This is a genomic window from Pseudomonas sp. DWP2-2 (assembly GCF_049897065.1).
GTDB lineage: Bacteria > Pseudomonadota > Gammaproteobacteria > Pseudomonadales > Pseudomonadaceae > Aquipseudomonas > Aquipseudomonas paracarnis.
In genome coordinates this window covers 1-57,671 of the sequence record NZ_JAFCVN010000001.1, presented here as the reverse complement: position 1 = coordinate 57,671, position 57,671 = coordinate 1, and the positions used below count along the sequence as shown (strand labels likewise).

Here is a 57,671-nt window from a genome sequence, read left to right as displayed (position 1 = left end):
CTGCCGCTACGGCAAAGTCCAACAGCACCGCATCAGGGTCGAAATCGCCGTGATCGGCTTGCATCTGCTTGCGCAATGCGCTGCGGCTGAATGTGTGGATGTTTTCAATACCCTCGTTGAACGATCGCCCCTGGTTTTTTTGCAGAACATGCGCCATATCCTGCAAGTGGCGGTGATAGGCGAAACGATCCGCGGGCTCGGCTTGCTTGAGCCATTGCGGCAGTTGCTGGCTCACAGTGCCAAGGCGCTCGGTGTCGGGCAACTTGATGTCGGTAAAATACCTGGCCGGGTTGGTGATCATGTCCAGGCGTTGATCGAGTTCTTTTTCGTCTTGCCCCTGGAACGATAGGGCTGCCAGGTCTTCGAGTTGTTGGTTGAGGATCAGCCCGGCCTGTTGTTCAAACACGTTGGCGGCAGTTTCGTTGCGTTGCCAAGTGAGGCTGTCGAACTGAAACTCGCGTTGCATCCTGCTCCCCCAGGCCTGGCTGAACGCCTCCAGGGAATCAAACGCCTGGATTGCGCCGGCTACGCTGTAGAGCAACACCTGTTTATCGCGTACCAATAACAGGTCCGGGGTCAATACCCGCACCGTCTTGCCGAGGCGGGTGAGGGTGCTCTCGATGAAATATACATAGGTGGCGGGTGAGGAACGGGGCAGGCGCTCACGTTGCGCTGGCCAGGCGGCGACTACCGCCAGCATATCGCGCTGCACGTCGCTCAGCGGTGACTGGCTGGCCGCAGTGGCAATCATCTGACCATTGAGAAACTCTGCAAGCCACTGCCAGCGGCTGTTGCCATGATTGTCGACCTGGCTCCAGTAGTCGGCCAGATCGTGTTGCATGTACAAGTAAAGGGACGCGGGAAATTCGTCAAGAATCTGGGCGACCACCTGCATGTCGAGCGGCTGGCCATCCCCGGTCTTGAGCGCGGCGGGGGGCTGTGTCGTGAGGAAGTACGGACGCTCGCGTACGGCGCGCAGGTCAAGTAACTGTGGGTTCAGTACATGGGCGACAGCCACCTCCATGAGTGCGGGGTAGGTGTATTCGCCATTGGGCTGAGGGCTGGCCAGTTTGACCGCAAGCCAGTCGAGGTCCAGCGACGGGTAGTGCTCCAGCATCCGGCTGCGCAATGCCTTGAAGACGACGGAATACAGCGCCGGCCGCGTAGCGAAGCGCTCATGCACTGCCTGGGCGGGCAGTTGGCGAAAGGCTGAGTTTGACGAGGGAGTATTGGGTTCGGTCATGATGACATGCGTTTCCTGTATAAAACCGGTTGTGCTGAGCTGCCGGTTCAGCGGACCGAGAATCGGTCCGACACAGGAAATCGCATTGAGTCATCGTAGGTGCGGTAAACGGTTACCGCAGCCACTAGCAGCGTTACCTCAGTTGTCGTAGCCCAGATTCGGCGCCAGCCAACGCTCCGTCACGCTCAGGTCCTGGCCTTTGCGTGCCGTGTAGCTGGTGACCTGATCCTTGTCGACCTTGCCCACGGCGAAGTACTGCGCCTGTGGGTGGGCAAAATACCAGCCGCTGACCGCTGCCGCCGGGAACATTGCGTAGTGCTCGGTGAGGAACACGCCGCTGCGACCAGCGTGCATTTCGCGGGCTTGGGGGTCGAGCAGTTGGAACAGCTGGGCTTTTTCGGTGTGATCCGGGCACGCCGGGTAGCCGGGGGCAGGGCGGATGCCGCTGTATTGCTCCTTGATCAGCGCCTCGTTGTCCAGTTGCTCGTCCTTGGCGTAGCCCCAGTGTTCTTTACGCACTTGCTGGTGCAGCCATTCGGCGCAGGCTTCGGCCAGGCGGTCGGCGAGGGCCTTGACCATGATCGAGTTGTAGTCATCGCCCGCGTCCTGGTAAGCCTTGGCCACTTCCTCGGCACCGATGCCGGCGGTGGTGATGAACCCACCGATGTAATCGGTCACGCCGCTGTCCTTGGGGGCGACGAAGTCGGCGAGGGAGAAGTTCGGTTTGCCGTCGGTCTTGATGATCTGCTGGCGCAGGTGGTGCAGCCTGGCAATAGGCTGGCCGTCGTCGCCGTAGACTTCCAGGTCGTCATCCTGCACTTGGTTGGTCGGCCAGAAACCGAACACCGCACGGGCGCTGATGAGTTTCTCGTCGATCAACTTCTTGAGCATTTCCCGGGCATCGGCATACAGCGCGGTAGCCGCTTCACCTACCACCTCATCGGTGAGGATGCGCGGGAACTTGCCGGCCAGGTCCCAGGAGATGAAGAACGGCGTCCAGTCGATGTACTCGGCCAGGACGTTGAGGTCGATATTGTCCAGTACCCTGGCGCCGGTAAAGGTTGGCACCACCGGGGTGTAGCTGCTCCAGTCGAACTGCGGCTTCTTGGCGATTGCCGCCGGGTAGCTCAGGCGCTCGGTGCGCGCACTGCGGTTGGAGGTGCGCTCACGTACGTCGATGTATTCCAGGCGGGTCTTCTCGACGAAACCGGCCTTCAATTCCTTGGACAGCAACTGGGTGGCCACGCCCACGGCGCGGGAGGCGTCGGTGACGTAGATCACCGCGTCGTTGCTGTACTTGGGCTCGATCTTCACCGCCGTATGTGCCTTGGAGGTGGTGGCGCCACCGATCATCAGCGGCAGGTGGAAATCCTGGCGCTGCATCTCGCGGGCCACATGCACCATTTCATCCAGGGACGGCGTGATCAGGCCGGACAGGCCAATGATGTCGCATTTCTGCTCCTTGGCCACCTGCAGGATCTTCTCCGCCGGCACCATCACGCCCAGGTCGACAATGTCATAGCCGTTGCAACCCAGCACCACGCCGACAATGTTCTTGCCGATGTCATGCACGTCGCCCTTGACCGTGGCCATCAGGATCTTGCCCTTGGCTTCGGGTTTGTCGCCTTTTTCCAGCTCGATGAACGGAATCAAGTGCGCCACCGCCTGCTTCATCACCCGGGCGGATTTCACTACCTGGGGCAGGAACATCTTGCCGGCGCCAAACAGGTCGCCAACGATGTTCATGCCCGACATCAACGGGCCTTCGATCACTTCGATCGGGCGTGCGAACGACAGGCGCGACTCTTCGGTGTCTTCGACGATGTGCGTGGTGATGCCCTTGACCAGCGCATGTTCCAGGCGCTTGTTGACCTCCCAGCCGCGCCATTCCTCGGTCTCGGCTTCTTTGACGCTGCCGTCGCCCTTGTACTTGTCGGCAATCGCCAGCAGGGCGTCGGTGCCCTCGGGTGTGCGGTTGAGTACTACGTCTTCGACGGCGTCACGCAGCTCGGCGGGGATCTGGTCGTAGATCTCCAACTGGCCGGCGTTGACGATACCCATGGTCAGGCCCGCACGGATCGCATGCAGCAGGAACACCGAGTGGATCGCTTCGCGCACCGGGTTGTTGCCGCGGAACGAGAACGACACGTTGGACACGCCACCGGAGGTCAGCGCATACGGCAGTTCGTCGCGGATATAGGCACAGGCGTTGATGAAGTCGACGGCGTAGTTGTTGTGTTCTTCGATGCCGGTGGCGACCGCGAAGATGTTCGGGTCGAAGATGATGTCTTCCGGCGGGAAGCCCACTTCATTGACCAGGATGTCGTAGGAGCGCTTGCAGATTTCTTTTTTGCGCGCTTCGGTGTCGGCCTGGCCGGCTTCGTCGAACGCCATCACCACCACTGCCGCGCCGTAGCGCTTGCACAGCTTGGCGTGGTGAATGAACTGCTCTACGCCTTCCTTCATGCTGATGGAGTTGACGATCCCCTTGCCCTGGATGCACTTGAGGCCCGCTTCGATCACTTCCCACTTGGAGGAGTCGATCATGATCGGTACGCGGGAGATGTCCGGCTCGCCGGCGATCAGATTGAGGAAGGTCACCATGGCCTTCTTCGAATCCAACATGCCTTCGTCCATGTTGATGTCGATCACCTGGGCGCCGGCTTCCACCTGCTGCAGGGCGACTTCCAGGGCTTCGGTGTAGTTGTCTTCGCGGATCAGGCGGGCGAACTTGGCCGAGCCGGTGATGTTGGTACGTTCGCCGACGTTGACGAACAACGAACTGCGGTCGATGGTGAACGGCTCCAGGCCCGACAGGCGGCAGGCCTTGGGAATGTCCGGGATCGGGCGCGGCGCGTAACCGGCCACGGCCTTGGCGATGGCTTCGATATGCCCCGGCGTGGTGCCGCAGCAACCGCCGACGATGTTCAGGAAGCCGCTTTGGGCGAATTCTTCGATGACCTTGGCGGTTTCTGACGGCAGTTCGTCGTACTCGCCGAATTCGTTGGGCAGACCGGCGTTGGGGTGCGCCGAAACGTGGGTGTTGGCCTTGTTCGACAACTCTTCCAGGTAGGGGCGCAGCTCGCTGGCCCCCAGGGCACAGTTCAAACCGACCGAGATCGGCTTGGCGTGCGCCACGGAGTTCCAGAACGCTTCGGTGGTCTGGCCCGACAGGGTACGGCCGGACGCGTCGGTGATGGTGCCGGAGATCATGATCGGCAGTTCCACGCCCAGTTCCTCGAACACCCCTTGCACGGCGAAAATCGCGGCCTTGGCGTTAAGGGTGTCGAAGATGGTTTCGATCAGGATCAGGTCGGCGCCGCCTTCGATCAGGCCCTTGGTGGCTTCGGTGTAGTTTTCCACCAGCTCATCGAAGGTCACGTTGCGGTAGCCGGGGTTGTTCACGTCCGGCGACAGCGAGCAGGTACGGCTGGTCGGGCCCAGTACACCGGCGACAAAACGCGGCTTGGCCGGGTTCTCGTGGGTTTTGGCGTCGGCCACCTTGCGCGCCAGGCGTGCGCCTTCCACGTTCAGTTCATAGGCCAGTTCTTCCATGCCGTAGTCGGCCATGGAGATACGCGTGGCGTTGAAGGTGTTGGTTTCAAGAATGTCGGCGCCGGCGTCCAGGTAGGCTTTTTCAATGCCGCCGATCACGTCCGGGCGGGTCAGCACCAGCAGGTCGTTGTTGCCCTTGACGTCGCTTGGCCAATCGGCGAAGCGTTTGCCACGGTAGTCCTGCTCCTCGAGCTTATAGCTCTGGATCATCGTGCCCATGCCACCGTCCAGGATCAGGATACGTTCCTTGAGGGCTTGGTGAAGGGCTTGCAGGCGAGCGCTACGATCGGGCATGGGACTACTCTGGTCAGGCATTACGGAGGGCGTGAATCATAGCAAACCTGTGCCGATTTGGAGCATGTCCGGGTTGTGCATGAATATCGCTCATGTTGCTGGGGGTCATGGCCCGGTAGAATCACCGCCATTTCACAGACCGCACGCCTTGAATCGGGACCCGATACATGTCACTTCGTTTGATCGTCAGCGCCGTCCTGGCCTTGATAGCCAGTACTGCGCAGGCAGAGGGTCCCGCTTCGGCGATTTCCTATACCCGCGATATCCAACCGATCTTCACCGAGAAATGCGTGGCCTGCCACGCCTGCTACGACTCCGCCTGCCAGCTCAACCTCGGGAGCGCCGAGGGCGCCGCACGCGGGGCAAGCAAAATGCCGGTGTATGACGGCGAGCGCAGCCAGGCCACGCCAACTACGCGGTTGTTTTATGACGCATTCGGTAAGCAGGCGTGGCAGCAGAAGGGCTTCTATTCGGTGCTGGACGCCCAGGGCAGCCAGGCTGCGCTGATGGCGCGCATGCTGGAGCTGGGGCACAACGCGCCGCTGGCGCCCAATGCCAAGCTGCCCGACAACATTGTGCTGGGGCTCAACCGCGAAAATATGTGCGCAACGCCCGGCGAGTTCAATGCCTATGCCGGCGCTCACCCCAAGGAAGGCATGCCGCTGGCGGTCACCGGCCTGACCGATCAGCAGTACCAGACTTTGCAACGCTGGCTGGCCTCCGGCGCGCCGATTGACGAGCAGGGCCTGGCGCCGAGCGCCAGGGAAGCGTTGCAAGTGCAACAGTGGGAAAACCTGTTCAACCAGCCGGGCGCCCGGGAAAGCCTGGTGGCGCGCTGGCTGTTCGAGCATTTGTTCCTGGCGCATATCTATTTCGAGAACGGCGAGCCGGGGCATTATTTCCAGTGGGTGCGTTCGCGTACGCCCAGTGGCCAGCCGATTGACCTGATCGCCACCCGTCGCCCCAACGACGACCCCGGCACCCAGGTGTACTACCGCCTGTGGCCGGTGCAGGGCGTGGTCGTGCATAAAACCCACATCACTTACCCCTTCAGCGCGGCGAAGATGGCGCGGATCAAGGCATTGTTCTACGCCGCCGACTGGCAAGTCACGGCCTTGCCAGGCTACGGCCCCGGCAGCCGCGCCAACCCGTTCGCGACATTCGAAGCCATCCCGGCTAAAGCGCGTTACCAATTCATGCTCGATAACGCTGAGTACTTCGTGCGTACTTTCATTCGCGGGCCGGTGTGCCGTGGGCAGATCGCCACGGACGTGATCCGCGATAACTTCTGGACGCTGTTCCAGGACCCCGACCACGATCTGTACGTCACCGATGCGCGTTATCGCGGCCAGGCCACGCCGTTGCTGGCCATGCCCGGGCAGAATGACGATGTGGGCAGTGTGCTGAGCCTGTGGCTGGCCTATCGCGACAAGCGCAACCAGTACGAAGCCTTGCGCCGTGACAACTATGCAGACCTGCCGGCGCCGAGCTGGTCGACATTGTGGGCGGGCAATGACAATGCCTTGTTGAGCATTTTCCGCCATTTCGACAGCGCCTCGGTGACCAAGGGCCTGATTGGCGAGGTTCCGCAGACGATGTGGCTGTTCGACTACCCACTGCTGGAACGCACCTATTACCAGTTGGCGGTGAATTTCGATGTGTTTGGCAACGTCTCGCACCAGGCCCAGACCCGCCTGTATTTCGACCTGATCCGCAACGGTGCCGAGCAGAACTTCCTGCGCCTGATGCCCGCCGACACCCGCGAAGACTTCATGGACGACTGGTACCAGAACAGCGGCAAGCTCAAGCTGTGGCTGGACTACGAAGCGATTGACGATGACAAGGCCAGTGGTTTGCACCTGAGCGAAAAAGACCCCAAGCGTGACTTCGCCAACCAGTTGCTGACCCGCTACGGCCATTTGAACGCCAGCCCCGACCCGATCAACCGCTGCAGCGGCGCGTTCTGCTCCCGCGACGGCATCGACCCGGCCTTGCAGGATGCCGAACAAGCGCTGAGCCGCCTGACCTCGCGGCCGGCGGCAGGGCTCAAGGTGATCGAGCAATTGCCCGAAGCCACGATGCTGCGCATCGAAACTGCCAGCGGCAAGCGCGAGGTCTACAGCCTGCTGCGCAACCGTGCCCACAGTAACGTGGCGTTCCTGCTGGGAGAGGCGTATCGCTATCAGCCGGGCCTGGACACGGTGACCATTTACCCTGGCGTGCTCAGCAGCTACCCGAACTTCATGTTCAATATACCGGCCCGGCAAGTGCCTGAGTTTGTCGCGCTGATGGAGCAGGCCAAGGACGCCAAGAGCTTCGAGAAAATCGTCGACCGCTGGGGTGTGCGGCGCAGCCATCCGTTGTTCTGGCAGTATTTCCACGACTTGTCGCAGTACATCCGCGAAACCACGCCGGTGGAAGAGGGTGTATTGGACATGAACCGCTATGAGAACCTATAACGAAGTGCATTGATCCGGTCATTTCTCCATGTGGGGCTGAAGCAGTCGGATATTTACCTACAGATTGGAAAGGGGTAGGCCGATGCTGATTTCAGTGCAGTTGTTGCGCGCGTTGGCTGCATGGGTGGTGGTGGGTCACCATGTCATGCAGCTGTTTTTCAACTTCGAGGCCCACAACGCCTTCGAGGACCTGTTGGTCGAAAAGGGCGGCGCCGGGGTGGACGTATTCTTCGTCATCAGTGGCTTGGTGATTTTCCTCGCGAGCGCCGATAAAGCGCTCACGCCCTGGCGCTTCATGCTGATGCGCGTGGCCAGGATTGCTCCGGCGTACTGGTTCTATACCGTGCTTTTGGCTGTGCTGGTCACGGTCATGCCCTGGATGTTTCCAGACGTTCAGCTAGAACTGGGTCATGCGCTCCTGTCGATGCTCTTTATTCCCGCGCAAAACCCGGCGGGCTACGGCGTGTATCCACTGCTGGATGTGGGCTGGACACTGAATTTCGAGATGCTGTTCTACTGCCTGTTTGCTGTTGCGCTGCTGGTGCGTGAAGCCTATAGGCTCTGGGTGGTGGCGGTACTGCTGTATCTGCTGTGCTACGTCATTGGCCCCGCCTTTGACTTGGCCGATGGGTTTTACCGTAATGACATTGCTCTGGAATTTCTCATGGGCATGGCAATCGGCATACTTTACCGCCGCGGTCTGTGCCGAGCCAGGCCTTGGCTGGCGTTGCTGGGTGTCGTCGCGGCATTGGCAGCGATTTACCACGGCGCGGATGTACCCCGAGTATTGGAATGGGGAGTGCCCAGCGCCGTGTTAGTGATCAGTTGTGTGGCGCTGGAGCCTTACTTCCATGGTTCGCGCTTGATAAAACTGCTGGGGGACTGCTCCTACTCGGTCTATCTGCTTCACGTACTGGTGCTGTGTGCTGGGCGCTGGGCCATCGAACACAGGGCAATAGACCCCTACGCAATGATACCGGTGTGCATCGCCGTCATTGCGCTGGGCGCCTTGGCCAGTTATCAAGTGTTGGAGCAGGCTACGCATCGCAGGCTCAAACATTGGTTTGGCATTGATGATGCGTTACCCATAAGGCAAAAGCATTAGGACTGCTGTTTGGCGGCTCAGGGCCTCACGTACTTCCAGTAGGCTTTCCCATAGTCCATCAGCAACTCGGTCCCGGCAGGGATGTCCCGCCAAGCGACTATAAACACCATGTATTTGCCTACGTACAGGGCGCCGACATTTTCGATGCCAACGTCGGGCAGGTTGGGCACCTTGACCGCATTGATCAGGCTCAGCGTATTGCTGTTACCGTGGCCGCTGATAGTCGCGCCATGAGTGTGGGTTTGGAATAAGTACGTGCCGACGGCCGCTTCACCTTTTTCCAGTATCTCGGTATTGAGCGAGGCTTGATTCAAGTGCACCTTGCCGGTGTACGGCCCAATGACATCAAAACGTTTTATATCGGTTCGGGCCACCACCGACAGGCCACGCTCCGGGCCCTCGGCCAGTTTCCTGACCTCCAGCAGTCGATCGAGTCTGCGATGATGGTTGCCTTCTTTAGAGATCCAGTCGCGGATACTCTTGGTTGCAGCCTCTTTGACTTCGACGTGTTGCAGCCCTGTGAACTCGTCAAAAAACTGGTTGGCGTCGGTGATCTCTATGTTTTGCAACGGACCTTCAAGTTCAAGGGTCAAGCTGCGCCTGACGTCGTTGGGGTCTTGCAGAATTGGCGCATTATTGTTGATTTTATGATCAAAAGACGCGGTGATTGAAGTGGATCGGCGCCGCGTGGTTGCGGTGTCGTCCTCCAGGCGCGGACGTTTTGAGCTGCTTGCGGTGGGCGGCGCAGGCCGCTTCCTGGCCACAGGCTCGTCCAGCGGGCTTCTTTGTCCGAACAGCCACCTTTCTCTACCGGCGCGGGTCATGCTGCCATTGTCATTGACGTAGTTGCTCCAGATAACCGGATTGAGGTTGTTCTGCTCGACAAATGCGTGCATGGACACCCTTGAATTGGGGGCGTTGTAGTGCTTGTTCCACTCTTGCAGGTGTTCGGGTTTCAGGTCGTCGAATTGTTCATCCCTGGCGTATTTGGCCAGTACCTTGCCTGCCGCTCTATAGGTGCCATCAAGGTTTACATGCTCGGCAAGGGCCACCGGGTCCAGGTTATGGTCGGCGGCGAAGCCCTCAAGGGTGAGGTTGTTGCGCTCGCGCTGGGACGCCTTGCTCCAGTGCTCCATATGCTCGTAAGTGACGCTGGTGCGGGCGGTTCCCGCGCGGTCTAGCATCTTTAGCCCCCGAGGTGTCAGGGTGTTGCGGCTGTTGACGAACTGCCGAAAGGCGCTGGGGTCCAGGTTGTAAGTGCTGACGAACTTGTCCATGGTTTTTTTCAGGGCGTCTTCACTGGCTTCGGTCCATTTCAACAGCACTGAGGGCGTTACAACGCTTGGCGCATCCGGCGCGCCGCCCGTGAGCTTGATCGGGCCTGAATACCAATGACCGGGTTCCACCGACGACAGCGTGATCGACAAATCCCGGTTGGTCCTCGGATTGACCAGCACGATAGAAAAGCTGTTGTCGGCGCTCGTGGCGGCCTCCTGAATGAACCCATAGGAGTTGTCGCGGATCTGGTACACCGCGATTTTGCCCTTGTCATCGACATTACAGATGAACTTCTGGTTGTAGTCCGCCCGGGAGAAGATACCGCGCGCGTCGGGCTTGAGGCCTCTGATCAACTCTGGGTCAACCGCGTACTGACGGATCAACGGGCTGCTGTTGCTGATGACCGTGATCGGTTCTCTAAAACGCGGCCCGAAGGCTTGGTTGGACGCGGTATCGATCAAGCGATAATCCGGCGCCTCGAGGCTGCCGACGTTGCGCATTGGGACATTGGCGAAGCCGTCCACGGTAAACAGTTGATCGCCCGCCTGCAGCGGCTTCCAGCTGTCAGGGTCGACCGAGCGCATATGCCTTGCGGCGATCGCCCCATCTCGCAGTTGGGCGATACCCCGTTGTGCATGGCGCATCAGTTTGTGGCCCAGCTTGAGCAAACCAAAGCGCGCGAGCCTGAGCAGGCTTGGTAGGGCGGCCAGGGGGTTGAGTTCCTGGAGTGTGGCGATCACCAGTTTTCCGGTCAGTTTCGCCAGTTTAGGCAATGCCAGGCGTAGCCCGGTTTTACCCGCCTGGATGAGCAAGCGAGTCGAGCCAGCCACATACCGCCCCACCGGCAGCGCGAAAGCCACGATGTCGATGAACAGGCTGGCGACGCCGGATTTGATGCGCTGAGGATCGCCGGAAGCGATGTCGTCGATGCCGCCCCAGAACGGCACAAATATCTTGCCCCAGAACGCCAAGTCTTCGAGTACCTCAGCGGGGATGTCTACTTCCCGTGTGGCTTTACGGGTTTTTTCCAGCAGGGCCTGTTCGTCGCAGAAAAACAGCTCGCGGGCAATCATGCTCGCCAGGGTTTCACTGCGCGGCGCATACAGCGTGTTGGGCGCGAACGATTGGATACGCGGCCCTGCGTCGATGGCAGGCAGTGTCTCGCCGACTTGTTCAACGATCAACTCGGCTTTTTTGCCTGGTCTGGGCGCTTTGTTCTCGCGGTAGGCCTCGCGATCAAATGGCACGTCGGTGGCCAATCGGTATTTGCACCAGCTCATGGCGTCGCGTAGCTCTACCACTTTGCCGTTCAGCGGTAGGCTTTGCAGGTCTTTACGTCGACGCAGCAGACCGGCGAAGGGGAATACCTCGATGTAAATGGCATGGAAGGGCGAGCGGGGCTTGACGATGCGTAGGATAAAACCTGTCCGGTAACGAATGGCATCGGTCTTGGCTTTGGTTTCATATTCGATGGGCACCTTTTTCAGGGCTTCTCTTAATGAATACACGGTGATCTCGTCCTGATCCACATTCAGAGTCGCGCTGCCCAGGTGGGCAAGCAGTGATTGGATTAAGGTCTTATAGGCGTTTCTCGGCACCTGGAGGGCTTCGTGAAAGGCTTTGTCGTACTCCGTGTCCGAGGCAAAGCGCCAACGGCTGGGCAGCTTGAGTTTGAGGTTCTGAACCGCGTTGAACATCTCATATTCATGCTGCTCCAGTGCAGTGACGGCCTGGGTGAGCTCGTCGCGGGAGTGGCCCGACGATCGGTTGGCGATCAGGCCGTTGGCCTGTGCCCATTGCACGGTGGGGGCCAATTTGGCCGCTGCGACCAGTGCCTGTTGTTTGATGTCATCGCCACTGGCGCGAAAGTGTTCCGCCGCCAGGTTGAGCAATTGTTCGAAACTCATGTGGCGCGATGAACCAGGTGCAATCGTTTCGGCCAGCAGAAAGCCGCTTCTGAAATTGACCCAGGTACTGGTTGCAGCGTAGGGCAGGTCATCGGGAATATCGGCCACCCACACTTCACTGGCGACATTGGCCTTGATCACGCACACGGCCAATAGCGCTGCGTCAGTGCTGATCGACAAGTCGTGGTGATAGCGGCTGATCAGGTTTTGGCGGATCGCCTTATAAGATGCCCCTGGCGAGATGAATAACTTCAATTCGTTATCCACCGGCGAGTCGGGGTTGGGGATGATCGTCAGCCACAGCGCGCGCCATAGTAATTTCACCCGTACCGGGTCTGGGCAGATTTCGTCCTTTTGGCTGCCATACCAGTCCAAGGCCTTGGCGATCCGTTCGCCCAGCGCCAGGTTATCGGGGCTATTGAGCAATTGCTCAAGCAGCACGGTGGGGGTGGTGGTGAGCATGTCTTGCTGTGAGGCGGTAAATGTTTCGGGCAATACATGACGGAACAGCGATTGACGTGTTTGTGTCTCGATCTGGCGGATAACCTCCTTGATTTTCTGGTCGGCGGGCGCATCCAGCAAGTGCTGCAAATCGCTGAGGTCGCCTTCGTGCCCGAGTTTTTTCAGGGTGTGGTGTTCCTGCAAGCCAGCGAGAACCGCTTTCCACTGTTCGCGGGTTTTGGGCTGTGACGGGATGATCGAGTAATACTTGAGCACCAGGTCAAACCGCACCGAGCCATCACTTTTAAGGCCGTTACCCACACGCCGGTTGATATCCAGCAACACGTCGGCGTCGATGTACCAATAGGTGGGTATATGGCGCAGGATCACCGAATGGTCGGCGATGCTGAACGTCTCGGCAGGGTCGGGTATCGGTGCGCGCACGCTGCTGAGCATGGTGGAGAGCAGGTCGTAAAGAAAGTCCCGGCCGAGAATGGAAGCATCTGGTTCGGGCTTTTCCCGCAAGAACTGCTGAAAGTCTTCATCGGCTTCCAGCTTTGCCAAGACACGAAAGGCTTCCTTGCATTCGCGATGCAGTTCGCTGTTGTGCGGCGGGGAGTAGTACACCTCGGCGGCGGATGCCGTCAGCGAGCTTTGTGCCGTCACGAAATCAATCAGATGGTCCAGATGCGCTTGCTGTTCCGGCAAACCCTTGAAATAGAAACTCTGCAACGCGTTATTCATTCAATCCTCACAATCCGTAGTCGAAGAGGATTCACTCTATTGAGCCGGGTTTTGCGGGGGGGCTATATAGGTAGGCACAGGTTTTCGCAGAAATGGCCAGGTGTCACGATGCGTCAGGTCAACAGAGACAAGTCTTTCCCGACAAAAATACTAGGACTTTGTACCTGCGTAATAATTTGGCGTAAACTGCGGGCAAGCCTGTGAGGAGTTTCCATGACTGCCATAACCATTACCGACGCCGCCCACGATTACCTGGCTGACCTGCTGTCCAAGCAGAACACCCCGGGTATCGGCATCCGCGTCTTTATCACCCAGCCCGGCACCCAGTACGCAGAGACCTGCATCGCGTATTGCAAGCCCGGCGAAGAAAAGCCTGAAGACACCGCGCTGGGGCTCAAAAGCTTCACCGCGTATATCGACGCCTTCAGCGAAGCCTTCCTGGACGACGCCGTGGTCGACTACGCCACCGACCGTATGGGCGGCCAGTTGACCATCAAGGCCCCCAACGCCAAGGTGCCGAACGTCAACGCCGACAGCCCGGTCAATGAGCGCATCAACTATTACCTGCAAACCGAGATCAACCCGGGGCTGGCCAGTCATGGCGGCCAGGTGAGCCTGATCGACGTGGTGGATGACGGTATCGCCGTACTGAAGTTCGGCGGCGGCTGCCAAGGCTGCGGCCAGGCGGACGTAACCCTGCGCGAAGGTATCGAGCGCACCCTGCTCGAACGCATTCCGGAGCTCAAGGGTGTACGTGACGTGACCGACCACACGCAGAAAGAAAACGCCTACTACTGAGCAAGGTGTTCACTGCGAACATAAAAAACGGCGCCCCGTGAGCGCCGTTTTTTATTATTTAAATTCAGAGAGTTGCAAGATATATCTGACAAAGCAGATCAAGTGTGGGAGCTGGCTTGCCTGCGATGGCGGTGTGTCAGTCATCCGACCCGCTGACTGTTACACCGCCATCGCAGGCAAGCCAGCTCCCACATTGTTGTTCGCATTGCTTCAGGGGCGGTAGAGGTGCGCATGCCCTGCGCGGTACAGCGACGACTCGCTGAAACTGTCACTGGACAACACCCAGCCCACCACAATCAACGCTGTCCGCCGAAACCCCTTCGCCGCGACTTTCTGGGCAATGTCACTCAGCGTACCGACCACCCAATCCTGATCCGGCCAGCTGGCACGGTGTACCACGGCAATCGGGCAGTCTGCGCCATAGTGCGGCAACAGTTCAGCAACGATCTTCTGCAGATGATTGACCCCCAGATGAATCGCCATCGTGGTGCCATGTCGCGCCAGGCTGTCGAAGTCTTCACCGGGGGGCATGCTGGTTTTATCGGCGTAACGGGTCAGGATCACGCTTTGGGCGATGTCCGGCAGGGTCAGTTCGGTCTCCAGCAAGGCCGCGCACGCCGCGACCGCCGTGACCCCTGGAATGATCTGGAAAGGGATGCCCAGCTCACGCAAATGGCGTATTTGTTCACCAATCGCCCCATACAGGCTGGGATCGCCGGAGTGCACCCGCGCCACATCCTGGCCTTTGGCATGGGCCGTCTTGATCAACTCCATGATCTGTTCCAGGTGCAGCTCGGCACTGTTGACCACCTGAAGCGCCTGATGACCTTCCAGTACGGCGGCGGGCACCAGCGAGCCGGCGTAGATGATCACCGGGCAACTGCGGATCAGCCGCTGGCCCTTGACGGTGATCAATTCCGGGTCGCCGGGGCCGGCGCCGATAAAGTAGACGGTCATGGAGAAGTCCTGTTCAGAAACGGGTGAGCATGAACACGGCTCATGCTCAAAAGCGGCAATTATCGGGATTTTAGCCCGCGCAGGCCAACGCAAGGGTGGCCTGTGCGCTTTTCTGGCGGGTGATCAGCAGGAGCGCGGGGCCGTTGGACAGGTGCTCGGCCAGGGCCAGGGCGGCGCTTTCGGCCACCCCATAACAGCCGGTGTGGGCAAAAGCCAGCGCTGAGCGATGGCTCAGCCGATGCTCATAGCCTGCCAGTTGCTCGGCGCTGAAGCACTGCAAGGGCAGGTTCAACCGCTGGGCCAGCGCCAGCAGCCCAGGTTCATCGCGCTTGCGATCAATGCTTGCCAGCGCAGTTATGCGTGAGCGATCAATGCCTGCCGAGGCCAGGGCTCCGTCCAGCAACGCCAGCAGGCTGTGAACCTCACAGCCACGCTGGCAGCCCAAACCGACAACCAGCATCATGCCGAGTATTGGTCGTCGCGGTTGCGGCGGAACAACCAGGCGCTGATCAGGCCCAGGGCCAGCCAGAAGGCGACGTTGGTCAATTGCGCGGCGATCTTGAACTGCGCTTCGAGCGCCTCCGGGGCCAGCATCGAATGTACCTCAGGTTGCGGCGCGCCGATGACGTGGGGTACGGCAAGGATCGCCAGTCCAAGGCCTTTCAACAGCCAGTTGCGGCCGAACACGATCAGCGCCAGGCCTACAGCGGTGGAGGCTGCGGTGCCGATCCACCAGGTCTGGCGTAGCGTCAGGTCAGCCGCCGCAGTGCCCGGCAGTTCCGGCGGCAGGCCCAGGGTGGGTGCCAGTACAAAGGTCGCGTAGCCGGCCAGGCCCCAGAGCAGGCCTTGGGCAGTGCGGGTCGGCGCACGCAGCGTGTAGAGGCCGGCGAGCATCAGTGCAAAGCCTACGGCCACCACCAGGTTGCCTCCAGTGGTGGACAACACACGCTGCCAGCCATCTTCCGGCTCCCAGGCTTGGGCATCGTGGCTGTGGGCAGCAGCGCCAGCGGCGTGCTCGTGCACCACTTCAGCGGCTGGCGGGGCTTTTTCAAAGCTTTCCGCCTGCAGGATCAGCGGTGCCACCCAGAAACTTTGCAGCAGGGTCAGCAGCAAGGCAGCCAAAAGCCCAGTGAACCCTGCGGTTTGCGCAATACGCTTGATCATGTCGGCAGCTCTCAATGGCACGGGAACGCGGCGCTGTGGCGGGTATCGTGGGCGGCGTTGTGCACCGCCTCGATATGCGAGAACCCGGCGAAATACACCAAACACGCGCCGAGTATCGACGCACCGATGGCGGCGGTCAGGCGTTGGCTGAGGGTGGCGGTGCTAGTAGCGGTGTGCGAAGTGCTGCTGATGATCGACATGGCGCGTCCCTTTCAGGTGTCAGGGTGAAACGAGCGCATGAAAACCCCACGCGCCAGGCACGCAGGGTTCTGAACAGCGCCCGCCCACCGCGGGTTTGTTATCTGAATTTTTCGGGCCGGTCTCCGGGCTTGCGAGGGGCGGCTCTTGAAAGAGTCCTCCTGAAAGCATCGCCTTCCCATGCAAAAGCACAGTGGCCGTGACGCTTCGCTCGCTTACCGTTGCGGGGGCAGCACCGGACTGGTCATAGGTCTATGACGCACCGGTTTCCCGTTTCACCCTGTGAAGGGCACCCGAAACAAGGCGTGTAGGAGAGCATGGGCCGGGACGGTAGTCAAATGCTGCAAGCCACTGTAGCCTTGCACCTTCGAGGTTCTTCGGCCCAGGCCGAAGCTAAGAAGGGAACGCGGTTCAAGCCGCGGCTGCCCCCGCAACTGTGAAGGGTTCAGTTGACTGCCACGCCACTGCCGATAGGGCGGGAAGGCGCAGTCAGCATTGGTCGCAAGACCTGCACACCCCAAGCCAGGAGACCTGCCTCGCAACCGATTTTCCAATTCAACCGGGCGGGGTGATCCGGTGACGAATCCGCTGCTGCGCGCTGCCGCAGGGCCTGTCGTCCCGTATGCCCGCCCCAAAGGGCATCCGATGAAAACACTGGCCAAACTCCCCGTCACCATCGTTACCGGCTTCCTTGGCTCGGGCAAAACCACGTTGTTGCGCCATATGCTCGACAACGCCCAGGGCCGTCGCATTGCGGTGATCGTCAACGAGTTCGGCGAGCTGGGCATCGACGGTGAAATCCTCAAGCAGTGTTCTATCGGTTGCACCGAAGAAGAGGCCAATGGCCGCGTCTACGAGCTGGCCAACGGTTGCCTGTGCTGCACCGTGCAGGAAGAGTTCTTTCCGGTGATGCGCGAACTGGTCGCCCGTCGCGGTGACCTGGACCATATCCTCATCGAAACCTCGGGCCTGGCCCTGCCCAAGCCGCTGGTGCAAGCCTTCCAGTGGCCGGAAATCCGCAGCGCCTGCACCGTTGACGCGGTGATCACCGTAGTCGACAGCCCAGCCGTGGCCGCCGGTACCTTTGCCGCCTTCCCGGATCAGGTCGACGCCCAGCGCAAACTTGACCCCAACCTGGACCACGAGTCGCCGTTGCACGAGCTGTTCGCCGACCAACTGGCCAGCGCCGACCTGGTGATCCTTAACAAAAGCGACCTGATCAGCGCCGAAGACCTGGCCCGCGTGCGCCTGGAAGTCGCCGAAGAACTGCCGCCCGCGGTGAAGATCATCGAAGCCAGCAGCGGTCGTCTGCCCCTGGACGTGCTGATCGGCCTGGGCGCCGGTTCCGAAGAGCATATCGACGGGCGTCACAGCCATCACGACCATCACCACGAGGGTGAAGACGACCACGATCACGATGCCTTTGACTCCATCTCCATCGACTTGCCCCAAGCCGATGAGGCGCTGCTGCTCGACGCCCTGACCCAATTGGTGGTGCAGCACGGCATCCTGCGGGTGAAAGGTTTCGCCGCGATCCCCAACAAACCGATGCGCCTGCTGATCCAGGGTGTGGGCACGCGCTTTGACAAACACTTCGACCGTGCCTGGGGCGCTGACGAAGCACGCACCACGCGCCTGGTGCTGATCGGCCAGGAACTGGACGCCGCTGGCCTCGAAGCGCAATTGCGCGCTGCCCTCAGCGTTTAACCATGCACCTGCTCAGGACCCAACCCGGTGGTTTCGTCGCGGACGACAATATTGCCGACCTTGGCCAGACCCCCGCTGAACTGGTGATCCTGTGCAGCGGCGACTCCAGCCTGGCGCTGCTCGCCGAAGCCGCCCAGCAATTGCCCGAGGATTACCCCAGCCTGCGCCTGGCCAACCCGATGCAGGTGCAGAACCATGCCTCGGTCGACCTGTACGTGGACGAGGTATTGCGCCACGCCAAGGTCATCCTGCTGTCATTGCACGGCGGTATCGGGTATTGGCGCTACGGCATCGAGCGCCTGGTGGAGTTGGCCGAACGCGGCGTCACCCTGATCCTGGTGCCGGGTGACGACCGTCCGGACCCGGAACTCAGCGGCCTGAGCACTGTTGCTGCCGAACACCGCGAGCGCCTGTGGCACTTCCTGCGCCAAGGTGGCCTGGGCAATGCCCTGGATTTTTATCACTGCCTGGCCAGTGCCCACCTGGGCCGCGACTATGCCTGGGCCGAGCCGCAAGCGCTGCCGCGCACGGCGATCTATCACCCGCACAACGCCAATGCCCGCCTCAATGACTGGCAGGCCGATTGGCAGCCCGATTGGCCTGTGGCTGCGGTGCTGTTCTACCGCTCCCATTTACAGGCTGCCAATACCGGTTTTATTGATGTGTTCTGCCAGCGCTTACAGGCGGCGGGCCTCAACCCGTTGCCTGTCGCGGTGGCCAGTTTGAAAGAACCCGGCTGCCTCTCGGTGGTCGAGGACCTGTTGGATGACGTGCAAGCCGCGGTAATTCTGAACACCACCGGCTTTGCCCAATCGAGCCCGGAAGCGCCGCATTTGCGCCCGTTTCGCCGCAATATCCCGGTAATCCAGGCGATCTGCGCCCAGGACAACCAACCCGGCTGGCAGGCCAGCGAACAAGGCCTGGGGCCCCGCGACCTGGCGATGCACATTGCCTTGCCGGAGTTGGACGGGCGCATCATCAGCCGGCCGATCAGCTTCAAGGACCTGGCCTGGCGCAGCGAGCGCAGCCAGTCGGACGTGGTGTGCTACCGCGCAGCGCCCGAACGCATGGATTTTGTCGCTGAGCTGGCACGCCGTTGGGTCGAGTTGGCGCGGGTGCCCAATGCCCAGAAAAGGATTGCGTTGATCCTCGCCAACTACCCGACCCGCGACGGTCGCATCGGTAACGGCGTGGGCCTGGACACCCCGGCGGCAGCGCTGAATATCCTGCGCGCCTTGCAAATCGAGGGCTACCCGGTAGCGGAGCGGCTGCCCGACAGCGGCACCGCGCTGATCCAGGAACTGCTCGGCGGCGTCACCAACGATCTCGACAGCCTCGACCTGCGCCCCTGCCATCAAAGCCTGGGCCTTGTGGAATACCAGGCGATGTTTGATCGTTTGCCAGCCTCCAATCGCCAGGCCGTGCTGGCGCGTTGGGGTGCCCCCCAAAACGATCCGATGTGCCGCGATGGCCGCATGATGATCGCCGGCCTGCGCCTGGGCCTGACCTTCGTCGGCATCCAGCCGGCCCGGGGTTACCAGGTAGATGCCAGCGCGGTGTACCACGACCCGGACCTGGTGCCGCCCCATGGCTACTTGGCGTTCTATTTCTGGCTACGCCATACCTACCGCGCCCACGGCGTGATCCATGTGGGCAAGCACGGCAACCTGGAGTGGCTGCCCGGCAAAGGCGTGGGCCTGTCGGAGCACTGCTGGCCGGATGCATTGCTGGGGCCGCTGCCGAATATCTACCCGTTTATCGTCAACGACCCGGGTGAGGGCGCCCAGGCCAAGCGGCGCACCCAGGCGGTGATCATCGACCACCTGATGCCACCGCTGACCCGCGCCGAAACCTACGGCCCGCTGCGTGACCTTGAGTTATTGGCCGACGAATATTACGAGGCGCAATTGCTTGACCCGCGCCGTGCGCTGGAGCTGCAAAAAGACATCCTCAAGCTGGTGCGCGAAACCCGTATCGACCAGGAGCTTGAACTGGGCAGTGAGGCGGACGCGGCGGTGTGGCTGCCGCGCCTGGATACCTACCTGTGCGACTTGAAGGAATCGCAGATCCGCGATGGCCTGCATATCTTTGGCGAGTCGCCCGAGGGCCGTTTGCGTATCGACACCTTGCTGGCGCTGTTGCGCATTCCCCGTGGCGATGGCCGGGGCCCGCAGTCGAGTCTGCTGCGTGCGTTGGCCAAGGCATTCGACCTGGGGTTTGATCCGCTCGATTGTGCACTGGCCGAGCCCTGGACGGGGCGGCGCCCGTTGGTGTTGCAGAAGATTGACGATCAGCTGTGGCGTACGGCCGGGGATACCCGTGAACGTCTGGAGTTGTACGCGGCGCGCTTGATCGAGCAGGCGTTGGAAGGCCCCATCGAACAGTTGGAAGAGCCCGGCTGGCAGGAGGTGAAGGCGGTGATCGAAGGCCTGCGCATCGTCGTCGCGCCACGCCTGGATGCCTGCGGCCCCGCAGAGATGCGTGGCTTGCTCGATGCCTTGAGTGGGCGTTTTGTCCCGGCGGGGCCCAGCGGTGCGCCGAGTCGCGGTCGGCTGGATGTGCTGCCTACGGGGCGTAACTTCTTTACCGTGGACGTACGCAACCTGCCAACCACCACGGCGTGGCGTCTCGGATTCCAGTCGGCCAACCTGATTCTTGAGCGGCACCTGCAAGACCATGGCGACCACTTGCGCCAACTCGGCCTGTCGGTATGGGGTACCGCGACCATGCGCACCGGCGGTGACGATATCGCCCAGGCCATGGCGCTGATGGGCGTGCGCCCGGTATGGGCCACTGGCAGTCAGCGGGTGGACGATTTCGAGATCCTGCCGATCAGCTTATTGGACCGTCCGCGTGTGGACGTGACCCTGCGCGTGTCCGGGTTCTTCCGCGATGCGTTTGCCAACCTGATCCGCCTGTTCGATGCGGCGGTGCAGGCGGTGGCGGCCCTGGATGAACCCGACGACATGAACCCGCTGGCCGCCAAAGTGCGCAGTGAACGCCAAGCATTGCTTGAGGCGGGCCTGGATGAAGGTGCCGCGGCCAAGCAGGCCGGCTGGCGCATTTTCGGTGCCAAACCGGGTGCCTATGGCGCAGGCGTGCAGGGCGCGATTGACGGGCGCTTGTGGCAGAGCCGCGAGGACTTGGCCGAGGTCTACCTGAACTGGGGTGGCTACGCCTACGGGGGGGTTGACGAAGGCACTGCGGCCCGCGAGCAATTTGCCCAGCGTTTGAGCCAGGTGCAGGCGGTGTTGCAGAACCAGGACAATCGCGAGCACGACTTGCTCGACTCCAACGACTACTACCAATTCCAGGGCGGCATGCTGGCCGCCGTGGAAACCCTGAGCGGCGAAAAGGCCGCCAGCTACCATGGCGACCACAGCCAGCCGGACGTGCCGAAAATCCGCACCTTGAAGGAAGAGCTCAACCGGGTGATCCGTTCCCGTGCGGCCAACCCCAAGTGGATCGAAGGTGTGAAGCGCCATGGCTATAAAGGCGCGTTTGAAATGGCCGCGACCGTGGACAACCTGTTCGCCTTCGACGCTACCACCGCGCTGATTGACGATCACCAATACGCCTTGCTCGCTGATGCCTACTTGCTGGACCCTGACACCCGTGCCTTTGTGCAACAGCACAACCCCGATGCCCTGCGCGACATGACCGAGCGCATGCTCGAAGCCCAGCAACGTGGCTTGTGGCAGGCACCGGGGGCGTACCGCGAAGCCTTGGAAAACCTGTTGCTGGACATAGAAGAAGACAGCTGAGTGATCATTCCCGCGCTCCGCTGATCGTTCCCACGCTCCGCGTGGGAATGCAGCCCGTGACGCTCTGCGTCACAAGAACGGACGCCGAGCGTCCAGCGAAGCGTTCCCACGCGGGAGCGTTTGAACGCGTTATTAAGAGTTGACTATGACTGATATTCCCCATTTCCCGCTGTCCGCCGTGGTCGGCGCCGACGACTTGAAACTGGCACTGTGCCTGGCCGCCATCGACCCGAAGATCGGCGGCGTGCTGATCGAAGGGCCACGCGGCATGGCCAAGTCGACCCTGGCCCGTGGGCTGGCAGACCTGCTGGCCAGCGGTCAGTTTGTAACCTTGCCCCTGGGGGCGACCGAAGAGCGCCTGGTCGGCACCCTGGACCTGGACGCAGCACTGGGCGAAGGCCGTGCGCAATTCTCCCCGGGTGTGTTGGCCAAGGCTGACGGCGGCGTGCTGTACGTGGATGAAGTCAACCTGCTGGCCGACCACTTGGTGGATCTGCTGTTGGACGTAGCCGCCAGCGGCACCAACCTGATCGAACGCGACGGGATTTCCCATCGCCATGCGGCGCGCTTTGTACTGATCGGCACCATGAACCCGGAGGAGGGCGAGCTGCGCCCGCAGTTGCTCGACCGCTTCGGCTTCAACGTGGCCTTGAGCGGGCAGACTCTGCCCGCCGAGCGCGGGCAGATCATCCGGCGTCGCCTGGATTTCGACACTGACCCGGCTGCGTTCTGCGCGCAGTGGGCGCCAGCGCAAGCTGCCTTGCGCGAACGCTGCACCCTGGCGCGGGCGCGGCTAGACAGTATCGCCCTGGATGACCAGGCGTTGGCCCGCATCACCGAGCGCTGCTTTGCCGCTGGGGTCGACGGCCTGCGTGCCGACCTGGTCTGGTTGCGTGGCGCCCGTGCCCATGCGGCTTGGCGTGGCGCCGCTGCTATCGAGCAGGAAGATATCGACGCGGTGGCGGAGTTCGCCTTGCGCCATCGCCGCCAGCAGCAAACCCCGGCAGGCGCGCCGCCCCAGCCGGATGACGGGCCGTCGTCCTCATCTTCTGAAACCTCGCCCGGCCAAGGCCAGTGGGGCGATATGCCCGCCCCCGCCTTGCCCACGGGCGCACGCCGCGATGTACCCACCTGGCCAAAAAAGCCCTAGGCATCCGCCCCCGACCTGACGCGGGGGCGGATGCCCGGCCCCAGGCGGGGCGATTGAACACCGGCCGGCAGGGCAAGGCCCGCAGCGCACAGCGCGGGGCGATCAATTGGCCGGGCACGTTGCTGGGTGGGCGGCCGCAATGCCGTGAGGACCTGCTGTTCCACCTGCGCAGCCGGTCGGCTCCTGAACTGTGGCTGGTGATTGTCGATGCCTCGGCGTCCACGCGGCGCCATCGGGCACTGACCGATGCCAAGGGGCTGCTGGCCCAGCTGTTTGATGATGCTTATCGCCAGCGGGCGCGTATGGCGTTATTGACGGCCAGCGGGCAATCGCCGAAGTGGCAGGTGCAAGGTTTGAAGGCGGCGAAAGGCTTGTCCGATTGGTTGGAGCAGTTGGGAGCAGGCGGCGGGACGCCGTTGCTGGCTGCGCTGACGGAGGCGGGGCATTGGTTGGCGGCACGGCGCAAGCGCTATCCCGCCGAGCAACAGAAGTTGCTGGTGGTGACCGATGGGCGGCTCAAGGCGATTGGCGCGCTGCCGCGATTGAAGTGCCCAGGCATGTTGATTGACATCGAGCGTGGGCCGATCAGGTTGGGGCGGGCTGAGGAATTGGCGGTGGGGTTGCAGTTGGAGTATCAGCACATCGATAAGCTGTAGCGCCTGGGCTATCGCCATCGCAGGCAAGCCAGCTCCCACATGGAATCGGCGCTGCGGTCAATTCTGTAGGAGCGAGCTTGCTCGCTCCTACAAAAGGCAAGCCAGCGGCGCGGTCAAACTGTGGGAGCTGGCTTGCCTGCGATGAGGCCCTCAAACACCCCACACCTATCAGCCTGTCCCCGGCACATTCGGCCAAAGATCAGCCACCAGAAACAACCGCTCGGCTTCCTCCCACTCCTCACCGTTCGCCACCATGCGCACCAGCAACTGCGCCGGGGCCATTGGGTCTAGCTCTGCCAGCCAGTCTTGCATCTGCACCTCACTCCACACTTCATCGGCCGGGTAATGCGCGGGCGCCAGCCAGGCATGGCGGGGCAGGGGTTGCCAGCGGCCCGCCGGGCGGGTGCTGACAAAGTCTGTCCAGTCGCGCTGATGCAACCAGCGCCCACGCAGATGCTGCGGGTGTGCGCCTAGGGGGGAGAGCGCCGCGCCGGGCCAGGGGTAGAGCAGATAGCCACCGAGCCACAAGTGCGCATCGAACGCTTGGATATCCAGCGCCGCCAAGGCCTCGCGGCTTTCTGCCCGCGCGGAGATTGGCAATTGATGCTCGGCCAGATGCGCGAGTTTGCGGTCCAGCCGATCATGGCAGCCAGGCCCCAGCCATTGCGTAGCGTCCTGGCCGTTGCCGTCCTGCGGGCCGAGGTAGAGTTTGATCGCCAGTTCCAGGTGGTGCACCCCATCGCGGTCGCGCAGCAGCATGTCCAGTTCGCCCAGCGTGTGCCCGGCACGGCGGATCGGCAGGTTGGCGGCCAGCAACTCCACACCCGGCGCCTGCTGCACCGCAAATTGCCACAAGCGCTCGTAGTACAGGCCCAGGCGCCGGGTACGTGACAGGCTCAGCCACTGCTGCAACGCGCTGCTGTCCTGGTCCAGCTGGCGCAGCCAGGCTTCGAGTTGGTGAGGGGCTTGCACCCAGTCACTGCCCGCCAGCGGATGGCGCTGCGGCCAAGGCGTCTGCGCCAGCATCGGCGGCGCGAGCATCACCCACGCCAGGTCGCGCACCTCGGGGTGGCGCAGTTGGCGGGGCAGGGTGTGCAAGTCGGGGAATGGGGTCATGGTCCGAGCATAGCCTTTTCAGCGCGCAGAAGGTGCCTGAGAACCATTGTCATCAAGGCTTGGCGGCGACAAAGGATTTTGCCTGAGGCGGCCTTTCGCCCATAATCGCTCTTTTTGCCTCACCCCAGATCCCGCAGGAGCCCCATGGAGCAATTTCGCAATATCGGCATTATCGGTCGCCTGGGCAGTACCCAGGTGTTGGACACCGTCCGCCGGCTGAAGAAGTTTCTGCTCGAGCGCCACCTGCATGTGATCCTCGAAGACACCATCGCTGAAATCCTCCCCGGCCACGGCCTGCAAACCTCGTCGCGCAAGATGCTCGGCGAGGTGTGCGACATGGTCATCGTGGTCGGTGGCGATGGCAGCCTGCTCGGCGCCGCCCGGGCGCTGGCGCGGCATAACGTGCCGGTACTGGGCATCAACCGTGGCAGCCTGGGCTTTCTGACCGATATCCGCCCCGATGAGCTGGAAGTCGAAGTGGCCAAGGTGCTCGACGGCCATTATCTGGTGGAGAACCGCTTCCTGCTGCAGGCCGAAGTGCGCCGCCATGGCGAGGCGATCGGCCAGGGCGATGCCCTTAACGACGTGGTGCTGCACCCCGGCAAGTCCACGCGCATGATCGAGTTCGAGCTGTACATTGATGGCCAGTTCGTCTGCAGTCAGAAGGCCGACGGCCTGATCGTCGCCACGCCCACCGGTTCTACCGCCTACGCGCTGTCGGCCGGCGGCCCGATCATGCACCCCAAGCTCGATGCCATTGTGATCGTGCCGATGTACCCCCATATGTTGTCCAGTCGGCCAATTGTGGTCGATGGCAACAGTGAGCTGAAAATCGTGGTGTCCAAAGACATGCAAATCTACCCGCAAGTCTCCTGCGACGGGCAGAACCATTTCACCTGCGCCCCCGGTGACACCATCACCGTGAGCAAGAAGGCACAGAAGTTGCGCTTGATCCACCCGCTGGATCACAACTACTACGAAGTGTGCCGCACCAAGTTGGGCTGGGGCAGCCGCTTGGGAGGTGGAGGCGACTGATGCTCGATCCCGCGCGTAGCTACGACCTGATTGGTGACGTGCATGGTTGCGCTCATACCCTTGAGCACTTGCTCGACCAATTGGGTTACCACAAGCAGGGCGGCACTTGGCGCCATCCGTCACGCATGGCTGTGTTCCTGGGCGATATCATCGACCGTGGCCCACGCATCCGTGAGGCGCTGCATATCGTCCACGATATGACCGAGGCCGGCCAGGCGCTGTGCATCATGGGTAACCACGAGTTCAATGCGTTGGGCTGGACCACGCCGGCACCGCCGGGCAGTGGCAAGCAGTTCGTGCGTGAGCACAACCCGCGCCACGCCCGCTTGATCCAAGAGACCCTGACCCAGTTCGAACACCACCCGGCCGACTGGCACGACTTCCTCGGCTGGTTCTACGACATGCCGCTGTTTGTCGACGCCGGGCGTTTTCGCGTAGTGCACGCGTGCTGGGACGACAGTTTTATCCAGCCGCTGCGCGCCACCTTCCCGGACGGCTGCATCGACCAACACTTCCTGCAAGCCGCCGCCGTACCGGGCAGTTTCGCCTGCAATGCATTCGATCGCCTGTTGCGCGGCACCGATATGCGCCTGCCCGATGGGCTCACCCTGACCGGTGGCGATGGCCTGACGCGGTCGTTCTTTCGCACCAAGTTCTGGGAAGACGACCCCAAGACCTACGGCGACATCGTGTTCCAGCCCGACGCCTTGCCAGAGCCGGTGGCACGCACGCCGTTGTCGTCCACGCAAAAGAATTCCCTGCTGCGCTATGGCGTCGATGAACCGCTGTTGTTCGTCGGCCACTACTGGCGCAGCGGCAAACCGGCGCCGATCCGCCCGAACCTGGCCTGCCTGGACTACAGCGCGGTGCTGTACGGCAAGCTGGTGGCGTATCGGCTGGACCAGGAAACCCAGCTGGATCCGCGTAAATTCGTATGGGTCGACGTTGAGCGACCAGAGGCCATTCCATGAGTACCGTAGCTGTATTGCGCTTGCCCCTGAGCGTTGACCTGGGTGGTTTCGTCAAGTTGCTGCACCGCATGCAGGTGCCGCACCGCGTCAGCGAGGAGGCCGGTGAACAGGTGCTGTGGGTGCCCGAGGCCATCAGCGACGATGTGCGCGTGTTGTATCAACGCTTCCCCGCTGGCGACCCCGACCAGCAACTGGATATTCCCGAGCAGGCGCCGGTTACGCGGCCAGGTTTTGTCCAGCAGGTGCGCCACAGCCCAGTCACCGCACTGGTGCTGTTGGCCAGCCTGATTGTGGGTGCGGTGACCCTGCTGGGTGAAAACCTGCAAACCATGGCCTGGCTGACCTTCCTGCCGTTCCGGGTGCTGGGCGAGTACATCCAGTTCACACCGTTGGCCGACACGCTTGCCTCGGGGCAGTGGTGGCGCCTGGTCACGCCGATGCTGATCCACTTCGGCATCCTGCATCTGGCGATGAACGGCATGTGGTACTGGGAGCTGGGTCGGCGCATTGAAGCGCGCCAGGGCAGCATCAACCTGCTGGGCCTGACCCTGTTGTTCAGCCTGGTTTCCAACTACGCGCAATACGCCTACGGTGGCCCCGGCTTGTTTGGCGGCTTGTCCGGCGTGTTGTACGGCCTGCTCGGGCACTGCTGGATCTTTCAATTATTGTCGCCCAACCCGGCCTATCGCCTGCCCCGTGGGGTACTGGTGATGATGCTGGTGTGGTTGCTGCTCTGCCTGTCGGGGCTGGTCTCGATGATCGGTTTCGGCGAAATCGCCAACGCGGCCCATGTGGGCGGGTTGGTCATCGGTTGCTTGACGGGTTTGCTCGGTGGTTTGTACAACCGTCGCAAAGCGTCTCTTTGATAAGGAAGAGCCTTATGTCCTCTTTTGCTGAAATGATCGAAAACATCACCCCGGACATCTACGAGAGCCTCAAGCTCGCGGTAGAGATCGGCAAATGGTCCGATGGCCGCAAGCTCACCGCCGAGCAGCGCGAATTGTCGTTGCAAGCGATGATCGCCTGGGAGATCCAGAACCTGCCCGAAGAGCAGCGCACCGGCTATATGGGCCCGCAGGAGTGCGCGTCCAAGTCAGAGCCGGTGGCGAACATCCTGTTCAAGTCGGATGCGATCCATTGATTGAAATTGGTCGCGGTGCAGTCAGCAAAATGTCGGCGCAACTCGGTGAGCCGACCGTTCAATACGCCTTTCGCCTGGGCGACACCGAGGTGCCGGTCAATCCGTTGATCGGCACCCATGTACGCCTGGAATACCTGGGCGCGATTCATTGCAGCCATTGCGGGCGCAAGACCAAGACCAGCTTCAGCCAGGGCTATTGCTACCCGTGCATGACCAAGCTGGCCCAGTGTGACCTGTGCATCATGAGCCCCGAGCGCTGCCATTACGACGCCGGCACCTGCCGCGATCCGGGTTGGGGCGAGACATTCTGCATGACCGACCACGTGGTGTACCTGGCCAACTCGTCGGGGATCAAGGTCGGCATTACCCGTGCTACGCAGTTGCCCACCCGTTGGCTGGACCAGGGCGCCAGCCAGGCGCTGCCGATCATGCGCGTGGCGACGCGCCAGCAATCGGGCTTCGTCGAAGATCTGTTTCGCAGCCAAGTGGCCGACAAGACCAACTGGCGTGCCTTGCTCAAGGGCGACGCGCAATCGGTGGACCTCAAGCAGGTGCGTGATGAGCTGTTTGCCTCTTGCGCCGAGGGCTTGCTGGGTTTGCAGGAACGCTTTGGCCTGCAAGCCATCCAAACCATTGCCGACATCGAGCCGATTGAAATCCGCTACCCGGTCGAGCAGTATCCGACCAAGATCGTCAGCTTCAACCTGGACAAGAACCCGATTGCCGAAGGCACGCTGCTGGGGATCAAGGGCCAATACCTGATCTTCGACACCGGCGTCATCAACATTCGTAAATACACGGCCTACCAGCTCGCCGTGCATCAGTAGAAGGATCCCAAGCATGCGCACCGAACAACCGAAGATGATTTACCTGAAGGACTATCAGGCGCCGGACTACCTGATCGACGAGACGCACCTGACCTTCGAGTTGTTCGAGGACCACAGCCTGGTCCACGCGCAGCTGGTGATGCGCCGCAATCCCGAGCGTGGTACCGGTTTGCCACCATTGGTGCTCGACGGCCAGCAACTTGAGCTGTTGAGTGTCAACCTGGCCGACCAGCCGCTCACGGACGCTGACTACCAGCTGACCGACAGCCACCTGACCGTGCAGCCAAAGAGTGAGACCTTCACCCTCGACACTACCGTCAAGATCCACCCGGAAACCAACACCGCCCTGGAAGGTTTGTACAAATCCAGCGGCATGTTCTGCACCCAGTGCGAGGCCGAAGGTTTCCGCAAGATCACCTATTACCTCGACCGCCCGGACGTGATGAGTGTGTTCACCACCACGGTGATCGCCGAGCAACACAGCTACCCGGTGCTGTTGTCCAACGGCAATCCGATTGCCAGCGGCCCTGGCGAAGACGGCCGGCATTGGGCGACCTGGGAAGATCCGTTCAAGAAGCCGGCGTACCTGTTTGCGCTGGTGGCCGGTGACCTGTGGTGCGTCGAAGACAGCTTCACCACCATGACCAACCGCGAAGTCGCGTTGCGCATCTACGTCGAGCCGGAAAACATCGACAAGTGCCAGCACGCCATGACCAGCCTGAAAAAATCCATGCGCTGGGACGAAGAAACTTATGGTCGCGAGTACGACCTCGACATCTTCATGATCGTGGCGGTCAACGATTTCAACATGGGCGCCATGGAGAACAAGGGCCTTAACATCTTCAACTCCAGTGCCGTGCTGGCCCGCGCCGAAACCGCTACAGACGCCGCTCACCAGCGCGTTGAAGCCATCGTCGCCCACGAATACTTCCATAACTGGTCGGGCAACCGCGTGACCTGCCGCGACTGGTTCCAACTGTCGCTCAAGGAAGGCTTCACCGTGTTCCGTGACTCGGGCTTCTCTGCCGACATGAACTCGGCCACGGTCAAACGCATCCAGGACGTGGCGTACCTGCGTACCCACCAGTTCGCTGAAGATGCCGGCCCCATGGCCCACGCCGTGCGCCCGGACAGCTTTATCGAGATCTCCAACTTCTACACCCTGACCGTGTATGAAAAGGGCTCGGAAGTGGTCGGCATGATCCACACCTTGCTCGGTGCCGAGGGCTTTCGCAAAGGCAGCGACCTGTATTTCGAACGCCATGACGGCCAGGCCGTGACCTGCGACGACTTCATCAAGGCCATGGAAGACGCCAATGGCGCCGACCTCAGCCAGTTCAAGCGCTGGTACAGTCAGGCCGGTACCCCGCGCCTGGCGGTAAGCGAGGCTTACGATGCGGCGGCCAAGACCTACAGCCTGACCTTCCGCCAGAGCTGCCCGCCGACTCCGGACAAGGTCGAGAAATTGCCCTTTGTGATCCCGGTGGAGCTGGGCTTGCTGGACGGGCAGGGCGCCGGCATTGCCTTGCGCCTGGCCGGTGAAGCGACAGCGGGCGACACTTCGCGGGTAGTCTCGGTGACCGAAGCGGAGCAGACGTTTACCTTCGTCGACATCGCTGAAAAACCCTTGCCTTCGTTGCTGCGTGGTTTCTCGGCGCCGGTGAAGCTCAGCTTCCCCTACAGCCGCGATCAACTGATGTTCCTGATGCAGCACGACAGCGACGGTTTCAACCGCTGGGATGCTGGCCAGCAGTTGGCTGTGCAGGTATTGCAGGAACTGATCGGCCAACACCAGGCTGGCCAGCCGCTGAAGCTTGATCAGCGCTTGATCGACGCGCTGCGCACGGTGTTGAGCGATGAAAGCCTGGACCAGGCCATGGTCGCCGAAATGCTCTCGCTGCCGAGCGAAGCCTATCTCACGGAAATCAGCGAAGTGGCGGATGTGGATGCCATCCACGCTGCCCGCGAGTTTGCCCGCAAGCAACTGGCCGACAACCTGTTCGAAGGCTTGTGGCTGCGCTACCAGGCCAACCGCGAGCTGTCCAAGCAAACGCCTTACGTGGCAGAGGCCGAGCACTTCGCCCGCCGTGCGCTGCAGAACATCGCGCTGTCTTACTTGATGCTCAGCGGCAAGCCAGAAGTATTGGCGGCCACCCTGGATCAGTTCGACACCAGCGATAACATGACCGAACGCCTGACGGCGTTGGCGGTGTTGGTGAACTCGCCGTTCGAAGCAGAGAAAGCCCAGGCCTTGGCGGTGTTTGCCGAAAACTTCAAGGACAACCCGCTGGTCATGGACCAATGGTTCAGCGTACAGGCCGGCAGCACCTTGCCGGGCGGGCTGGCACGGGTCAAGGCGTTGATGGAGCACCCGGCGTTCACCATCAAGAACCCCAACAAGGTGCGCGCACTGGTGGGCGCATTTGCCGGGCAGAACCTGATCAACTTCCATGCGGCGGATGGCTCGGGCTATCGCTTCCTGGCGGACCTGGTGATCCAGCTCAATACCTTGAACCCGCAGATCGCCTCGCGCCAACTGGCGCCGCTGACACGCTGGCGTAAATACGACAGCGCACGGCAGGCGCTGATGAAAGCGGAGCTGGAGCGCATCCTGGGCGCGGGTGAGCTGTCCAGCGATGTGTTTGAGGTGGTCAGCAAGAGCCTGGCGTAAACCTCATTGCTTTATGTAGGAGCGAGCTTGCTCGCGAGGAACTCACAGGCGCCGCGTTCATTCAGGAAGCACGCGTCATCGTTGACGTTTTTCGCGAGCAAGCTCGCTCCTACAGGCGGCAGGATTGATCCCTGGCACTAGGCCGATTCATAGCTGCGGCGCGTGCGCTCTATCTCTTCGACCAACCGGTCAATGCCCGCCAACCGTGCTCGGTTGTCATGATCCCAAGGATGAAAGCCCGGCTTGAAATAATGCAGCCACGGCCGGAACATCCGTGGAAACACCCCCTTGGGCCCATACAAGAACTTCACCATGCGCCACAAGCCCTTCAGCGTGCCGCCCGAAGTGCGGTCGGCAATCAACAGGCGCACGTGAAAATCCAGCACCACCACCCAGAACAGCACGCTGGTGGTCAGCATGGTCCCCGTGCGCAGCAGGTAACGTGCAGGCCCTGGTTTGATCACCCTGTTCCACACATCGAACGCCACGGCTTTGTGTTCGGTTTCTTCCAGGGCGTGCCAGTACCACATCTGCTGGTAACCCTTGAGTGAGTCGCCAAAGCGCGACGGGTCGCTCAGCAGGATTTCGGCGAGCATGGCGGTGTAGTGTTCCAGGGCGATGGTCACCGCCAGGTTGAACGATGGCGGCAGGTGTTTTTTCTGCAGGTCGAGGAAGAACTTCAAGCGTCGGTCAAGGGCGTGCGCCGGCAGGCCGGCCGCTTGCAGCAAGTCGTTATACGCCACGTGTTCACGGCTGTGCATGGCCTCCTGGCCGATAAACCCCTGGATCTCTTTTTTCAGTTCGGCATCGTCGATCTGCCCACGGTAGTGGCGCACGCTGTCCATGAAGAACAGCTCGCCCTGGGGAAACAGCAACGACAGGGCATTGAAGAAATGGCTGACCACAGGCCCTTGTTCGTGCCAGTTCTTGATGCGCTCGGCAGGCAAGGCAAAACGGATATCGCGACGGATCGGCAACATGGTGCGTGCTCCTGTTCAGAGTCGAGGCTCGTCGTTGGTTTCAAACACCGGCGTGCGCGGCTTGGGCGCCATGCGCTTGCTGGCGAACACCACCAGAGCCTGATAGGCCGCCGGCAGGCAACGGGCGAGCAGATCGAGGAAATAGGCATCGCGGCCAATCAGCACGCGACGCTTGTTTTTGCGTACGCCTTGCAGGATCACTTTGGCGGCCTGGTCAGCGTCGGTGATGAAGAGTTTTTCGAAATCGGCGCGGGCTTGTTGCTCGCTGTGGATGAGAAAGCCGGTCATGTTCGCGTCGATGCGGCTGCTGCGGCAGATATCGGTACGAATGCCGCCGGGGTGTACACAGGTGGCCGACACGCCGCAGCGTTGCAGGTCGAGTTCCTGGCGCAAGGCTTCGGTGAAACCGCGCACGGCGAACTTGGTGGCGTTGTAGCCGCTCATGCCGGGCTGGGCGAACAGACCGAACACGCTGGACGTATTGATGATATGCCCGTCGCCGCTGGCCTTGAGGTACGGCAGGAATGCCTTGGTGCCATGCACCACTCCCCAGAAGTTGATGCCGACGATCCATTCCAGGTCGGCGTAATCCACGCCTTCGACGGTGCTCGACAGCGCCACCCCGGCATTATTGAAGACCAGGTTGACCTGGCCGTGCTCGGCCGCGCAACGCGCCGCCCAATCGAGCATGGCCTGGCGGTCGGACACGTCCAGCACTTGGGTGGTGACAGTGACGGGCGACAAGGTTGAGGTGCGGATCAGCGCCAGGGTCTGTTCCAGGCCCTGGCTGTTTTTGTCTGCCAGCGCCAGGTGGCACCCCTCCCGCGCCAGCGCCAGGGCCAGTGCGCGGCCCATGCCGGAAGCCGCGCCGGTGATCGCCGCGACGCGGCCGTTGAATGACTTCATGACAGGCTGCCTTCTGTGGTGGAGTGGGGCGTTGCAACTGCACGCGGCAGGGCGGGCGCCGGCGCCTGGCTGACGCTGTAGTCCTTGAGGGCAAAATGCCGGGTGACCTGTTTGAAGCGCCAGGTCGAGCCGGGCCACAGCGTGGTGTTCTTGCCGGTGCGCGGGTCGAGGTACCAACTCTGGCAGCCGCCGGTGTTCCAGATGGTGCGCTTGAGCTTGTCCTGCAACTGCTGGTTGTAGGCGTGCTCCACGGCGGGCTTGACCTCTACCGTGGTAAGGCGCTGGCGCTGCATGTGTTTCAGGGCGTCGAGGATGTACGCGACCTGGGCCTCGATCATCAGGATCATCGAGTTATGCCCCAGGCCGGTGTTGGGGCCCACGATCAGAAACAGGTTCGGGTAGCCCGGCACGGTGGTGCCTTTGTAGGCATGGGCGCCATCGCGCCAGGCGTCCATCAGGTCGATGCCGTCACGGCCGATGATGCAGCCACGGGGCAACGGGTCGCTGGCCTGGAAACCCGTGCCGAAGATCAGGCAATCGGCGGGGTGCTTGATACCGTCGGCGGTGATCACGCCGTCGGCTTCGATGCGCAGCACGTTGTCGGTGACCACCTCGACATTGCTGCGCGAGAGTGCCGGGTAGTAATCGTTGGAGATCAGCACGCGCTTGCAGCCGATGGTGTAGTCCGGCGTCAGGGTTTTGCGCAGGGAAGGGCGGGCCACTTGTTTACGCAGATGACGCAGGGCGATTTTCTGCACCATTTTCATCAGGCGTGGATGCAGGGCAAAGCCCACCACACGGCCTTCCAGCGCCCAGTAAAGCGTAGCGCGCACCAGCTTTTGGGTGAGCGGTACATGCTTGAACAACCAGCGCTCGACAGCGGAAATCGGCCGATCAGGCTTGGGCATGATCCACGGCGGTGTGCGCTGGAACAGGTCCAGGTGCGCTACCTGCGGGGCGATCTGTGGCACGAACTGGATGGCGCTGGCACCGGTGCCGATCACCGCCACGCGCTTGCCCTTCAAGGAGTACTCGTGATCCCACTGCTGGGAGTGGAAGCGCTTGCCCTTGAAACTGTCCAGCCCTGGGATATCCGGCATTGCCGGGCGCGACAAGCCCCCCATTCCCGACACCAGCACCCGTGCGCTGACGTGGCGGCCGTTACTGAAGGTCAGCTGCCAGCGCTGCTGCTGTTCATCAAACACCGCACGTTGCAGGCCCATGCCAAAGCGCAGGTAGGGCGCCAGTTCGAAGCGCCTGGCGCAGTCTTCCAGATAGGCGCGGATCTCGGGTTGCGCCGCGAACTGTCGCGTCCAGTTCGGGTTGGGCGCAAAGGAAAACGAATACACATGGGACTGCACGTCGCAGGCGCAACCTGGGTAGTGGTTGTCGCGCCACGTACCGCCGAGGGTCTGGGCCTGTTCGGCAATAAAGAAGTCGGTGAGCCCGGCTTCCTTGAGTTTGATCGCCATGCACAGGCCCGCGAACCCGGAGCCAATGATGGCGATGTCGATTGAGTCACTGGGGGCATTCATAGGGCTGCCTTGTCAATAAAGCGCTTGGGCATCGGATGTGCTCCTGTTTTTGTTTTGTCTTTTAGATAGAACACCATTGCAAAGGAAAATTGAATTATTTATTTTAAAAAAGATTTTAAATAATCTACCTGAAAAATTCGCCTACGCTAGGACCTTGTTGCGCATGAGCGATTTGTCCGACGGACGAACGTGGTATGCATGAAGTGTAGGTCCAGGGCGTGGACGATGGCTGGAGTCAGATCAATTCCGGTCGGGTCGCCAGCAGCAGGGAAGCAGAGGACCGAGCTATGGCTGTCGAATGGGTTGTCGCTGCGGGAGTGCTGGCAGGCGCCAGTGCTGCGTTGTGGGGCTTGAGTGCCTGGATGACGCGGCGCATTGAAGCGACTGTGCCGATCAACGGGCGCTTCGTCGAGGTGGATGGCGAGCGCTTTCATTATGTCGAAGAGGGCAAGGGCCCGCCGCTGGTGATGATTCACGGGCTGATGGGCAGTAGTCGCAACCTGACCTATGCCTTGTCCGGTCAGTTGCGTGAGCATTTTCGGGTCATCAGCCTCGACCGGCCGGGCTCAGGCTATTCCACCCGGCACAGCGGCACGCCGGCAGACTTGCCGGCCCAGGCGAGACAAATCGCGGCCTTCATCAATACGCTGGATCTGGGTAAACCGCTGGTACTGGGGCACTCCCTGGGCGGCGCGATTGCCCTGGCGCTGGCCCTCGACCATCTCCATGCCGTATCCGGGCTGGTGCTGGTTGCGCCCTTGACTCACCCCCAACGCATGCTGCCGCTGGTGTTCCTGTCTCTGGCCGTGCGCCCGGCCTGGCTGCGGCGCTGGGTGGCGCACACCTTGACCCTGCCCATCGGCCTGCTGACCAAAGACTCGGTGGTGAAGGGCGTATTTGCCCCCGATCCTGCGCCGCCGGACTTTGCCACCCGTGGCGGCGGTTTGCTGGGCATGCGCCCCGACAATTTCTACGCGGCGTCCACCGAGATCAACCGGGTCAACGACCACCTGCCGGAGATGGTCAAGCGCTACTCCCGATTGACCCTGCCCATCGGCCTGATCTACGGGGCGCAGGACAAGGTGCTCGACTTCCAGAAACACGGCCAGGCCCTGGCCAGCAAGGTGCCAGGGCTGAAAATGCAAGTGATCGAAGGCCGTGGGCATATGTTGCCGATCACCGCCACCGAGCGCGTGGCGGCGCTGGTGGAGCAGGTGGCCAAGCGGGCTCGACCCGGCGAGAGCGTACGGCCAATAAATCCACCTGTCGCCCTGGCGAGCCAGTAACAGTGCCATCTGACTGCGGCGCCTGGCGTTGACGCCTGCCCCTGAGCACCTGACCAGACGGCTGAAAAGAGACTGCTCGGTCACGGAAAAAAGGGCTGGAGAAACTAGTTGACGACCTAACGATTCCGCGCTATTTATTTAAAAAAATTATTTCAATGTGTAATTTGAAATTATTTTTGAAATGCCTAAGAGCGAATAAAATAATGAAAAAAACGCCTTTTATCGCATGGTTGATTTCCCGGAGCAGTCAACGCTCCGTATACCTGTCGTCTGCCTCGTTGCCCACCGAATGCGTTCGGAGGCTGCCATGAACCAGACTCTGGCAGCCCCGCATGTCTGGGCCGACGGCAAACGCCACCTGTGGTGGCTCGGCATCATGCCGCTGGCGACGCCCTTGCTCTCCGGCGCCCTTGCCATCACCACAGGCGTGCAACAACTGTGGTGGGTGGGCGTGCTGGTGATCTTCGGCTTGATCCCGCTGATTGACGGCCTGCTCGGCGAAGACGTCAGCAACCCGCCCGAATCTGCGGTCAGCCACCTTGAATCCCAACGCTACTACCGCTGGATCGTCTACACCGGCGTGCTGTTTGTGATTGCCTCGGTGGTCATCACCGGTTGGCTCGCTGCGGGCGGTATCGACTGGATCATCAACGGCGGCCTGTTGCACGCCACGGCCACCCTGGAACCCTCGAACTGGCTGGCCAGGACCGCCGCGTTCATCACCGCCCGCACTGAACTTCATGGTGCAGTCAGCTGGTTGACTTATGTGGGCATGGCCATGTCCACCGGTGCCGCCACCGGCATTGCTATCAATACCGCCCATGAACTGGGGCACAAACCCAAACCCCTGGAAGTGTTCCTGGCCAAGGTCACCCTGGCGCCGACCTTCTACGGCCACTTCTACACCGAACATAACCGTGGCCATCACGTACGGGTCGCCACTCCGGAAGACCCGGCCAGCTCGCGCCTCGGTGAAAGTTTCTGGGCATTCCTGCCGCGTTCGGTGTGGTTCAGCGCCGTGTCGGCCTGGAACCTGGAGCGCGAACGCCTGCGCAAACTCGGCCTGCCGACCTTGCACTGGAAGAACGCCGTGCTCAGCGCCTGGATGTACAGCGTGGTGTTGTGGGGCGCAATGATTGCCTGGCTGGGGGCGGCGGTAATTCCGTTCCTGATTATCCAGGGCATCTACGGGTTCTCGTTGCTGGAAGTGGTGAACTACGTCGAGCATTACGGCCTCAAGCGTCAGAAGTTGCCCAATGGCCGTTATGAACGCTGCTCACCGCGTCACTCGTGGAACAGTAATCGAATTGTCACCAATATCTTTCTGTTCCAGTTGCAGCGGCACTCCGATCACCATGCCAACCCTACGCGTAGTTATCAGTCGCTGCGTCACTTTGATGAATCACCGCAACTTCCGTATGGCTACGCCAGCATGATTGTCTGGGCTTATGTGCCGTACTTGTGGCGGCGTCGCATGGACCATCGTGTACTGAATCACTATGCCGGCGATATCAACCTGACCAATCTTCAGCCGTCAAAGCGTTTGAAGTACCTGGAGAAGTACAGCGGTAGTGCCAAGCCGTTTTGAGATGAAGTAAGCCTTCAGGGTGCACTCGGGATCTGTGTATCGCGCAGGTCCTTGTCGCCCGGCGTTTTGAGTGCAAGAACCTGGTTTGACCCTACAACAATAATTTCAAGGGAAGGACGTACACCATGCAAAGTTCTGCCAAGTTCACCGCCCACATCCTGTTGGCGGCCATGGGCCTGATTGCTTACCACCAGGCCCAGGCTGCGCGTATCGAACCCGCTGGCAGTGCCTTTACCGCCCAAGGGCCTATCAGCTTTTCCAAAGGCAAGCTCATCAGTGCCGACTGCACCATCAAGGTAGCCGGCAAAGTTGCAGCCGATGGTTCATCGGTGAATGTCGACAAAGTCGAGTTCGAAGGTGGCCTCAAGTGCAGCCGTGTCGAAGCCATCAACTTGCCTTGGGTGTTAATCGCCAAAGATACAAAAAGCGGCTCCATGTCGAAGATCAGCGTGGACGTGCATGCCTTTGGCCTGGGCGGCAAGTGTGGGCCGTCGACGGCCGACGGGACTTGGGATAACGCCACCGGCAAGTTGGAAGCCGCCGATGTTGCGATTGGCGAAGACTGCAAGATCAAGACGGTGTCGATCAAGATGCCGCCCAACTTCAAAGTTGTCGAATAACGCGTTCCGACTGTTGTAGCGGTAAATGCATTGAAATTTGGCTGGAAAGGGAAGTTCTGCAGTTTCACCGTGACCTCTCGATCATGGCCATTACCCCTGGCGAAATGAATCGCCATAACATGTGAGGAAAAACAATGAAAAGCTTGAAAACCCTCGTTTGTGCAACTTCGTTTGCTCTGTGCTTTGGTGCCGCCTCCATGGCGAGCGCGGCTTCCGTTTCTCCAGACGGTCCGTTCTCGACTAATGCCGGTACCATCGTGGTGAAGTCGCCCTCATCCTTTGGTGCGGCAGTGACTTGCGGCATTACCTTTACCGGCAACGTTAGCGGTGGCGTGGCTTCTATCAACGGTGCTTCCTTGACCGGCGGCGGCCTGTGCGCACTGCCCACGCTGACCAACCTGCCTTGGGTTCTTACCGCTGCGACGGGCACCACCGGCACCGTGACCAACGTAGGCTACAAAATCTCCTCGATTCCGGCCACTAACTGCGGCCCTACCACCATTGCCGTGGCTTGGACTCCTGGTACCAAAACACTTTCGGCTACCAATCAGTCGCTGACCGGCAACTGCACCGTCGTATCGCTGAATGTTGTTGCCCCGACGCTGACGGTTAACCCGTAAGCATGTGACTCCAGAGGGCTGATCACCCGTTGAAAGGCCGATGCCTCATGCGAGGCATCGGTTGGGCAGGGTACTTACGGTCTGCCTACGGCCACACGACCCACCGGCAGGGGCCGGGCGAAATAATAATAAGGAGCAGCGCATGAACAATAAGAAACAACACGCTCACACGTTACTGGGGTTGGCGCTGTTGGGAGGCTTGTTGACCACAGGAAATGTGCAGGCGGGCGGCTTTTCCACGCCAACCTACGGTGCGCCTGGCTGGGGGCGCGCGTTTGGTGGCGGTTCATTGTTCAAGAACGACCCCAGTGCCGCGTACAACAACCCGGCGGCCATGGCGTTCATCGATTCAACCATCGTGCAGCAGACCGTCGATTACGCCCGGATCAAGATCAAATATTCTGGCCAGGCGTATGACCATAACGGTAACCCGGTGACCAATACGCCGGTGCTGGATGATCAGGGCAACCTGGGCGATCCGACGCTGAATACGAATAATGGCGGCCAGGGTGGTTTCACCGCATGGCTACCTACTGGCTTTATGGTCATGCCCATCGGCGACCGTTTTGCTTTTGGCCTGAGCCAAGTCGTACCGCAAGGCATGAAAAGTACGTGGAACGAAAACTCTAAGCTGCGAGATTTCGCCGTTGACACCAAGATCGAGACCATTGGCCTGACAGGCTCCTTGTCATTCAAGGTCAATGATGAGTTTTCCGTCGGTGCCGGTGCCATCGTTCAACGTAGCCAAGGGAACGTCAGCCAGAACGTTGACCTGCTGGCTGCCGCGGATGTCTCTCCCGGTCTGGGAGGCACCGGTTTTCCGACCGGCGTCGGGCATTCCTTGATACGCGTGAAAGTCGACAATATCTCAGTGGGCTGGTTTGGCGGCGTGGTTTGGAAGCCGACAGCGCAAGACACGCTGGGCGTGAATTATCACGCCAAGATCAAAAACAAGATGACGGGCAAGTACGACGTTTATACAGACGCGATTGGCCGTAACGCGATGACCAACCCGATTGGTCCGAACGGCGAAACGCTGGTTGAAATGGCCTACCCTGGTCTCAAACTGTTCCCGGATGGCGCGCATGCCAGTGCTCAATTGGATATCCCGGCGACGGCGGCGATTGACTGGGTCCACCAGTTCAATGAGCGCTGGACGCTGGGCGTGAGTGCCCAGTGGACAGAGTGGTCCTCGTTCAAGGACCTCACGCTCAAGTCACAAGGCTCGACCATCGTTGCCATACCCTACAACTACAAGAACGCGTGGATGACTTCTATCGGCGGCGACTACAAAGCGACCGACGAACTCACCCTCCGTGCCGGCGTGGCTTACGACCAGACACCGACCCGAAACTCCACCCGTGACCCTCGGATCCCCGACGGGGATCGCTACTTCCTTGCGTTTGGTGCAGGTTATGACATCAAGGCGGTACCAGGCCTGTCGGTGGATGCCGCCTACTCGCACCAATTCGTCCAGAAGGTCAATCTGAAGACCAAGAACGTTGACCGCCTTGGAGGCGCGCAGCTGGACGGCAAAGCTGAATCCTCAGGTGACGTGGTCAGCCTGTCGGCGACTTATAAGTTCTGAAGCGCGTGCAAGGCAGGGCACTCAGCGCATCTGGAGGCCTTGCCATGGCTGTTGTTTTCGGCGACGTGCATTGATTCCTTCTTTCGTCAGGCTGACCCGGTCAGCCTATTTTTCCGGCAAGGAATTAAATAAAAATTTCAAAACAAAATTTGAATTAATGATTTGAAGTTTGTAGTGTGGTTTCACGTCCTGAATCAAGTAGAGGTCTCCCGCATGCTTATCTGGTTATTGGTGGGTATCGCAGCAGCGATTGCCCTGGCTTACCGACAAGCCGCCGCCGCCCTGTGGCTAAGCGCCGGCATCCTTTGGCTGGCGGTTGGCTACCTGTTCAACGCGGTGGCCGGCCTGGGCCTTACTGTCGCGGCTTTGCTGGTGGTGCTGCCCGCCTTGGTGCTGGCAATCAAACCCCTGCGCCGCAAGCTGCTGACCACCAAGGCTCTGGGCCTGTTTCGCACGATCATGCCGGCGATGTCCGATACCGAACGTGCGGCGATAGAGTCCGGCACCGTGTGGTGGGATGCCGAGCTGTTCAGCGGCAAGCCCGACTGGCAGCGCCTGCTGCAAGCCGCGCCGGCCAGCCTGAGCGCGGAGGAGCAAGCCTTCCTCGACAACGAAGTCGAAACCCTGTGCGACATCGCCAACGACTGGGAAACCACGCAGGTCTGGCAGGACATGTCCCCCGAAGGCTGGCAGTACACCAAGGATGCCGGGTTCCTCGGCATGATCATTCCCAAGCAGTACGGCGGCAAAGGCTTCTCCCACTACGCCCATTCCCAGGTGGTGATGAAGTTGTCGACACGCTGCTCGGCGGCAGCGATTTCGGTGATGGTCCCCAATTCCCTGGGCCCGGCCGAGCTGCTGCTGCATTACGGCACCGACGCCCAGCGCAACTACTACCTGCCGCGCCTGGCACGCGGTGACGACATTCCGTGTTTCGCCCTGACCAGCCCCTATGCCGGCTCGGATGCAGGCGCGATCCCCGACCTGGGCATCGTCTGCAAAGGTATGCATGAGGGCGAGGAAGTACTGGGTTTCAAAGTGACCTGGGACAAGCGTTACATCACCCTCGGCCCGATTGCCACGGTGCTGGGCCTGGCGTTCCGTGCCGAAGACCCGCAGGGCCTGCTTGGCGCGCCAGGTTCCCTGGGCATTACCTGTGCGTTGATCCCCACCTCCCATCCAGGGGTGAACAGCGGCCGGCGTCACTGGCCGTTGAATGCGGTATTCCAGAATGGTCCTACCACCGGCAAGGATGTGTTCATTCCCTTGGAGTGGGTGATCGGTGGCCGCGAACAAATCGGCAACGGCTGGCGCATGTTGATGGAATGCCTGGCGGCAGGTCGGGCGATTTCCCTGCCTTCGGCCAACGTCGGCCTGGGTAAAGTGGCGGTGCGCGGTACCACAGCCTATGCGGCGATGCGCAAGCAATTCGGCCTGCCCATCGGCAAGTTCGAAGGTGTACAGGCGCCGCTGGCGCGCATGGCCGGGCATCTGTATGCCTGTGATGCGGTGCGCAAGGTGTCGGTAGCGTCCCTGGACGCCGGCGAGAAACCGTCGGTGATCTCGGCCATTGCCAAGTACCACGTCACAGAGCGGGCGCGCATCATCGTCAACGACGGCATGGACATCGTCGCCGGCAAAGGCATCTGCATGGGCCCCAATAACTTCCTCGCCCGTGCCTACCAGCAAAGTCCCATCGCCATTACGGTGGAGGGCGCGAACATCATGACCCGCTGCCTGATCATCTTTGGCCAGGGCTTGATTCGTTGCCATCCCTACGTGTTCCGCGAGATGGAGGCGGCGCACAACCCCGACCGGCGCAAGGCACTGGAAGACTTCGACAGCGCAATGTTTGGCCATGTGAGTTTTGTAGTAGCCAACACCGTACGCGCAGCGGTGCATGCCGTGACCGGCGGGCGCCTGATTGCGGCCCCGGCCAAGACCGACCCGGCGCTGGCTGCCTACTATCGCCAGGCCAATCGGCTGTCGGTGGTGCTGGCGCTGATCTCGGATATCTCCATGGGCGTGCTGGGCGGTGCCCTCAAGCGCAAGGAAAGTATTACCGGGCGCCTGGGGGATATTTTGTCGCAGCTGTACATCCTGTCTTGCGTGCTCAAGCGCTTCGAGGATGACGGCAGGCCCCAGGCGGACTTGCCGCTGGTGCACTGGACGGCCCAGGACGCCTTGTTGCGCGCCCACGAAGCCTTGGCCGAAGTGCTCGACAACTACCCTTCAAAACCCGCAGCAGCAGTAGTACGCACCTTGAGCTTTCCGTTTGGCATCCCGCTGCGCAAACCGTCGGACCGCCTGTTGGCGCAGGTGGCGGAGGTGGTGCAGACCCCTGGCGAGACCCGCGACCGTTTGCTGGCCAACTCCTACATCCCACGTCCGGAAGTCGACAAGCTGGCCTACGGCGAATTGGGTTTCCGTTTGCTGCCCCAAGTGGAGCTGATCGAGGCGCGGCTCAAGCCCGCCATCAAGCAAGGTCTGCTCGGCCCGCTGCCGATTTCTGCCACGGCCTTCACCGATTGGCGCGTGAAGGCGCGGGCGCTGGATTTGATCAGCGACGACGAAGACGCCTTGCTGGCGCGCTATGTGCAATACGCCGACCACGGTATCCAGGTGGACGACTTTCCCCAGGACTTTGGTTTGCTGGAGGCTCTGCAGCAGCGTAAGCAGGCGCTCGAGCCGGTGGCCAAACGGCGCAGCGTCCCGGTCAATTAAGAGAAAACCCGGTCCACAGGTGGGAACTGCTTGCCTTGAATACCAGGCAGAAGGCTTTTTGTAGGAGCGAGCTTGCTCGCGAAGAACTCACAGGCGCCGCGTTGATTCAGGAAGCCAGCGTTATCGTTGACGTTTTTCGCGAGCAAGCTCGCTCCTACAGAGGGCTATCCAGTTCCCCACATTTGACCGGTTTATCAGGCAAGAACTGTGTTGTGAGTGGACTCCTTATGAGTGACAGCTACCTTTCGTTCGTCAATTCCCCCTGGGGCCGGCGTCTGGCCCAGGCGGTCGGCTTGCCGCAACCCTTGCCCCTGCAACGGCATCGCAGCGGCCAGGCCGGCCTGGCTAATCCTGTGATCATCGCCGGGGCAGGGCGCCTGGTGGCCTCGGTGCAGCGCGTGTTCAGCGCCACCGACACCGTCGCCGCGAGCCCGGCGACGCTCAAGGCACCGTCCACGGTCAAGGTGCAAGGCGCGGTGTTCGACGCCAGCGGCGTGACCGACCTGCAACAGTTGGATGAGCTTTACCTGTTCTTTCACAGCAATGCCAAGCGCCTCAGCCAGCATGGCCGAGTAGTGGTGCTCGGCACGGCACCCGAGCATTGCGACGACTTGCCCCAGGCCATCGCCCAACGCGCCCTTGAAGGCTTGGTGCGGTCGCTGGCCAAGGAGCTGCGCCGCGCGATCACCGTGCAACTGCTGTACGTGGCGCCGGGCGCGGAAGACGCGCTGGACAGCAGCCTGGGGTTTTTCCTGTCGCGCCGTTCCGCCTATGTCTCGGGGCAGGTGGTGCGCCTGGAAAAACCGGTCGATGGCCATGCCGCCATCAACTGGGACAAACCCTTTGCCGGCAAACGCGCCCTGGTCACCGGCGCCTCCCGTGGCATCGGCCTGGCGATTGCCCAGGTGCTGGCGCGGGACGGTGCCCATGTGGTGTGTGTGGACGTGCCCCAGGCCCAGGAAGCCTTGCAGCAGGCGGCGACCAGCGTGGGCGGTTCGGCGTTGCCCCTGGATATCACCGCCGCCGACACCGCCTCACTGTTGCAAACCCACGTCAGCCAATACGGCGCCTTTGATGTGGTGGTGCACAACGCCGGGATCACCCGCGACAAGACCATCGCCAAAATGACCGAGGGCGCCTGGCGCAGTGTGCTGGCGGTCAATCTCGAAGCGCCGTGGCAGCTCAGTGAGGCCTTGCTCGACAGTCAGGGTTTGAACCCTGGTGGGCGCATTGTGTGCGTGTCGTCGATTTCCGGTATCGCCGGCAACCTGGGGCAGAGCAACTACGCCACGTCCAAGGCCGGTGTGATAGGCCTGGTACAGGGCCTGGCACCGCGTGCGGCAGCCCGGCAGGTCACGGTGAACGCGGTGGCGCCCGGCTTTATCGAGACCCAGATGACCGCGAAGATCCCGCTGATGATCCGCGAAGCGGGGCGGCGCATGAATTCGTTGTCCCAGGGCGGGCAACCCATCGACGTGGCCGAGACCATTGCCTGGCTGGCGCATCCGGCGTCGGGCGGCGTCAATGGCCAGGTGGTGCGGGTGTGCGGCCAAAGCCTGTTGGGAGCCTGACCGATGGACTACGTGACGCAGATTATCGACCCATCGCCGTCGCGCACGCAGTTGTTGCTCGACGGCCTGCGCGCCTTGCGCAAACCCAAGTTAGACGGTGCGCCGCCATTGCCTACAGCGCGCCTGGTGCGCAGCGCGGTGGAGCTTTCGCCGGCCGGTATCGCCGGTTACGCACGGGCGTGTGGCTTTCGTCGCGAACAGGGCGTGCCATTGTCCTATCCCCATGTGCTGGCGTTCCCCCTGCACCTCATGCTGCTGACCCGGCCAAGCTTCCCGTACCCGGCCAGTGGCATGGTGCACCTGGCCAATCGCATTCGTCAGCACCAACGCTTGCACGAGGGCCAGGCGGTGCGCCTGGAGGTGTATTGCGAGCGCTGGGTGGCTCATCCGAAAGGGCAGGCCTTGAATATCGCCACCCGTGCCTACAGCCAGGAAACCCTGGTGTGGGAAAGCGACAGTCTGTATTTGCGCCGTGACGTCAGCAATCCGGTGGGTGAACCCTGGAATGACCCTCTGCCGCTACAGGAAGACGGCCTGTTACGCACCCAGCGCTGGGTACTGCCCGCCGACCTGGGGCGACGCTTTGCCAAGGTCTCGGGGGATTTCAATCCCATTCACACGTCGGTCATCGGTGCCAGGCTGTTCGGCTTTCGTCGCGCCATCGCCCATGGCATGTGGACCCTGGGCCGCGCATTGGCAGCGCAACAGCCGCCCGCTGGCCTGGATCAGGCCGAGGCCCACTGCGAATTCAAATTGCCGATCTTCCTGCCCGGCCAGGTCGCCCTGTGGGGCCACCCCGTGAGCGGGCCACGGCGCGAGTTCGAAGTGCGCAATTTCGCCGGGGACAAGCCCCATATGCGCGGGCTATTCATTTGGAAAGAGAGCCAGCAATGAGTGACTACAGTTTTACCCCAGCCCCGACCTGCCGCGTGGCGATTATCGGCGGCAACCGTATTCCATTTGCGCGCTCCAACACGGTGTATGCCCACGACAGTAACCAAGACCTGCTGGTCGCCGCCCTGCAAGGGTTGGTGGAGCGCTACAACCTGCACGGCCAACGCCTGGGTGAGTTTGCCGCCGGAGCGGTGATCAAGCACTCGCGGGATTTCAACCTGGCCCGCGAGGCGCTGTTGTCCACCACGTTGTCGGCGCAAACCCCCGCCTATGATGTGCAACAAGCCTGTGGCACAGGGCTTGAAGCTGCGCTGCTGGTGGCGAATAAAATCGCCCTCGGCCAGATCGAAGTGGGCGTTGCCGGTGGTGCCGACACCACCTCCGACGCGCCCATTGGCATCAACGAATCCTTGCGCCATACCTTGCTTGCGGCCAATCGCGCCAAAAGCCTGGGCGACAAGCTCAAGGCCTTGATGAAAGTACGCCCATCGATGCTGTTCAAACCGTTGCTGCCGCGCAATGGCGAGCCGCGCACCGGCCTGTCCATGGGCGAGCACTGCGAAGAAATGGCCAAGCGCTGGCAGATCAAGCGCCTGGCCCAGGACGAGCTGACCCTCACCAGCCACCAGCGCCTGGATGCGGCTTATAAACGCGGCTTCTTCGACGACCTGATCAGCCCCCATCGCGGCTTGGCCCGTGACAACAACCTGCGTTCCGATATCAGCCTGGAAAAGCTCGCCGGCTTGTCGCCGGCCTTTGACCGCCAGAACGGCACGCTCACCGCCGGCAACTCCACGCCCCTGACCGATGGCGCCTCGGTGGTGCTGCTGGCCAGTGAAGAATGGGCCGCCGCCAATGGCTGGCCGGTGTTGGCCTACTTGCGCACCGGCGAAACGGCTGCGGTGAATTTTGTCGACGGCACCGAGGGCCTGCTGATGGCGCCGGCTTACGCTGTGCCACGCATGCTTGCGCGGGAAGGCTTGAGTTTTGCCGACTTCGACTTCTTCGAGATCCACGAAGCGTTCGCCGCCCAGGTGTTGTGCACGCTCAAGGCGTGGGAAGACCCGCAGTATTGCCGCGAGCGACTCGGCCTTGACGCCCCCCTGGGCGCCATCGACCGGGCCAAGATGAACGTCAACGGCGGCTCACTGGGCTGCGGCCATCCCTTTGCGGCCACCGGTGACCGGCAACTGGCGGCGCTGGCCAAGGCCATCCATGAACGCGGTGGCGGTCGCGGCCTGATTTCGATCTGCGCGGCGGGTGGGTTGGGCATCACCGCCATCGTCGAAAAGTAGCGCTATCAAAAACAACAATAAGGACACTGCGATGAACGCTATCAGCCTGGAACACACCGAACGCATTTGGTTGAACACTTACCTGCCCGGCGTGCCAGCGGACATTGACGCCGGGATCGAGGATTACCCGTCGCTGCGCGAAGTGTTCCTGGAGCATCTGGAGAAGTTCCGTGAACGGGTGGCCTACGTCAGCATCGGCACGCAAATGACCTATGCCGATTGGCGCACCCAGGGCATTGCCTTTGCCGCCTGGCTGCAGGACCAGGGCGTGAAGAAGGGCGACCGCGTGGCCCTGATGATGCCCAACTGCTTGCAGTACCCGATCTGCCTGCTGGGCACGATCCTGGCCGGGGCGGTGGTGGTCAACGTCAACCCGTTGTACACCGCCCACGAACTCAAGCACCTGCTCAAGGACAGTGGCGCCGAAACCGTGGTGATCTTCGAAAATTTCGCGCATACCCTGGAAAAAGCCATGGTGGGCAGCAGCGTCAAGCGAGTGGTGGTCGCGGCCATTGGCGACTTGCTGGGCACCTTCAAGGGCGCGGCAATGAACTTCATCCTGCGCAGCGTGCAGAAGCAGGTACCGGCCTTCAGGCTGCCCGGTTCGCTGCGTTTCAACCAGGTGCTCAAACAGGGCAGGGCCATGCACCATTTGCCGGTCAGCCTGCACCGCGATGAACTGGCCTTCCTGCAATACACCGGCGGCACCACCGGCGATGCCAAGGGTGTGATGCTCAGCCATCGCAATATCATCGCCAACCTGCTGCAAGCCAAGGCCTGGGTTGGTGATCAGTTGGACCAGCACAAGCAGGAAACCAACGTGACCTTGCTGCCGCTGTACCACATCTTTTCCCTGACGGTGAACTGCCTGATGTTCATGTGCCTGGGCGGGCGCAATATCCTTATCGCCAACCCTCGGGACGTGAAGCGCGTGCAAATGATTCTGCGCAAGGAACGCTTCAATGGCATTGCCGGGGTGAACACGCTGTTCAATGGGTTGCTGGAGAACAAGGAGTTCTGTGCGCGGGACTTTTCCGATTTGCGCCTGGTGATTGCTGGCGGCATGGCCACCCACACCGCCGTGGCCAAGCGCTGGAAAGAGGTGACCGGGCTGCCGATCATCGAAGGCTACGGGCTGACCGAATGCTCGCCCGTGGTGAGCATCAGCCCCATTGATATTTCCCGCATGCGCGAGATGGAATTCACCGGCAGCATTGGCGTGCCATTGCCCTCGACCTGGGTGCGCTTCTTGCGCGAAGACGGCGAACTGGCGGATATCGGCGAGCAGGGCGAGTTGCAAGTACGTGGGCCGCAAGTGATGCAGGGCTACTGGCAACGGCCGAAGGAAACCGCCGAGGTGCTGGATGCCGAGGGCTGGCTGGCCACTGGAGACATCGGCGTGATGGACGCACGCGGGTATATCCGCCTGGTGGACCGCAAGAAGGACATGATCCTGGTCTCGGGCTTCAACGTGTACCCCAATGAAATCGAGGACGTGGTGGCCATGCACCCTGGGGTTGCTGAAGTGGCGGCCATTGGGGTCGAAGACCCAGTGACCGGGGAGAAGGTCAAGATCATCGTCGTGCGCAAGGACCCGACCCTGACCCAGGAGCAGATTCTTGCTCACTGCCGGGAGTACCTGACGGGGTACAAGCTGCCAAAGTATGTGGAGTTTCGCACCACGGAACTGCCCAAGACCACGGTGGGCAAAGTGCTGCGCCGGGCCTTGCGCTGATTGAATGGTTCAGATAACCAAATGTGGGAGCGGACTTGCTCGCGAATGCGGCGGTTCAGGCACTGAAGGTGCCGACTGACACAGCGTATTCGCGAGCAAGCCCGCTCCCACTTTTAAACCGTGTCCACTTTGACCCAGCGTTCCTCAAGGGCGGCCACTCGAATCGCCGTCGCCAACCGCTCCACCTCCCACGCCGCCTCAAAGTCCGTCCCCTGGGCCCCTTGGCCGGCCAGCGCCATGATCAACTCCTGCACTTCCAACGTCTTCAACTCGTTGTAGCCCAACTGATGCCCCGCCGCCGGGCTGAATGCCGCATAGCCGGGCAGGGCGGGGCCAGCCAGCAGGCGCTGGAAGCCGTCCTGGCCGATGCGGTACAGGCGCAGTTCATTCAAGCGTTCCTGGTCAAACGCCAGCGTGCCTTGGGTGCCGCTGATCTCGAAACTCAGATGGTTTTTGTAGCCGTGCTTGAGCCAACTGCTGCTCACCGTGCCACGGGCGCCGTTGGCGAAGCGCAACAGGGCATGCACCTGGTCATCCACGGCAATGGCTTTTGAGGTTGGGCTGCCGGCGGTGGCGGGGCGTTGGTTGTGCACGGTCTGGGTATCGGCACAGACATGGGTCACGTCGCCCACCAGGTAGCGGGCCATTGACAGCAAATGGCTGCCCAGGTCAGCCAGGGCGCCGCCAGCATGCTCCACTTCGCAGCGCCACGACCAAGGGGAGGCCGGGTCCGCCATGAAGTCTTCGCTGAACTCACCTTGGAAACTGATGATCTGGCCCAGTTCGCCCTGGGCAATCATCTGCCGGGCCAGCACGATCATGGGGTTGTGCTGGTAGTTATAGCCGACACGCGTCACCACCCCGGCGGTATGGGCTGCGCGGCGCATGGCGTCGGCTTGTTCGAGGCTGACGGCCAGGGGTTTCTCGCAATACACGGCTTTGCCGGCCGCAATCGCGGCCATGGCCATGGGGTAATGCAAATGGTTGGGGGTGGTGATGGCCACGACGTCGACCTTTGGGTCGTTGATCAGCGCTTGCCAGTCACCATGGGCCTGGGCAAACCCCCAGGCGCTGGCGCAACGCTGGGCGCGTTCGGTGTCGGCATCGGCCAGGGCGGCCAGCTTGAGCTGCACCGGCAGTTCAAATACCGCCCGGGCGTTGTTGAACGCCAGCGCGTGGGCGCGGCCCATGAAGCCTGTGCCGATCAAGCCGATTCCGAGTTCACGCATCGTCGTGGTCCTTTGGATTATTGTTTTCAGGAAGGCTATTAATGGAATAAAAATTCACTAAATTCAATAGATAGAATAAAAATTCATTTCTCCTGATCGTTCCCACGCTCCGCGTGGGAATGCCGCCCGGGCGCTCTGCGCCCCGCTGTTTGCGCGGTGAGGACGCATAGCGTCAGCGGATGCATTCCCACGCGGAGCGTGGGAACGATCACGTCGATCACGTGGGGCCATCATTTCAGCTGATATAGCTATATTCAGCACATGGCCAAACGCCGCCAGTTAACAAAAGATAACGTAGCGCCGATTGTCAGACGATTCCAAAGCCCGATAGGATGGCTCCTGCTTCCTCCAGGCGCTCTAGATTGCAGGTTTCAAGGTCCTGGCAGAGAAGACGACCTAACAATAATAAATGGGAGAAAGGTCTATGAGTGAGCCTGTCATGGGTTGGGTTGTTTGCCGCCCACGCGCCGCACGCAGGGTTGCGTTGCTGGCCACAGCGCTCTCGCTGCTTGCTGGCAGCGCATTGTCGCTGCCGGTTCTGGCCGCCAGCGATACCTCCGCCGCCGCAGTCTTTGCAATTGAATCCCCCAAGGCCGCCAAAGGCTTGATGATCGACGTGGTTCACGCGGGCAAGCGCCTGGTGGCGGTCGGTGATCGGGGGCATATCCTTTATTCCGATGACCAGGGCAACACCTGGGCCCAAGCCAAAGTACCCACCCGGCAACTGCTCACGGCGGTGTTTTTCGTTGATGATCAGCACGGTTGGGCCGTCGGCCACGATGCGCAGATTCTTGCCAGTACCGATGGCGGCGCCACGTGGACCCAGCAATATCAAGACCTCAAACGCGAAGCGCCGTTGCTCGATGTGTGGTTCAACGACGCCAACCACGGCCTGGCCGTGGGTGCCTACGGTGCGTTGATCGAAACCACCGACGCCGGCAAAACCTGGAACGATGTGAGCGAGCGTCTCGACAACGAAGACCAGTACCACCTCAACGCCATCGCCCAGGTCAAGGGCGCCGGCCTGTTTATCGTCGGTGAGCAAGGCAGCATGTTTCGCTCCAGCGACGACGGCCAGACCTGGGAAAAACTCGAAGGCCCCTACGAGGGTTCGCTGTTTGGCGTGATCAGCACCGCACAGGCGCAAACCCTGCTGGCGTATGGGTTGCGCGGCAACCTCTACCGCTCCACTGATTTCGGCAGCACTTGGGAACAGGTCCAATTGAACGCAGCGCGTGGCGCGTTGGAGTTTGGCCTGTCGGGGGCGACCTTGCTGGAGGACGGTTCCCTTGTTGTGGTCGGCAACGGCGGCAGCGTGGTGGTCAGCCACGACGACGGCCAGACCTTCAGTGTGTTCAATCGCCCGGACCGTATTTCACTCTCGGCGGTCACGGCGGCCGGCAATGGCAATTTGATCCTCGCGGGGCAGGGTGGCGTGCGGGTTGCCACATCGGCCGGCGCAGAGCTCTCACAATAACAAGAAGGCGGGGATTCAATGAGCAGTCATCACAACGATAAAGCGACCTTTCTTGAACGTCTGATCTTCAACAATCGCCCGGCGGTGATCGTCATCTGCCTGCTGGTGAGCCTCTTCCTGTTCTGGCAGGCGACCTTGATTCGCCCGTCCACCAGTTTTGAAAAGATGATCCCGCTCAAGCACCCCTTCATCGAAAAAATGATGGAGCACCGTAACGATTTGGCCAACCTGGGCAATACCGTGCGTATTTCGGTGGAAGCCAAGGACGGGGACATCTTCACCAAGGAGTACATGGAGACCCTGCGCCAGATCCACGACGAGGTGTTCTACATCTCCGGTGTGGACCGCTCGGGCCTCAAGTCGCTGTGGAGCCCCAGCGTGCGCTGGACCGAGGTGACCGAAGAAGGGTTTGCCGGCGGGGAAGTGATCCCGCAGAGCTACAACGGTTCGCCGCAGAGCCTCGACCAGTTGCGCAATAACGTGCTCAAGTCCGGCCAGGTCGGGCGGCTGGTGGCCAATGACTTCAAGTCGAGCATCGTTGATATCCCGCTGTTGGAGTCCTACCCGGACCCGCAAGACCAGGGCAAGTTGCTGGCCCTGGACTACCGCAAGTTCTCCCATGAACTGGAAGACAAGATCCGCGACAAGTTCGAAACCCAGAACCCCAACGTCAAGATTCATATTGTCGGCTTTGCCAAAAAGGTCGGCGACCTGATCGATGGCCTGGTGATGGTGGTGCTGTTCTTCGGCGTTGCGTTCGTCATCACCCTGATTCTGCTGCTGTGGTTCACCAACTGCCTGCGCAGCACCATTGCGGTGTTGAGCACGACATTGGTGGCGGTGGTCTGGCAACTGGGGTTGATGCACTTCTTCGGTTTCGGACTGGACCCGTATTCGATGCTGGTGCCGTTCTTGATCTTCGCCATCGGCATTTCCCATGGCGTGCAGAAGATCAACGGCATTGCCCTGCAATCCAGCGAGGCAGACAACGCCCTGACCGCCGCACGGCGCACCTTCCGGCAACTGTTCCTGCCGGGGATGATCGCCATTCTGGCCGACGCGGTGGGTTTTATTACGCTGCTGATCATCGACATTGGCGTGATCCGCGAACTGGCTATCGGCGCGTCCATCGGTGTGGCAGTGATCGTGTTCACCAACCTGATCCTGCTGCCGGTCGCGATTTCCTATGTAGGCATCAGCAAGCGCGCCATCGCCAAGAGCAAGAAAGACGCGAACCGCGAACATAGCTTCTGGCGCCTGCTGTCCAAATTCGCAAGCCCGAAAGTCGCGCCGGTTTCTGTGTTCCTGGCCTTGATCGCCTTTGGTGGCGGCCTCTGGTACAGCCAGAACCTGAAGATCGGCGACCTGGACCAAGGCGCACCGGAACTGCGCCCGGATTCGCGTTACAACAAAGACAACAATTTCATCATCAGCAATTACTCCACCAGCTCCGACGTGTTGGTGGTGATGGTCAAGACCAAGGCCGAAGGCTGCTCGCGCTATGAAGCCATGGCGCCCATCGACCAGTTGATGTGGAAGATGCAGAACACCGAGGGCGTGCAGTCGGCGATCTCGTTGGTGACCGTGTCCAAGCAAATGATCAAGGGCATGAACGAGGGCAACCTGAAATGGGAAACCCTGTCGCGCAACCCGGATGTGCTGAACAACTCCATCGCCCGTGCCGATGGCTTGTACAACAACAATTGCTCACTGGCGCCGGTGCTGGTGTTCCTCAATGACCACAAGGCCGAAACCCTCGACCGCGCGGTGCATGCGGTGCAGGAGTTCGCCAAGGAAAACAACAAGGAGGGCCTGGAGTTCATCCTCGCAGCGGGTAATGCCGGGATCGAAGCGGCCACCAACGAGGTGATCAAGGAGTCGGAACTGATCATCCTGATCCTGGTGTACCTGTGCGTGGCGACCATGTGCATGATCACCTTCCGCTCCTGGGCGGCGACCCTGTGCATCGTGTTGCCGCTGGTGCTGACCTCGGTACTGGGTAACGCACTGATGGCGTTCATGGGCATTGGCGTCAAGGTCGCAACCTTGCCGGTGGTAGCCCTGGGTGTGGGGATTGGCGTGGACTACGGCATCTACATCTACAGCCGTCTGGAAAGCTTCCTGCGCGCTGGCTTGCCGTTGCAAGAGGCCTATTACCAGACATTGAAGTCCACCGGTAAGGCCGTACTGTTCACCGGCTTGTGCCTGGCCATCGGCGTGTGCACCTGGATCTTCTCGGCCATCAAGTTCCAGGCCGACATGGGCCTGATGCTGACTTTCATGCTGCTGTGGAACATGTTCGGCGCGCTGTGGCTGTTGCCGGCGCTGGCGCGATTCCTGATCAAGCCTGAAAAGCTGGCAGGGCAGAAGGGCAACTCGTTGTTCGCACACTGATCCTGCTCCCAAAAGGCGGGAGCGGGCTTGTATGGGAGCTGGCTTGCCTGCGATAGGCATAGGTATCTACACAACGTTGGCGCAAAGCTGGACCTGTGGCGAGGGAGCTTGCTCCCGTGACGGCCTGACAGCCGAAGCTGATCCAACTGACACACCGTGCCAAGTGTGGGAGCTGGCTTGCCTGCGAAGACGGCCTGGCAGCCAACTGGGATGTTGGATCAGAGCGCCTACATGTCTGATACCGCAGGAATGGATATTTACCCGGTATAACTGCGTCGGCCGTCAGGCCGACATCGCAGGCAAGCCAGCTCCCACAGTTTGATCGTGGGGGTGTCAGATAGGCGGGCGTTGGCTGTCAGGCCGTCACGGGAGCAAGCCCCCTCGCCACAGGTTTAGCGTCGTACCGAAGTTGTAGATACCTATGCTGCGATAGCATCACCGCAGTGTTCAACTTCTAGGTTACAGCCTGGGCTATCATTGCGGCTTTCCCCAAAATGATTGACTGCCATGACTGCCGACACCCTGACTCGCGTCCTTGCTACCAGCGATATGCTGATCATCAATGGGCTGCACGCTTTTGACTTCGAGCTTGATCAGCAACTGCAGATCCAAAGCATGGATGGCCGGGAACTCAAGCGCTGGACCTTCAGTCCAGAACAGTTAGAGGCGGCTACCTTTGACGAGAGCTTGCAAAGCTGGTTGCTGATCAACGACGACGGTGAACACCGTCTGGTCTGCTTGAGCGCCATCCAGGGCGACAACAATAACGACGAGGAAGAAGCAGATGATGCGTAAATTCTGGCCCCTGCTGATGGCAGGCAGTGTCGGTGCGATGTCGGTGCAGGCCGCACCGGCCGATATCCATGAACTGTTGGTCGGCAGCTATACAGCCGGCACCAGTGAAGGGATCTACCGCCTGCAATTCGACAGTAGCACCGGGCAGTTCAGCGGCAAGCCAGTGCTGGCGGCGAAAACCGCCAACCCTTCGTGGCTGACGATCTCCAAAGACCAGAAGCAGTTGTTTGTGGTCAATGAGAACGGCCCCGGCCAGGCAGACCCGGTGGGCCGTGTCAGCAGCTACAGCATCGACCCCCAGAACCACCAGTTGACCCTGATCAACCAGGTGCAGAGCCTGGGCAATGAGCCGACCCATTCCAGTGTGGCCGCCGATGGGCGCTACCTGTTCGTCGCCAACTATTCGGTGGTGGAAGACCCGGGTGGCAGCCTGGCGATCCTGCCGGTGGATGCCAGCGGCAAGCTGTCGGCACCGGTGCAATTGAGCGGGCACCCGGCCAGCCGTGTGAACCCGGAGCGCCAGGCGTCCAACCATGTGCATTCGGTCGTGTCGTCGCCGGACGGCAAGTATGTATTCGTGCAGGACCTGGGCGCGGACAAGGTGTTTGCCTACCGCTACGACCCCAAGGCCAATCACGAACTGCCACTGACAGCGGCCGACCCGGCGTCGGTGCAGTTGCCACCCGGCAGCGGGCCGCGTCACTTGCTGTTCAGCGCGGACGGCAAACACGCCTGGCTGACCACTGAGATGAGCGCCCAGGTAGCCGTGTTCGATTACAACGACGGCAAGCTGACGCAAACCCAGTTGCTCGACTATGCCGCCGGCCAACCGGTGTCCGACAAGGCCGGTGCGGCGTTGCATGCGTCAAACGACGGCAAATTCCTGTACGTGAGCAACCGTGGCACGGCCAATCAGATGCTGGTGTTCAGCATCGATCCAGCCACCGCGCACCTCAAGGAAATCCAGCGGCGTTCTGTCGAAGGCGACCATCCGCGTGAGTTCAGCCTCGACCCTAGCGGAAAATTCCTGCTGATCGCCAACCAGAAAAGCAATGAAATCGTTGTAGTTGAGCGCGACGCCAAGACCGGCCTGCTGGGTAAAACCGTGCAGAAATTGCCGATTGATGCCCCCAGTGACCTCAAGTTCCTGGTGCGTCAATAAGCCACAGGCCCCGCACTGCGGGGCCTGAGCCGTTGTATTAATCGCAGTGATAACGGCTACTGTTTCAAAGCATTTCTAAGGTTCAACCCTCGGGCGTAAGTTGGGTTCCAAGGCCTTCCCAGGCCACCCAACCAAACGAACACAAGGGTTACCGCCATGAACTTCAATCTCTTCTCGATCATCGCTGCTTCTGCTGTTTCCGCCACTGTGGCCTTGCCTGCCGCCGCCAGCGTGGAAGTCACCGGCAAAAAATCCAATGTCACAGCCTATACCCAGAAATACCTGCAACAGAGTGCCAACTTTTATGCGGCGCTGGATCACAAGATTCAAAACTGATTGTCGAGCGACTCAAACCCCAAGCCACTCGCGAGAGTGCCTTGGGGTTTGACGTATCTAGCTGATGGTCAATATCCGACGCAAGGATTCATTCAGGTCTATTGCGCGCGCGCGGGTGAAGCTGCTTGAGATCACGTAATAGAACTCGAAGCTGTAGCCTTTGAACTGGCGCAATTGTTCCCAGTAAAACACCTGCTTGACCGGCGCACCGACGGGCCAGGATTGGCCGACGACTTGTGTCTCGGTATGGAGGATCACCTCGTTCAACCCTTTTACAAGTCGAAAGATCCACAGAATCTCGTCGGTGGGTTGCCGCCAGGCATAGTAGGGGCAGCGTGCGATGACATGCGCCGGGTCGTTACCGATGTGATCGTCTGGGTAGCCCTCAAGGTCCGGTGGCTCCAGGCGAACCACTGAGCCTCTGACCTCGGCGCTGGTTTTCTTGGAGTACACCTCGTAGGGCGGGCCGGACTTTCTCAATACGAAGCTGGTCTCCACCCGGCCCTCAGCGGCCATCCGTATATCAAGGTAATCGATGAACACTGAATAGACCTGGCCACCTCGCCTGATCTCGACAAATTTGTGAATGATTTTGACGCCACCTTTAGGCGGGTAGATGCGGAACATCACATCATAAATATCACCCACCTGGCCCACGCTTGACGGCGTGCGAACCTGCAGCTCCAGGGGGTTTTCCCCCACGACTTCAAGGTCGATATAGCCAGGTGGCCCGCCATTGACAATGACGGGGCCATCCGTCAGGTGCTGGCCCAGGTTCACCGAGACCTCCACGCTGGCCGAGCCGGGCGTCGAGACATTCCCCACCAGATCCCGCACCTCCAGCCAGACGTACAGACGATCACTGTCGCCGGCTTCAAGCAAATCCGCATAGGTCACCAGGATCACTGTGGGCTTGAGAGCCCCCGCAATGTTTTGCGTCTTGATCACCGATCCCCAGTGAAGATCGACTTCATCGGTTGGATTGGTGTTTGGGGGCGGCTGGAGCGTGATAGTGACGCCTTTGCTGGCGTTGCCTGGGACGATGACCGTCTCGGATACGCTGAATTTCAGTCCTGAATGCCCGGGTACTGTAGGGCCATCGTCGTCGTCACCGGCGGGAAGGTCGGTCTTGACCAGCGTCAGCAGCGGGTAAGACCTGTCGTAGTCCGTGCCGCCGGCATAGTGGACCACATACACCAGGGCATACGGGCCGTCGGGCAGGTCCTTCTGTTCGGCGGCGAAAAAGTAGGCGTTGTTCAGCTCCTCGCCAGGTTTGAGCTGCTTGGTGGCGAGTACCGACACAGTGCCGTCGTCGAGTAGTTTACCGACGGTGATGACATCGCCGGGGGCCGCGGCCCAGCCTTTGTCTACCTGAATCGTCATGCCCGACTCAAACAACCACTTCGGGACGCCAGCGTCGTAGCCTTTGACGTTCTCACTCATGCCGGGAATGTAAAGCCGGTCGAGGTACTTGGGCGCCTTCTTTTCCTCCAGCGTCATGATGGTGTGTGATGGGGCCGGAACCTTCTGTTTGGCAGAGGCTTTGGTTTTGGTCTTTCCCTCTGCCGCTGCTGGCTTGGTCGCAGGCGCGGATGTCTGGTTTTTTTTGGCTGGCATGGCTGTTCTCCTGTTCCTGCGAAGTGTGCTGTTGGCGCTATCAAACGCCTGAATCCGGGCATTGGCTACTGTCAGAATTAACAGGTACCGATCCAGGTGCATCCTGCACTACCTGTTAATTCTGACAGTAGGCACGCC

Annotated in this window: 41 protein-coding genes and 2 riboswitches (1 of these 43 running past the window's edge); of the genes, 28 read left to right on the top strand and 13 right to left on the bottom strand. The window is 61.0% G+C overall.

Annotated elements, in window-relative coordinates:
• Positions 1 to 1,243, bottom strand: the 5' portion of a protein-coding gene (locus tag ACP7CZ_RS00205; protein ID WP_294164545.1) for a dermonecrotic toxin domain-containing protein. 3,602 nt of this gene lie to the left of the window's left edge; the window shows 1,243 of its 4,845 coding nt (coding positions 1-1,243); it begins with the start codon at positions 1,241 to 1,243; its stop codon lies beyond the left edge, outside the window.
• A gap of 138 nt (positions 1,244 to 1,381) precedes the next feature.
• Positions 1,382 to 5,092, bottom strand: a complete 3,711-nt coding sequence (metH, locus tag ACP7CZ_RS00200; protein WP_054897509.1) for a methionine synthase — start codon at positions 5,090 to 5,092, stop codon at positions 1,382 to 1,384.
• A gap of 167 nt (positions 5,093 to 5,259) precedes the next feature.
• On the opposite strand from metH, the gene ACP7CZ_RS00195 reads away from it, so the two are divergent.
• Both ACP7CZ_RS00195 and ACP7CZ_RS00190 read left to right on the top strand, forming a co-directional pair.
• Complete coding sequence (locus tag ACP7CZ_RS00195) at positions 5,260 to 7,551, top strand: fatty acid cis/trans isomerase (RefSeq protein ID WP_054920825.1); 2,292 nt, start codon at positions 5,260 to 5,262, stop codon at positions 7,549 to 7,551.
• Positions 7,552 to 7,633: 82 nt separating this feature from the next.
• Entirely contained in the window at positions 7,634 to 8,656 is a 1,023-nt protein-coding gene (locus tag ACP7CZ_RS00190; protein ID WP_054897511.1) for an acyltransferase family protein, read from the top strand.
• Positions 8,657 to 8,673: 17 nt separating this feature from the next.
• Here ACP7CZ_RS00190 and ACP7CZ_RS00185 read toward each other — a convergent pair whose 3' ends face one another.
• On the bottom strand, positions 8,674 to 9,480 hold the full coding sequence (locus tag ACP7CZ_RS00185; protein WP_371262631.1) for an SET domain-containing protein: 807 nt from the start codon (positions 9,478 to 9,480) through the stop codon (positions 8,674 to 8,676).
• Between the two features lie 3,759 nt (positions 9,481 to 13,239).
• On the opposite strand from ACP7CZ_RS00185, the gene nfuA reads away from it, so the two are divergent.
• Positions 13,240 to 13,824, top strand: a complete 585-nt coding sequence (nfuA, locus tag ACP7CZ_RS00180; protein WP_003190728.1) for a Fe-S biogenesis protein NfuA — start codon at positions 13,240 to 13,242, stop codon at positions 13,822 to 13,824.
• Between the two features lie 210 nt (positions 13,825 to 14,034).
• On the opposite strand, the gene cobM is transcribed toward nfuA, so the two are convergent.
• The 4 genes from cobM to ACP7CZ_RS00160 form a co-directional block, all read right to left on the bottom strand.
• Complete coding sequence (gene cobM, locus ACP7CZ_RS00175; RefSeq protein ID WP_294164520.1) at positions 14,035 to 14,781, bottom strand: precorrin-4 C(11)-methyltransferase; 747 nt, start codon at positions 14,779 to 14,781, stop codon at positions 14,035 to 14,037.
• 70 nt (positions 14,782 to 14,851) lie between these two features.
• Positions 14,852 to 15,244, bottom strand: a complete 393-nt coding sequence (locus ACP7CZ_RS00170; RefSeq protein WP_072448421.1) for a cobalamin biosynthesis protein — start codon at positions 15,242 to 15,244, stop codon at positions 14,852 to 14,854.
• A complete protein-coding gene (locus ACP7CZ_RS00165) occupies positions 15,241 to 15,945 on the bottom strand; it encodes a CbtA family protein (RefSeq protein WP_072448423.1) in 705 nt (234 codons plus the stop codon). Before ACP7CZ_RS00165 ends, ACP7CZ_RS00170 begins: the two co-directional genes overlap by 4 nt.
• A gap of 11 nt (positions 15,946 to 15,956) precedes the next feature.
• Positions 15,957 to 16,145, bottom strand: coding sequence for a CbtB domain-containing protein (locus ACP7CZ_RS00160; protein ID WP_003190735.1), 189 nt, complete (start codon positions 16,143 to 16,145; stop codon positions 15,957 to 15,959).
• 97 nt (positions 16,146 to 16,242) lie between these two features.
• Positions 16,243 to 16,455: riboswitch (cobalamin riboswitch) on the bottom strand.
• A gap of 41 nt (positions 16,456 to 16,496) precedes the next feature.
• Positions 16,497 to 16,696, top strand: a riboswitch (cobalamin riboswitch).
• 92 nt (positions 16,697 to 16,788) lie between these two features.
• Between ACP7CZ_RS00160 and cobW the strand changes: the two genes are divergently transcribed.
• The 4 genes from cobW (at position 16,789) to ACP7CZ_RS00140 (ending at position 23,420) form a co-directional block, all read left to right on the top strand.
• A complete protein-coding gene (gene cobW, locus ACP7CZ_RS00155; protein ID WP_054920821.1) occupies positions 16,789 to 17,850 on the top strand; it encodes a cobalamin biosynthesis protein CobW in 1,062 nt (353 codons plus the stop codon).
• A gap of 2 nt (positions 17,851 to 17,852) precedes the next feature.
• Positions 17,853 to 21,614: a cobaltochelatase subunit CobN gene (gene cobN / locus ACP7CZ_RS00150; RefSeq protein WP_294164517.1), complete on the top strand. Its 3,762-nt coding sequence runs from the start codon at positions 17,853 to 17,855 to the stop codon at positions 21,612 to 21,614.
• Positions 21,615 to 21,759: 145 nt separating this feature from the next.
• Complete coding sequence (locus ACP7CZ_RS00145) at positions 21,760 to 22,764, top strand: ATP-binding protein (RefSeq protein WP_294164515.1); 1,005 nt, start codon at positions 21,760 to 21,762, stop codon at positions 22,762 to 22,764.
• 53 nt (positions 22,765 to 22,817) lie between these two features.
• On the top strand, positions 22,818 to 23,420 hold the full coding sequence (locus ACP7CZ_RS00140; RefSeq protein WP_181125446.1) for a vWA domain-containing protein: 603 nt from the start codon (positions 22,818 to 22,820) through the stop codon (positions 23,418 to 23,420).
• A gap of 168 nt (positions 23,421 to 23,588) precedes the next feature.
• On the opposite strand, the gene ACP7CZ_RS00135 is transcribed toward ACP7CZ_RS00140, so the two are convergent.
• A complete protein-coding gene (locus tag ACP7CZ_RS00135) occupies positions 23,589 to 24,536 on the bottom strand; it encodes a DUF1853 family protein (protein ID WP_181125447.1) in 948 nt (315 codons plus the stop codon).
• Positions 24,537 to 24,680: 144 nt separating this feature from the next.
• Between ACP7CZ_RS00135 and ACP7CZ_RS00130 the strand changes: the two genes are divergently transcribed.
• The 6 genes from ACP7CZ_RS00130 to pepN are packed head-to-tail and all read left to right on the top strand — an operon-like array spanning position 24,681 to position 31,181.
• Positions 24,681 to 25,571, top strand: coding sequence for an NAD(+) kinase (locus ACP7CZ_RS00130; protein ID WP_003217892.1), 891 nt, complete (start codon positions 24,681 to 24,683; stop codon positions 25,569 to 25,571).
• Positions 25,568 to 26,542 (top strand): metallophosphoesterase, encoded by a 975-nt coding sequence (locus ACP7CZ_RS00125; protein WP_161793215.1) that lies wholly within the window; start codon positions 25,568 to 25,570, stop codon positions 26,540 to 26,542. Before ACP7CZ_RS00130 ends, ACP7CZ_RS00125 begins: the two co-directional genes overlap by 4 nt.
• Complete coding sequence (locus ACP7CZ_RS00120; RefSeq protein WP_181125448.1) at positions 26,539 to 27,408, top strand: rhomboid family intramembrane serine protease; 870 nt, start codon at positions 26,539 to 26,541, stop codon at positions 27,406 to 27,408. Before ACP7CZ_RS00125 ends, ACP7CZ_RS00120 begins: the two co-directional genes overlap by 4 nt.
• Before the next feature lie 14 nt (positions 27,409 to 27,422).
• Positions 27,423 to 27,683, top strand: coding sequence for a YeaC family protein (locus tag ACP7CZ_RS00115; RefSeq protein ID WP_005788688.1), 261 nt, complete (start codon positions 27,423 to 27,425; stop codon positions 27,681 to 27,683).
• Positions 27,680 to 28,510: a DUF2797 domain-containing protein gene (locus tag ACP7CZ_RS00110; protein ID WP_003190752.1), complete on the top strand. Its 831-nt coding sequence runs from the start codon at positions 27,680 to 27,682 to the stop codon at positions 28,508 to 28,510. Before ACP7CZ_RS00115 ends, ACP7CZ_RS00110 begins: the two co-directional genes overlap by 4 nt.
• Before the next feature lie 13 nt (positions 28,511 to 28,523).
• A complete protein-coding gene (pepN, locus tag ACP7CZ_RS00105; protein WP_089041838.1) occupies positions 28,524 to 31,181 on the top strand; it encodes an aminopeptidase N in 2,658 nt (885 codons plus the stop codon).
• 137 nt (positions 31,182 to 31,318) lie between these two features.
• Here pepN and ACP7CZ_RS00100 read toward each other — a convergent pair whose 3' ends face one another.
• Genes ACP7CZ_RS00100 through ACP7CZ_RS00090 form a run of 3 tightly spaced genes read right to left on the bottom strand, consistent with a single transcriptional unit; the run spans position 31,319 to position 34,602 of the window.
• Complete coding sequence (locus ACP7CZ_RS00100; RefSeq protein WP_089041837.1) at positions 31,319 to 32,161, bottom strand: metal-dependent hydrolase; 843 nt, start codon at positions 32,159 to 32,161, stop codon at positions 31,319 to 31,321.
• A 15-nt stretch (positions 32,162 to 32,176) separates the two neighbouring features.
• Positions 32,177 to 33,067, bottom strand: a complete 891-nt coding sequence (locus ACP7CZ_RS00095; protein ID WP_089041836.1) for an SDR family NAD(P)-dependent oxidoreductase — start codon at positions 33,065 to 33,067, stop codon at positions 32,177 to 32,179.
• Positions 33,064 to 34,602, bottom strand: coding sequence for a flavin-containing monooxygenase (locus ACP7CZ_RS00090; protein WP_294204167.1), 1,539 nt, complete (start codon positions 34,600 to 34,602; stop codon positions 33,064 to 33,066). Before ACP7CZ_RS00090 ends, ACP7CZ_RS00095 begins: the two co-directional genes overlap by 4 nt.
• Before the next feature lie 287 nt (positions 34,603 to 34,889).
• Between ACP7CZ_RS00090 and ACP7CZ_RS00085 the strand changes: the two genes are divergently transcribed.
• The 10 genes from ACP7CZ_RS00085 (at position 34,890) to ACP7CZ_RS00040 (ending at position 48,523) form a co-directional block, all read left to right on the top strand.
• Entirely contained in the window at positions 34,890 to 35,888 is a 999-nt protein-coding gene (locus ACP7CZ_RS00085; RefSeq protein ID WP_294204168.1) for an alpha/beta fold hydrolase, read from the top strand.
• Positions 35,889 to 36,195: 307 nt separating this feature from the next.
• Entirely contained in the window at positions 36,196 to 37,476 is a 1,281-nt protein-coding gene (locus ACP7CZ_RS00080) for an alkane 1-monooxygenase (RefSeq protein WP_054920800.1), read from the top strand.
• A 125-nt stretch (positions 37,477 to 37,601) separates the two neighbouring features.
• Positions 37,602 to 38,096: an alkane oxidation protein activator PraA gene (praA, locus tag ACP7CZ_RS00075; RefSeq protein WP_089041834.1), complete on the top strand. Its 495-nt coding sequence runs from the start codon at positions 37,602 to 37,604 to the stop codon at positions 38,094 to 38,096.
• Between the two features lie 134 nt (positions 38,097 to 38,230).
• Positions 38,231 to 38,716 (top strand): alkane oxidation protein activator PraB, encoded by a 486-nt coding sequence (praB, locus tag ACP7CZ_RS00070; protein ID WP_014718293.1) that lies wholly within the window; start codon positions 38,231 to 38,233, stop codon positions 38,714 to 38,716.
• 142 nt (positions 38,717 to 38,858) lie between these two features.
• A complete protein-coding gene (locus ACP7CZ_RS00065; protein WP_054899110.1) occupies positions 38,859 to 40,304 on the top strand; it encodes an outer membrane protein transport protein in 1,446 nt (481 codons plus the stop codon).
• Between the two features lie 213 nt (positions 40,305 to 40,517).
• The gene (locus tag ACP7CZ_RS00060; RefSeq protein WP_294204170.1) at positions 40,518 to 43,028 is read left to right on the top strand and encodes an acyl-CoA dehydrogenase; all 2,511 of its coding nucleotides are present in this window, start codon (positions 40,518 to 40,520) and stop codon (positions 43,026 to 43,028) included.
• A gap of 227 nt (positions 43,029 to 43,255) precedes the next feature.
• On the top strand, positions 43,256 to 44,599 hold the full coding sequence (locus ACP7CZ_RS00055) for a 3-oxoacyl-ACP reductase (RefSeq protein WP_034126041.1): 1,344 nt from the start codon (positions 43,256 to 43,258) through the stop codon (positions 44,597 to 44,599).
• A gap of 3 nt (positions 44,600 to 44,602) precedes the next feature.
• Positions 44,603 to 45,493, top strand: a complete 891-nt coding sequence (locus ACP7CZ_RS00050) for a MaoC/PaaZ C-terminal domain-containing protein (RefSeq protein ID WP_294204172.1) — start codon at positions 44,603 to 44,605, stop codon at positions 45,491 to 45,493.
• Positions 45,490 to 46,788, top strand: coding sequence for an acetyl-CoA C-acetyltransferase (locus ACP7CZ_RS00045; protein WP_426173475.1), 1,299 nt, complete (start codon positions 45,490 to 45,492; stop codon positions 46,786 to 46,788). The genes ACP7CZ_RS00050 and ACP7CZ_RS00045 overlap by 4 nt, the downstream gene beginning before the upstream one ends.
• Before the next feature lie 31 nt (positions 46,789 to 46,819).
• Complete coding sequence (locus tag ACP7CZ_RS00040) at positions 46,820 to 48,523, top strand: AMP-binding protein (RefSeq protein ID WP_294204175.1); 1,704 nt, start codon at positions 46,820 to 46,822, stop codon at positions 48,521 to 48,523.
• Positions 48,524 to 48,636: 113 nt separating this feature from the next.
• Here the strand turns inward: ACP7CZ_RS00040 and ACP7CZ_RS00035 are convergent, their stop codons facing one another.
• On the bottom strand, positions 48,637 to 49,752 hold the full coding sequence (locus tag ACP7CZ_RS00035; RefSeq protein ID WP_089041829.1) for a Gfo/Idh/MocA family protein: 1,116 nt from the start codon (positions 49,750 to 49,752) through the stop codon (positions 48,637 to 48,639).
• A 439-nt stretch (positions 49,753 to 50,191) separates the two neighbouring features.
• Between ACP7CZ_RS00035 and ACP7CZ_RS00030 the strand changes: the two genes are divergently transcribed.
• The 5 genes from ACP7CZ_RS00030 to ACP7CZ_RS00010 all read left to right on the top strand — a co-directional run bounded on the left by ACP7CZ_RS00030 (position 50,192) and on the right by ACP7CZ_RS00010 (position 55,916).
• Positions 50,192 to 51,229: a WD40/YVTN/BNR-like repeat-containing protein gene (locus ACP7CZ_RS00030; RefSeq protein ID WP_294204180.1), complete on the top strand. Its 1,038-nt coding sequence runs from the start codon at positions 50,192 to 50,194 to the stop codon at positions 51,227 to 51,229.
• A gap of 18 nt (positions 51,230 to 51,247) precedes the next feature.
• Entirely contained in the window at positions 51,248 to 53,623 is a 2,376-nt protein-coding gene (locus tag ACP7CZ_RS00025; RefSeq protein WP_294204177.1) for an efflux RND transporter permease subunit, read from the top strand.
• A 507-nt stretch (positions 53,624 to 54,130) separates the two neighbouring features.
• Positions 54,131 to 54,418 carry a DUF5629 family protein gene (locus tag ACP7CZ_RS00020; protein WP_054898984.1) on the top strand — a complete coding sequence of 96 codons (288 nt, stop codon included), beginning with the start codon at positions 54,131 to 54,133 and terminating at the stop codon, positions 54,416 to 54,418.
• Positions 54,408 to 55,580: a lactonase family protein gene (locus ACP7CZ_RS00015; RefSeq protein WP_054898983.1), complete on the top strand. Its 1,173-nt coding sequence runs from the start codon at positions 54,408 to 54,410 to the stop codon at positions 55,578 to 55,580. The genes ACP7CZ_RS00020 and ACP7CZ_RS00015 overlap by 11 nt, the downstream gene beginning before the upstream one ends.
• A 156-nt stretch (positions 55,581 to 55,736) precedes the next feature.
• Positions 55,737 to 55,916, top strand: coding sequence for a hypothetical protein (locus ACP7CZ_RS00010; protein ID WP_034126032.1), 180 nt, complete (start codon positions 55,737 to 55,739; stop codon positions 55,914 to 55,916).
• 57 nt (positions 55,917 to 55,973) lie between these two features.
• On the opposite strand, the gene ACP7CZ_RS00005 is transcribed toward ACP7CZ_RS00010, so the two are convergent.
• Complete coding sequence (locus ACP7CZ_RS00005; protein ID WP_294363428.1) at positions 55,974 to 57,533, bottom strand: hypothetical protein; 1,560 nt, start codon at positions 57,531 to 57,533, stop codon at positions 55,974 to 55,976.
• Between the last annotated feature and the right edge of the window lie 138 nt (positions 57,534 to 57,671).

Coding starts and splice junctions, on each gene's coding strand:
- cobW (WP_054920821.1), top strand. CDS start 16,789: ATGAAAACACTGGCCAAACTCCCCGTCACCATCGTTACCGGCTTCCTT.
- ACP7CZ_RS00160 (WP_003190735.1), bottom strand. CDS start 16,145: ATGTCGATCATCAGCAGCACTTCGCACACCGCTACTAGCACCGCCACC.
- ACP7CZ_RS00100 (WP_089041837.1), bottom strand. CDS start 32,161: ATGTTGCCGATCCGTCGCGATATCCGTTTTGCCTTGCCTGCCGAGCGC.
- metH (WP_054897509.1), bottom strand. CDS start 5,092: ATGCCCGATCGTAGCGCTCGCCTGCAAGCCCTTCACCAAGCCCTCAAG.
- ACP7CZ_RS00190 (WP_054897511.1), top strand. CDS start 7,634: ATGCTGATTTCAGTGCAGTTGTTGCGCGCGTTGGCTGCATGGGTGGTG.
- ACP7CZ_RS00035 (WP_089041829.1), bottom strand. CDS start 49,752: ATGCGTGAACTCGGAATCGGCTTGATCGGCACAGGCTTCATGGGCCGC.
- ACP7CZ_RS00050 (WP_294204172.1), top strand. CDS start 44,603: ATGGACTACGTGACGCAGATTATCGACCCATCGCCGTCGCGCACGCAG.
- ACP7CZ_RS00095 (WP_089041836.1), bottom strand. CDS start 33,067: ATGAAGTCATTCAACGGCCGCGTCGCGGCGATCACCGGCGCGGCTTCC.
- ACP7CZ_RS00085 (WP_294204168.1), top strand. CDS start 34,890: ATGGCTGTCGAATGGGTTGTCGCTGCGGGAGTGCTGGCAGGCGCCAGT.
- cobM (WP_294164520.1), bottom strand. CDS start 14,781: ATGACCGTCTACTTTATCGGCGCCGGCCCCGGCGACCCGGAATTGATC.
- ACP7CZ_RS00015 (WP_054898983.1), top strand. CDS start 54,408: ATGATGCGTAAATTCTGGCCCCTGCTGATGGCAGGCAGTGTCGGTGCG.
- ACP7CZ_RS00165 (WP_072448423.1), bottom strand. CDS start 15,945: ATGATCAAGCGTATTGCGCAAACCGCAGGGTTCACTGGGCTTTTGGCT.
- ACP7CZ_RS00135 (WP_181125447.1), bottom strand. CDS start 24,536: ATGACCCCATTCCCCGACTTGCACACCCTGCCCCGCCAACTGCGCCAC.
- ACP7CZ_RS00065 (WP_054899110.1), top strand. CDS start 38,859: ATGAACAATAAGAAACAACACGCTCACACGTTACTGGGGTTGGCGCTG.
- pepN (WP_089041838.1), top strand. CDS start 28,524: ATGCGCACCGAACAACCGAAGATGATTTACCTGAAGGACTATCAGGCG.
- ACP7CZ_RS00010 (WP_034126032.1), top strand. CDS start 55,737: ATGAACTTCAATCTCTTCTCGATCATCGCTGCTTCTGCTGTTTCCGCC.
- ACP7CZ_RS00025 (WP_294204177.1), top strand. CDS start 51,248: ATGAGCAGTCATCACAACGATAAAGCGACCTTTCTTGAACGTCTGATC.
- ACP7CZ_RS00020 (WP_054898984.1), top strand. CDS start 54,131: ATGACTGCCGACACCCTGACTCGCGTCCTTGCTACCAGCGATATGCTG.
- ACP7CZ_RS00170 (WP_072448421.1), bottom strand. CDS start 15,244: ATGATGCTGGTTGTCGGTTTGGGCTGCCAGCGTGGCTGTGAGGTTCAC.
- cobN (WP_294164517.1), top strand. CDS start 17,853: ATGCACCTGCTCAGGACCCAACCCGGTGGTTTCGTCGCGGACGACAAT.
- ACP7CZ_RS00040 (WP_294204175.1), top strand. CDS start 46,820: ATGAACGCTATCAGCCTGGAACACACCGAACGCATTTGGTTGAACACT.
- nfuA (WP_003190728.1), top strand. CDS start 13,240: ATGACTGCCATAACCATTACCGACGCCGCCCACGATTACCTGGCTGAC.
- ACP7CZ_RS00030 (WP_294204180.1), top strand. CDS start 50,192: ATGGGTTGGGTTGTTTGCCGCCCACGCGCCGCACGCAGGGTTGCGTTG.
- ACP7CZ_RS00005 (WP_294363428.1), bottom strand. CDS start 57,533: ATGCCAGCCAAAAAAAACCAGACATCCGCGCCTGCGACCAAGCCAGCA.
- ACP7CZ_RS00130 (WP_003217892.1), top strand. CDS start 24,681: ATGGAGCAATTTCGCAATATCGGCATTATCGGTCGCCTGGGCAGTACC.
- ACP7CZ_RS00060 (WP_294204170.1), top strand. CDS start 40,518: ATGCTTATCTGGTTATTGGTGGGTATCGCAGCAGCGATTGCCCTGGCT.
- ACP7CZ_RS00115 (WP_005788688.1), top strand. CDS start 27,423: ATGTCCTCTTTTGCTGAAATGATCGAAAACATCACCCCGGACATCTAC.
- ACP7CZ_RS00080 (WP_054920800.1), top strand. CDS start 36,196: ATGAACCAGACTCTGGCAGCCCCGCATGTCTGGGCCGACGGCAAACGC.
- praB (WP_014718293.1), top strand. CDS start 38,231: ATGAAAAGCTTGAAAACCCTCGTTTGTGCAACTTCGTTTGCTCTGTGC.
- ACP7CZ_RS00055 (WP_034126041.1), top strand. CDS start 43,256: ATGAGTGACAGCTACCTTTCGTTCGTCAATTCCCCCTGGGGCCGGCGT.
- ACP7CZ_RS00195 (WP_054920825.1), top strand. CDS start 5,260: ATGTCACTTCGTTTGATCGTCAGCGCCGTCCTGGCCTTGATAGCCAGT.
- praA (WP_089041834.1), top strand. CDS start 37,602: ATGCAAAGTTCTGCCAAGTTCACCGCCCACATCCTGTTGGCGGCCATG.
- ACP7CZ_RS00185 (WP_371262631.1), bottom strand. CDS start 9,480: ATGACCCGCGCCGGTAGAGAAAGGTGGCTGTTCGGACAAAGAAGCCCG.
- ACP7CZ_RS00120 (WP_181125448.1), top strand. CDS start 26,539: ATGAGTACCGTAGCTGTATTGCGCTTGCCCCTGAGCGTTGACCTGGGT.
- ACP7CZ_RS00045 (WP_426173475.1), top strand. CDS start 45,490: ATGAGTGACTACAGTTTTACCCCAGCCCCGACCTGCCGCGTGGCGATT.
- ACP7CZ_RS00090 (WP_294204167.1), bottom strand. CDS start 34,602: ATGAATGCCCCCAGTGACTCAATCGACATCGCCATCATTGGCTCCGGG.
- ACP7CZ_RS00145 (WP_294164515.1), top strand. CDS start 21,760: ATGACTGATATTCCCCATTTCCCGCTGTCCGCCGTGGTCGGCGCCGAC.